The following is a 42,350-nucleotide window of genomic DNA, read 5'->3' as shown; positions in this document are numbered from 1 at the left end:
GTGGTGGGGACGGAGAGACTCGAACTCTCACACCTCGCGGCGCTGGAACCTAAATCCAGTGCGTCTACCAATTTCGCCACGTCCCCGATGGCTGTGTATATTATAGAGATCACCCCTACATGACAAGCCTTTTTTATAAAAAAGCATCTTGTTTGTTTAAATAAAAAACAATAGTGCTTTTTTTGTATTTTTCTTAAGCAAATTCAGCAACTAAGTCACTTTTTAAGCGATGAAAATCCACCAATCTGTCATTTTTTTGCTTCATCAACATGTGTTGCAATAGCTGAGTAAACCCTTGATATTGCATCGGCAGATCAAGCTTTAAGCGTTGGCAATGTAAATAGGCCCAATCTTGATAGTTTTTCGCCTCTAAACGCTGTGATGTCAGCCATTCCAAGAAAATAATCCCCAGCGCATAGATATCACTGTGCAAAGATTTTGCTTGTCCATGGAAAAGTTCTGGAGCCATATAACGTGGTGTCGCAGTTAAGGCATTTTGCTGATCAAAATCTAATGGTAGCGCTTGCTCAAAGTCGATGAGTCTGCACTGCCCTTGCCAATCCACAAAATGCTCTTGTTTTAAATCTGCATGTATCCAACCGTGCAAGCTTAATCGTTCAACCACATCGAGAGCTTGCCATAGCACCTGCCTCACCTGCTCAATGCTCAAATTCGATACAGGCTGTAAGAACCAAGGCTCAGCATTGGGCAGTATTAATAGGCGATCAATAGGCTCTTGCTGAATACTGAGATGCGTCTCTTTTATCACTTGAAAAGGTAGCGTGATGCTGTCTTGTGTAGACGCTTGATTGAATAGCTGGTACAGCTCAATTTCTCGACCAAAACTAGCTACATGTTCAGGGCTGCTGTCACTGACTTGCGCCTTGAGCCAATAACGTTGTTGATTGAATTGAAATTGATATAGACGACGGCCAAAAACCAAACTTTTGGTTTTGGTTTTTGGCTCGCAAATGGTTTGCGCTAAATCTGTGGATTTAAACCGCAATAAATTCTGCATGTCGTTGACTGGGTTCATTTTGATAATTTAATAATTCCAAACAATGCTGAATGGTCTTACCAATGCGGGCTTGCGTTTCGATTAATGAAATCTTCGGCCAAGTGGCTCTTTCACCTTCACGCTGCAATACTTTAAACAGATAAGGTCGAGGATTTTGCAACATATAACTATAGTGTCTTAAGCCATATTTCCCCACAATATTGACATCACCATAGTAACGCTGATCCACCACGCCATAACCATGATCAAGCAACCGTCTTACCGGTGGGATACTTCCTGCACGCTCACGGGCAAAATCCATCACCCCTTTACTAATCACCTTACCTTGACGACGAACGATCCGCTCAGGCCAACTCAACATACTTTTACGAAAGCGTGATGCATCATCCTGCATAAACGGCACAATATGCGGATTGACCTGACTGGCGATACTATAATTAATATTATATAGACGTGCCATTTTCTCCTGTGGGAAATCACTGCGCACACTACCATCCACCCAACGTGTAGCCGACATATATGGCGTAAATTGCCCGTCATAACGCTTACTGGTCAGTCGTACCGGTGGAAATAGAATGGGCACTGCACATGATGCCAACACTGCACTCCAAACCAACAAATCGGGTGATGTATACGCATTCATAATTCGTGCATCTTGTGATGCATCATAAGGCGCAACTGCCACATTGATATGCAGACCAGATTGCTTATAAGCTTCGGCAAAAGTTAAGTCACCTAAGTTTTCAACCAAAAACTTTTTCAGATATTTTACATCTGCCAAACCGCCATTACCCTGCACTAACTCAGTCAATTTACGAAAGTGAAATGCCTCACTAAAGAAGTTTTGTCCATTTAATAAATTGGTAAATTCTGATGGTTTAGATACACCCAACATCCCGGTCATAATGGCGCCAGCACTGGAACCAGACAGAACTTTGGGCATCAGATCTTGCTCCATCAGTGCTTTACACACACCTGTATGAAACAAACCTAAAGTTGAACCGCCTGAAAACATCAAAACAGGTTGACCATAGGCTTTTTGGCTTTGTTCAAAGAATTCAATTTTTTGTGCAGCATCAAGACAAACGCATTCGTGGGATGCGATAAATGCCAAACTTTGACTCACCTCATCAACATAGTCTTCAATAATTTTTTTGGTACCGACGTAGGCTTCTGTAAACAGCAAGGGATGGGCAATATTGCCCACATCATAAGTTAAACCTTCACTTAAAATGTACATCAAATCTCGAGTACGTTTCTGAGCACGATATCGTCTCAGTAACCCTAAACGATGTGTGATGATTTCTGCATCAAAATACGGTGAACTATTATCGAGTTTCCATTCTTGCGCACCCGATTCTTCATCTATTTTAAGTGCGATATCTTTCCATTCTTCATAACATTCAGCACGGTCGAGCTGACGCTTTAATTTTTTTATCCGATATGCCTGATGTGGATTAATACTTTTTGAAAACCCTGTAAACAACATGACTATCCCTCAGCACACTTTAAACTGTTCCCTCAGCTAGATTTATAACAACTTTTTGGTTGTTCGAATAGCGCTGATCTGCCAGAACAATCATTTAACTTTGACATATTTAGGCGATTATAACTGCATTATTGATGTACACTGCTGTCATATACTAACCAACAACAAGACACGACAAGCTGACTTATCATGGCTACAATTGATTTACCTGACAACATCCTTCAATCACTATCTACTGTACTCTTACAACTACAGCACAGTTTGCCTGAGCTTAAACAAGCACCCGATTTTTCGAGTATCGCTTTTAAATGGCAAGATAAACAGCTTAAAGCCATTCAACAGCCCAAAGTCATGTATTTAGAAGATTTAAAAGGAATTGAGCGTCAAAAAGAAAAAGTGATTCAAAACACTTTACAGTTTTTAAAAGGCTTACCTGCCAACGATGTTTTACTCACTGGCTCTCGTGGTACAGGTAAATCATCCATCGTCCGTGCTCTGCTCACCCATTATGCAGACCAAGGTTTACGTTTAATTGAAATTGAGCGTGATGATCTATCTGATTTGCCAGAAATCCAAAAGTTAATTGAACATCGCCCTGAAAAATTTATCGTGTATTGTGATGATTTGGCATTCAATGCTGAAGATGAAAACTATCGCAGCTTAAAAAGTGTTTTGGATGGTTCATTACAATCAGGTTCAAGTAATTTTATTATTTATGCTACCAGTAACCGTCGTCATTTATTGCCTGAATTCATGCATGAAAATACACCTGTAACCAAGGTAGATGTTCCTCAATATACAGAATTACATCCACAAGAAGCGATTGAAGAAAAAATATCTCTTTCTGACCGCTTTGGGATGTGGCTGTCGTTTTACCCAATGGATCAAAATTTATATTTAGAAATCGTTGAACATTATTTGGCTAAAGCCGAGATGCCATGGACAGATGAAGCGCGTGCTGAGGCACTACGTTGGTGTCAAGGTCGTGGGCAACGTTCAGGGCGTGCTGCTTATCAATTTTCAAAGCATTGGATTGGGTCAGAACAACTTAAACAAGCCTAGAGCCAAAAAACTAAATAAAAAAAAGAACCGCTATAGCGGTTCTTTATAATTGAATATGACAAATGATTCTTTAATTCTGGCAAATAGGTGGAAGGACAGAACGAATACCTAAACCATTGGCAATTTTCTGCACTGTGTTTACCACATTAATATCATTGGCTTGATATGAAACCAACTGAATACCCATCGGCAGTCCGCTTTCACTTTGAGCCATTGGAAAAGCATAACTTGGTGCATCTAAATAGTTAAATGGACGCGTGTATTCACCCACATGACTAAACTCGATATCCGTTGAGCTTGACACAACTGCAAGGAATGGGCTCACTGGAAACAGCAAACATTGACCATTTAAAGAAGCTTTAAATGTTTGCTGAAACTCAGTTCGCTGTGCAATCAATGACTCGTATTTTTCCTGTGTAACACTCTTACCGCGCAGCACACGCTGACGAACTAATTCCCACATCTGTGTTTCAGCATTTTCAGCTGTATCGCCATGATATAAATAACTTTCATAAGCAATAATGTCAGACGTCCGGTCCGATAAATCATGAAAATCGAAATGTGCAGGTGGTTGCCAGTTTTTAATTTCGATTCCCAATGATTCAATGCGTTTTAACCCTTCGCGCCAAAGGGTTAATACCTCAGGCTCAAGCGGATATGGAAATGCAGATTCATCTAAAGCATAAATTACATTTTGACTTGATGCCGCTCCAACATCTACATCCATCAGTACATTGACTAAAGCGCTAATATCATCTGCAAATCGTGCAAAAGGCCCTAGAGTATCTAAAGTTTTGGATAAAGGTACTGCACCCGTGTCGGCAATTTTATGGGCTGAAGGTTTAAAACCAAATATGCCATTTAATGCTGCTGGTGTACGAATCGAACCACCTGTATCACCGCCAAAGGCCATAGGACTAAGACCACTAGCTACAGCAACCGCTGAACCTGAAGATGATCCACCCGGTGCAAATTGCTGCTCTGCCCACGGGTTTTTAGGTGTGCCTTGCATTGGATTTTGACCAGACAAACCAAAAGCCAACTCGGTCATTTTAGTTTTACCTAAAATCACAAAACCTAAATCTTGCAATTGATCAACCAGTTTACAGTTCGCTTGCGCTTTTTGATCTAAATAAACCGTACCTGCATAGGTGATATGACCCGCTACATCCAGATTATCCTTTAGTAAAATTGGCACACCATGAAATGGACTCAATCGAGTGCCTTGCTGAAGCAACTCATCTAAATGTTGTGCCTGTTGCAAAGCCTCGATTTCGAATAATTCCGAAATACAATCTAGATGTTTAAATGTTTGGTTTCGATCAATATAAAATTGAACTGTCTCTACTGAAGTTATCTTTTTGCAGGCAATCTGGCGACCAAGCTCAAGTGCAGATAAATTCACAATATTCATTTTATATCTTCCAAACCTTTTCCTGCCGTTTCAGGCATTTTCATAAATGTGATTAATGTTAATAATGCGCCAACCAATACCATAAAGTAGAAATAATCTTGTTTACCAATACTTTGTAGCCAAGTTAGCACATACGGTGTTGTGCCGCCGAGTAAAGCCACCATCAAGTTGTAGGGTGCGCCAATGCCAACTGCACGAACTTCTGTCGGAAACTGTTCAGACATGACAGCTGGGCCAATGGAGGTATATAAAGCATATAAAACCAAGCCGAAAAGCTCGACCAATAAAATTGATGCAAACGTGCCATCCATCCATTTAATGATTGGATAAAAGAACACTAAATATCCCACAGCAAACACGATCAACTGCGGTTTACGACCAATTTTGTCTGATAGCCAGCCAAATACAGGCTGACACAACATAAAGATAATTAAGCCAACAGTATTTGCAGCAAAGGCTGTTTGTGGCTCTGCGCCTAAAACTTTAATGGCATAAGTCGGGACATAGACCACAAAAATATAGAATGCAAATGTTGTTAAGATAGAAATACCCACAATACGAAGCGTTTCTTTCGGATGACGTTTAATCAGTACAACCAAAGGATTTTTTACTGATTCTTTTTTATGGGTCATTTCACTATCAGGTACTGATTTACGAATCCACATACCCACTAAGCCGCCAATCGCACCCAAAATAAACGGAATACGCCATCCGTATTCGCTCATTTGCGTTTCAGTTAAAGTACTTGTTAAAGCCCAAGCAAGACCTGAGGCCATCAAAATACCAATCGCTGAACTAAAAAACATAAAGCTTGAATAGAATCCGCGTTTATTTTTTGGTGCCATCTCTGAAAGATAAGTTGCCGCTGAAGCAAACTCACCACCCAAAGATAAACCCTGAAGTAATCGCGCTAATACCAAAATAATCGGCGCAAAAATACCAATTGATTCATAGGTTGGTGAAAGACCAATCATCAAAGAACCACCTGCCATCATTATGATAGTTGCGGCCAAAGCTGCTTTTCGACCATAGCGGTCAGAAAAGATCCCCAATACGATTCCACCTAATGGACGCATGAAAAAACCTACAGCAAAAATTGCGAAGGTCGCAAGCAAGGATGCAGTTGGATCATCTGATGGGAAAAATTGTTTCGCGAAAAATACTGCAAAGTTGCATAAATCGTCCAATCGAACCATTCAATAGCATTTCCTACAGTTCCTGCAAGAATAACTTTCTTTTGTGATACATTTCCTTGTGTGGAAATTGAGTTTTGCATTTTTGACTCATCCATAAGCGTCTCATTTAATATTTAGACATAAATACAGGTTGTATTTTATTTTCTAGACTTAAATTTAGATTATAATTAGTTTTTAGACAATTCAATCATCATGAGTGAATCTTTTAGTTTCGACGAAATCGATACTGCATGCATCAAAGCTCTTATTTCCAATCCGAGAGGATCATGGCGAGAACTGAGCCAGATTAGTGATGTCCCTGAAAAAAAGTTGTCTCGACGTCTAGGTAAATTGCTAGATGACCAAGTTATACGAACTGCAATTGAATTAAATCCTGTGGTTGCTAATAAGGGTTACACCGTTCATGTCTGGATCAGTGTGAAATTTGGGAAGGAAAAAGAAGTTGCGCAATTTTTTGCAAACCGTCCAGAAGTACGCATTGTTTTTCTAACCACAGGACTTGCCGATATTTTCCTTGAAATTGGATTAGAAAAGGCCGCCGATCTTTCTGTGTGGATGCACGACTTTGTTACTCAAATTCCGGATATTAAAACCGTAGAAACCCAAGCCGTATTAAAACCATTTACTTGGGCCAGTAAACCCAAAGCTTTAGAAGGTACAAGCGATAAAAACGTCAATTTTAGAAGTTTGACTGAAATAGAGTTAAAACTGATTCATGCTCTGTCTATTGATGGGCGTTCATCTATTAAAAGTTTGGCAGAGCAAATCGAACTCAGTGAACATAAAACTCAGAAATTATTGAATGATTTATTGGAAGAAGGCATTTTCAACATTCGTGTCGATGTAGAACCCAGTTTGATGGGCTATAAGTCCGAAGCGATTATTTTGATTAAAGCTCGTCCAGATGCAGCAAATCAAATTGCCAAAACCTTGTCTGAACTTAAAAACACACGCTGCCTATTTGGCATTAGTGGAGATTCACAATTTTTCTGGCATGTCCTATGTAATGATTTAAGTGATTTATGGAAACTCATTACAGAAGATCTTGGTAATTTTGAAGGCATTCAATCTTGCAATACCAACATGGTAACATTGGCATTAAAACGTGCAGGATTTATGCGAAAAATCAGCAGCGCGCAGTTATTTTCAAATTTAGATTAAAAAAAAAGAACCGCAAATGCGGTTCTTTTTTTTTTAACGATTTTTACGCTTCGTTTGGATTACTTAATTCCGTCATCGGCCAACGCGGTGTAGTTGTAACAGACAAATCATCATGCTGACCCGCCTTAAGACGCTGATAACCTGCAAACGCAATCATTGCACCATTATCTGTACACAGCGCAGGTTCTGCATAAAACACATTTGCACGGATTTTTGCCAAGTCAGCTTCTAAGCGCTCACGTAAACGCTTGTTTGCACTTACACCACCGGCAATAACTAAACGTTTTAAACCAGTTTGTTTTAAGGCCTTCACTGATTTTTTCACCAATGTATCAACCAACGCTTCTTGGAATGATGCAGCGATATCCGCCTCACGACCTTCGCCTTCAACTTTTTTCAATTGAACTGAAACGGCAGTTTTTAAACCACTAAATGAAAAATCTAAACCTTGGTGTAGCATTGGACGTGGAAATTCAAAGGCATTGATGTCACCATTGATCGCCAATTTCGAAATATTTGGACCACCTGGGTATGGTAGACCCATCATTTTAGCGACTTTATCGAATGCCTCACCTGCTGCATCATCAATCGACTCACCCAATAATTCATATTGACCAATTCCATAAGCAGCCATCAATTGAGTATGTCCGCCAGAGACTAAAAGTGCCACAAATGGAAATTCTGGTGGAGTTTTAGACAACAAAGGCGCCAACATATGACCTTCCATATGATGTACACCAATTGCAGGTTTATTCAGTGCAAATGCCAACGTACGACCAAACAATGCGCCTGTCATTAATGCACCCATCAAGCCCGGCCCGCGTGTATATGCGATGGCATCAATTTCAGATTTATCAACTTTACTTTCTTCAAGCAATTGTTTTAATAAGGGAATTAACTTACGCACATGGTCACGTGAAGCTAATTCAGGTACCACACCACCATATTCTGCATGCAGTTTGATTTGGCTATACAATACTTGTCCGCGTAATCCTTGCTCACTATCGTAGAGTGCGAGTCCTGTTTCATCACACGAAGTTTCCAAGCCTAAAACGATCATTAAACTGCCTTTTGCCCATTTCAAAATATTGCGAAACCTATTATAGACTTGTGATATGAGATGTAAATGAGTAAAATACTGACCTTCACTTGTGATCAAGGGTAATTCGACCCGAGATCTTATCCATAACTTAATGAGGATTCTTCATGCCACAAGTTAAATTGAAAGAAGGCGAACCAGTAGACGTAGCTATCCGTCGTTTCAAACGTTCATGCGAAAAAGCGGGTGTTCTTGCTGACGTTCGTAAACGTGAATTCTACGAAAAACCAACTCAAGAACGTAAACGTAAAAAAGCTGCTGCTGTTAAACGCTACCAAAAGAAATTGGCTCGCGAATCAGTACGTACTACTCGCCTTTACTAAGATTAATTTGTGATTGATTGACTAACCTGGACAAGATAAATGACTACTTTAAAAAACCAAATAACTGAAGTTTTAAAAGCCGCTATGCGTGCTAAAGAAATGGACAAGTTAACGGTAATACGTAGTCTTCAGGCAGCAATCAAGCAAATCGAAGTCGATGAGCGCATAGAGCTTGACGATAAGCAAGTTCTTGCGGTCATTGAAAAGCAAATCAAACAACGCAAAGAATCGGTTAAAGCCTTTTTAGGTGCAAATCGAGATGATTTAGCTAGTAAGGAACAAGCCGAGATTGAGGTGTTATCTCAATTTCTACCAGAAGCTATGACTGAGGAAGAACTTGATTCCATCATTGCGCAAACAATTACTGCGCAAGAAGCTACTAGCATGAAAGATATGGGTAAGGTGATGAACTCTCTACGTCCGCTCATAGCCGGACGTGCCGATCCTGCACAAGTTTCAGCTAAAATTAAAGCGAAACTCTCTTAATCTTTCATCTATATTGTTTGATTTGGTCTATTTAAGTACGCTGATGACTTAAATAGCCAAATTATCCAAATTCAAAAATAATTCAAATTCATTCATCATTTATAATTTTCTTTCTTATCTAACGATTTCATACTTACAAATATCTCGCCAACTTCCATCTACTGGATTTTGAATTGCAGCTTGTTCGATTTCAATCAATTTAAAATTTGCTCGTTCACATAGACGTCGTGCTTGCTTGTTTTCTACATCTACAAAAGCGTTTAATTGCTGAAATCCTAGATCATTCAATAATTGATCCACAAATAACTGCAAGGCTTCAGTCATCAAACCCTGCCCTTTAAATTCAACATTTCCCCAAAATCCAACGGCAGCTTGATTTTCCATCCAATTGATTTGATGTATATCCATAACACCTAAAAAGTTATGCGACTGTTGCTCACGAATTACATAAACAAAATTTTCCTGATTTAACGCAGCCAACACTCTAGAATCACAAAATGCCAATGAAGCATCTAAATTAGGTTCTTGTAAGGACCAAGCCAAACTTGCAGGAAACATTCGTAAGATCTCTATACTTTGACAAATAGCCTCATAAAGTGCTTTGCATCGTGGCGCTGAATCAACTGAAGCGTGATTCTGCCATGACTCATATCAAAATCATCGAGTTTCATTTTTATTCAGTTTCTCGTGATGATTTAAAATGCTTATAAATTTATTTTTAATTTAGGGCACATTGCACATTATATTTTTTTAATAATTGCATCTCTTTTGATGCGATCACCTGCTGAATCACATCCTGCTTATTCATATTACGGTACTCACGATCTAAAAATGCACGATTTTCGTCTGCAGCACGATAAAGATCATTCACATAAGTCTGAACAATACCGCAGTATTTCACTTGCTGGTCTGCTTTAAATCCCTGTTGCTGCGGGTCTAACTGACTAAAAAATTGGCGTACATCGGTTTTATATTTTTCGTTAATATCATTCACAGCGATCACATATTGTTCTGCGCTAGCTGCTGCAATATTCGTTGCTAAGCCCAACAGACAGGCCGCCAAAATCATATTTTTCATTTGTAAGTTCTTAATCATAAACATTTTACATCCAGCTAGTTTACACTGATTAATCTAAGCCACTAAAACTACAATTTGCACTTTATAATCAACATAGATAAGTGCATCACAGTTGAAATCTTTATATTTTTAATTTCCGCTCATTTTGCATTTCGTCTACACGCTGCTTGATTTTTGCAGAAAGACTTTTCGAGTCTTTGGCGATGCGCTGCGCCTGTAGCAAAGATTTAATCGCGCGTTCTTCATCCCCGCCCCAATACTCTACTTCAGCTCGATATCGCAGCACATTGACCGAACGGAAGCTTGCGTCTTTGTCTGCATCAGACATTTGCAACATGAGTCGCCAACCACTCAAGTCACGTGGATTTGCTTGTAAAAATCGCTGTAGAATCAGTTGTGCTTGCGCATATTCTTTGTTTCGAATCAAAGCCTCTGCATATTTATAATTTAATGCACGATTTTCAGGCATGATGATTGCCGAACTTTTCACAGCGTTCACAGCATCGGCTGTTTTGTTTTGTCCCAACAGCACATCAGTCTGTAAAATCGTAAAAAGTGCATGCGATGCATTTTGTTTTGCTGCTTCATTTAATAACTTTTGAGCAGCAGTAAAGTCACCTTGCTTAATATGCAAGCTCACCAAAGCCAACTCAGCTGCATAATTCTTTTGCGCCACCATCGCATTTAATTGCAATTCAGTTGCCTGACCTGAGAGTACTCGACTATACCAGCGCAGAATGTCAAAATCTTGATCAACCAAACTGGTTTTAACTTTAGGCAACTGATTGGCACGTAAGCGAGCTTCGCTCATACGCTCCGTGGTTAATGGATGCGTCAACCAAAAATCAGGCAGAAAGCTCACTCGACTCGTAGAGCGATGCATCACTTCAAAGAAGTCAGCCATGCTCTGAGGATTGTATCCTGCACGGTACATATACTGCATCCCGATGCGGTCTGCTTCACGTTCTTGATTGCGGCTATAGGTTAGCTGTTTATCCATTAAAGCGGCTTGTGAACCCATCATTACAGCCGCACCTACATCACCATCTGCCTGTGAGGCCACCAAGGCTCCGACCAAGATACCGGCTAGGGACAATAAACCTTGCCCTTTAAAAGCTTCTTGTGAACGACTGTAATGACGTTGTGAGACATGTGCAATTTCATGTGCCATCACCCCTGCCACTTCATCCATGTTGCGAGCTGAATTAATTAATCCAGCATTTAATGCAAATAAACCACCCGGTACAGCAAAAGCATTAATTTGTGGATCATTAATTAATAACAATCCGACCGGTTGGTTGAGTTGGGTTTGGCTCAAAATATGCGTAAAGACAGATAAAAGACGATCTTCCATCCACGGATTTTCAGTCACAGGGAGTTGACGATGCACCTCACGATACACCTTCTCACCAATGGCACGTTCTTTTTGTTGATCCAACAAGCCGACGCCACTACCAATTTCAGGCACAGAAAATTGTGGGGATGAACTAAAATCTACGGACTGCGTCTGCGCCAATGTCGAACAAAGCCCGAGACCACATGCCAGTAAAATCTTTTTCAAAGTCTATTCTCTAAATTTCATATTCGTACTTCATCGAATATAGCATTGAATTTTGGTGAATTATGGAGAAAACTGTTGTGATTGTTTATTCAAATTTTGGATTGACCACATAGCGTGGCGCGCGCTCATGTACCAAAACATCCACTAAATTTTGATAAGCCAATTCCGCCATACGTTTACGGGTTGCCGCTGTTGCTGAACCCACATGGGGTAATGTCACGATATTGGCTAATGTAAATAATGGGGATTCTTGAAGTGGCTCTTGCTCATACACATCTAAGCCTGCTGCAAAAATTTGACCACGACTTAATGCATCGATTAAAGCGGCTTCATCAATCACTGAACCGCGTGAAATATTGACCAATACCGCATGCGATTGCATCAAGGCCAACTCACGTTCACCAATTAAAGCTTTCGATTCTGCATTTAAATCCACTGCAACGACCACAAAGTCAGCACGTTGCAACAAATCATCCAAATCGCAATATTGCGCTGATAAAGATTCAGCCAATTCAATTTTTTCTCGGCGATTATGATAGAGTACATTCATATTAAAGCCGTAGCGAGCACGACGCCCAATCGCTGCGCCAATATGCCCTAAGCCAATAATACCAATAGTTTTAGCAAAGACATCCATGCCAAATTGCTCAGGGCCCACTGTACGCTTCCACTGCCCTTGTTTGGTCCATTGATCCAATACAGGCACTTTACGTGCTGCACTCATCAATAAGGTAAATGCTAAATCTGCTGTAGTTTCCGTCAATACATGCGGAGTATGGCTCAACCAGATATTTTTTTGATTTAAAAATGCTAAATCATAGTTGTCATAACCGACACTTACACTTGAGATGACTTTTAATTGTGATGCATGCGCTAAATTTGAGGCATTCAACAAACGCCCCGCACCAATCATGGCGTCAGCATCTTTTGAATGCTCAAGAATTTGCTGATTCACATCGCCCAATTTAGGGCTAATTTGAAAAACTTTAAATTGCTGTTCTAAACGTTGAATTATTTCTTGATCTATTTGACTAAAAACCACTACTTTTTTTTGCATAAATTTTCCATTTACGTAATTTAAGTATTTTGTCCTGCCTTATTTTGCATAAATTGCCATAGGCGTTTTTTCAATAAAGGCTGTTCAATCATTTGCTGTAAAGATGCCAATGGATACACCTTCGCATGCTCTAAATGCGGAATATCGCCTAGGCAAATGACATTTTTATCCAAGCTCATCGCATCGATAAAGCCCTGCACATAAGATGCTGCACCACGACCATCTTGCAAATTCACCCAACCAAAAGGCCACTGTAAGGCAAAAAAATCTGCACTGACTGCGCGCTGAATATTGCTCCACAAAACTTGCTGCTCTGCAGTTAATTCTGTGGCATCAATAACAATGACACAGTGCATTAAACAGATGGCTTCTAAGTTAAACGAAGGAATTTGAACAATCGGACGAACTTCAACTGGCTCAACAACCTTTGGTTTATCTTTAGGTGCTTCTACAGGTTGATTTACAACAACATCAACGCTCTTTTTAAGCTCAGTCTGTGATGAAACAGGCGTTGGCTGAGGCGCATTTTTGAGTAGAATTTCAGAGACTATTTCAGGAGCCGCCTGATCTCGCCAAATATTTGAGCTAAATTGCTGACACGGTGCTGCCTGAGGAATCCATACATCAATTCCCATTGCCGCCATTATGCTTCGCTGATGCCCAATCATGCTTTCATTTTCACCTATTCAAGGCTTGATATTCTAACGGGATTCATTGGTTTTTGCTGAACTTTTATAAATCAATTAGACCACTCTATTTCTCTAATGATTATGTAGACTTGCTCAGACTACTTTTGACTTAAAATTAAACAATTTATTCATAAATCAAGCCGCTATAAATAATTATACGATCATTAAACTATTTTTCTTTTGCATTAGTTCAACTATCTCAGCTGATTCAAATCCAATACGCCAATATAGTAGCTGCAAAACATCCAACTCATCTTGCGTGATAATTCGATCATTCCATAAACAGATTTCAGCAACCCCAAGAATGCTTAGACGCTCACGCAGCAGCAGCCCAGAAATATCATTTAGGATTTCAGCCAAATCAATTGGCTCATCAGATATATCGCGATAGAACTCAAGTTCTTCTTTCGTTAAGATTCGATTGAGGATTTTTTCACGCACTTCGAGTTGGTTATCACTGTTAATTTGTTGCACATGCAACAAGGCATCAATCAACCGCACAATACTCGGTTTTACATCTTCTAAAGATGTAGGTGTATGTGCAGGCAACAGATTTAACTCATATTTCACTGTTTCAAGTAGTAATGCATCGAGCAAACCAATTTCACCATCTTCCTGAATAATTTTGGCCAGCTTGGTTAAGAACTGCCGTGAAATCGTCGCAGGCATAGTGCCAATATTTTTACATGCCTCATGAAAAATTGAGATATGCACACGACCATCAAGATTTAATAATGCATCCACAATCGCACGACTGACTTCAGCTTCAGTCGGAATAAATTCTCGATACTGACGAATCATTAAAATCGCAACCATCACCTCACGCGAACCGGTTGCAGTTTGTAAGGCACGTTGAATCAATTCAGGCCGCTGCCAATTTTCACGAATCTCGGGGTTCAACGGTTTAATTGCATCTCGTATCGCAAAACTAATCGGTGACAAGCGCAGTAAAGGTAATGGTTGTGGCGAGTTCCATGGTGTTGCAACATCTGGACTAGCTTCTTCTAGTGAACGGAATAAATAAAATAGCGGCTGGTTTCGCAGTTTTTTTAAATTTTCTAGTTGCAGGTCATGAATGAGCGCCGGATTTAATTCAAAAATACGCTGTTCAATACTTGGGTGAATATTCATCCAGTTTTGCGGACTGAGTGAGTTTGCAAAACACATATGAGAAATCGATTCCGCATATTCACTATGAATTTGCGAACCTGAATGATGCACATAAATCCTTAATAAGGTTTGAATATTGGCATCATTTTGAATCAGACGTTTGGTTTTCTGATCATTACGATAGGTTCGAGAACCCAAAGAGATATATTTAATAAATCGGGAAATCAATACACCTAAGCTTCCGATCAACCAAATGACCGCGCCAATCGCAACAAAAAGGGTTTCAAACTTATTGTCCCGTGCTTGTCCATTTTTATAGAAGCCACGTTTTGCAATTTTACTGCCCCACTGACTAAAGGTCGTCAACCCGCTATATAAGATTTTCAAACGGGTATTTTCCGCAGCTTCCCCCGACAAGATTTTATTAAATTCATGGCTCAGCAAACCATACATTTCCATCTCATCTAGGGTTTGTAAGGCGCCCCAAGTTAAAATGATCGATGTATCTCGAGGGCTAAAACCAGCGGTGAGCGCATTCACACCCACTTCATCGGGTAGGACATAAAGTGCAGGAGTATCGATTAGAAAGGTATCTGCCAGCTGCTCAGTCATACGCAGTGCAACACTTTCTTCAGGAATACTTTCAATCAGACTCAGACGTCGCGCACCTAACTGTTTGGCAAGTGAATAACCACCTAAACGAAAGATGTAAAAATCATAGAGAACAGAAACCAACATAATCAGCAGCACAGCCGCCACTAAAAATGGGCTAAGGACATGCCAATAGATAGACTGAGTGGAATCATAATAATCCACAATTAAACCGACAATTACATTAATAATTGCGACGGTCAAAAACACTGCCGCCATACACATGGTGACAGGCCAAAACATATTTTTGTTTTTTATAAAATCATAACCCACACGTCTCAATGTAATACCCTTAAGCTACATTGTCTTTTGTTTGCTCATCATAAATGAAAAAAGCGGGAAATTCCCGCTTTTTCAGTGTGTTTTCAGCAGATTATTCTTCGCGAACACCTGTTAAATCCACAGAAGCTGCATCAATGTTAACATCGATATAAGCTGGCTTTTCATTTTTTGCAGAGTCATTACGCTTACGCTCTAATGCTGCCAAATATTCAGCATCAATACCACCTGCCACATATTTACCATCAAATACCGAGCAATCAAAGTCTTGTAACTCAGGGACTTTCTTGGTGCGTACTGCAGATTTTAGATCTTCCAAGTCTTGGAAAATTAGGCGATCAGCACCAATAATTTCACGAATTTCTTCAACGCTACGTTCTGACGCAATCAGTTCAGATTTGGCTGGCATATCAATCCCGTACACGTTTGGATATTTCACCATCGGTGCAGCAGACGCAAAGAATACTTTTTTCGCACCCGCATCACGCGCCATTTGAATGATTTCGTTACAAGTTGTACCACGAACAATCGAGTCATCAACCAATAGTACGTTTTTGCCTTGGAACTCTAGCTCTACAGGGTTAAGCTTTTGACGCACAGATTTCTTACGAAGTTGCTGACCCGGCATAATGAAGGTACGACCGATATAACGGTTCTTCATGAAGCCTTCACGGAATTTCACACCTAAAGTATTTGCAAGCTCTAGCGCCGAAGTACGTGAAGTATCAGGAATTGGGATCACGACATCGATATCGTGCTCATCGCCCCATTCACGTAGAATTTTCTGAGCAAGTTTTTCGCCCATTTTCAAACGTGCTTTGTAAACTGAAATACCATCAATAGTCGCATCTGGACGCGCAAAATATACGTATTCAAAGATACAAGGACGATATTCAGGGGCTACTGCACACTGCTTAGTCGACATCACACCATCAGCAGTAATATAAATTGCTTCACCCGGTGCAATATCACGTTCAACCTTAAAGCCGAGCGCTGTAATTGCGACAGATTCAGACGCAATGATATATTCCATACCATTTTCAGTCTCACGCGAACCGTAGATCAATGGACGAATACCATTTGGATCACGAAAACCCACAAGGCCCTGACCGGTGATCATAGCAACAACCGCATAACCACCTTTGCAACGTTCATGCACACGTGAAACCACGTGGAATACATCTTCAGCGCTTGGTGTAAGTTTTGCGCGTTTTTGCAATTCGTGAGCAAATACGTTTAATAATACTTCTGAGTCTGAATCGGTGTTCATATGACGTAAGTCAGTCTTGAACAAGTCATCATGAATTTCAGCAGCATTAGTTAAGTTACCATTATGTGCAAGCGTGATGCCATAAGGTGAGTTTACATAGAATGGCTGAGCTTCAGCACTGCTTGAAGAACCAGCAGTTGGGTAACGAACATGGCCAATACCATAATTACCCTGTAATGCACGCATATGACGTGTGTGGAACACATCACGCACCATACCCGTATCTTTACGCAGGAATAAACGACCATCCTGACAAGTTACGATCCCGGCTGCATCCTGTCCACGATGTTGTAACATCGTTAACGCATCAAACAACATTTGGTTAACAGGTGATTTACCAGCTATACCAACTACTCCACACATAGCAACCTCGCAGACAAGCTAGGGTTAATAAAAAGGATTATTTGTTGACTCACCCGATCCAGAACGTCCGTGCTTGTTCTGCGACTCAGATGGTAGGTCTGAAGATTTCTGAGCATCTTCAGACTGAATATGATGAAGTGCTTGATTTGCAGCATCTTTGGACAATTCGGTTGCCCAAGGCGCATATGGCAATAATGACTGAACCATTTTAGATTGTTTCCAATGTGGTGAACTTTCTACCCAAGGACCTAGCCCCTGCATAGTGATCAGCACCACCAACAATCCTTTTAAGCTTCCAAAAACACCACCTGCCAGTCGATTTAACGGACCGAGTTTTAATGTTTTCAAAATACTGTTCAATAACCATGTAGCGACCCAAGTCATGACTACAATCAACAATACAATAAATGCGAACGCGGCAATCTTCTGTACCACTGGATCTGTACTTAAAGATGTCATCGAAGGTGCAAGGACGGTTGCATACTTTGCCGCAATGACAAGTGCAAGAATCCATCCAATGAAGTTCGCAAAGGCTTTTACAAATCCTTGACGCAAACCGTTAAGCCCTCCAATGAGCAAAATAATCAGTATAAAGATATCAATGGTATTCATGATATTTACAATGCGTCTACGCAGTCTTTTACAAGTGTCGGACCTGTATATATGAGGCCACTATACACTTGTACAAGGCTTGCTCCTGCTTTTTGTTTCGCAACAGCATCTGCGCCCGACAAAATACCACCCACACCGATCAATGGAATTTGACCATTTAATACTTTAGCAAAAGCCGCCAAACATGCCGTACTTTTTTCAAAGACTGGCGCACCGGATAGACCACCAGCTTCATCACCAAATGGAAGGCCTTCAACACCTTCACGTGACAAAGTCGTATTGGTGACAATCAGACCATCAATTTTAAATTTTAACAATTGTTGTGCAATAAAATTAATGTCTTCAGGTTCTAGATCTGGTGCAACTTTAAGTACTAAAGGTACATAATGTTGATTTTCATCCGCCAACTCGAGTTGACGTTTCTTGAGCGTCTCTAACAGTTCAGTCAAAGCATCACCGCTTTGTAAGCTGCGAAGATTTTTTGTGTTAGGAGATGAAATATTAACGGTAATATAAGAAGCGTAGTTATAAACTTTTTCTAGACAAATCAGATAATCGTCAACTGCTTTTTCAACAGGTGTGACTGCATTTTTACCGATATTGATCCCAAGTACACCCTTAAATTTTGCAGCTTTGACATTTTCGATCAGCTGATCCACGCCATCGTTGTTAAAACCCATACGGTTAATAATGGCTTTTGCTTTCGGTAAACGAAATAAACGAGGTTCAGGGTTCCCTGATTGTGGAAGTGGTGTAATTGTACCAATTTCAATAAAGCCGAAGCCCTGGCTCGCCAGCGCATCGATATAAGCACCGTTTTTATCAAGACCGGCTGCTAAACCAACAGGATTCGGAAATTCGATTCCCATACATGTTACTGGTTTAGACGCCACGTTTTGACGCATCATTCCCATCTTGTGAGAAGATTTCAACAGCGATAATGTCAGCTCATGTGCACGCTCTGGTGCTAAAGTAAACAACAAAGGGCGGGCTAGAGAATACAACATATCTATAAAAGTCTACTGCTTTTTAAGTCGGCATATTATAGGCACAGCACAAATAAAACACCATGCTTAGCAGATCTTTATTTTTACCGATTATTGTACACTCGCTGTTAATTTGACCTGTCCCGCTTCAGAACTTAACTCCATCTTTTCAATACTTAAGCCCATTTGAACCAATTGAGTCAAAAAATTGGCCAGAATTGCATAATTTTCATGCATCACTGCAATCTGTATTTGCTCACCGACTTGTTGAGATGCCACGGATAAACCCTGTTGTTGCGATACACGCTGAACTTTTTCCAACGCGCTCAGTTGTGTATCACCTGCTGGTTTCATCGTGACGGCATTACTTTGCATCCAAACAACAGTATCTTTGAGTTCATTCACGCGCTTTTGTTGAAAATTTGCAGCTTTGTTCATATAAAACAGTGCCGAACCAATCGCTGCCCCTACAACAAAAATTGTGGTAAAGATCACCATGACTCGTTCACGAGTAGAAAGTTGGTCTAAATAATCAGTGATGCGCTCAATTTGCCCATCTATACGTTGCTGTAGGTTTTCCATTTTTATCATTATTGTATTTTCACCAATCCAATCGCGCCGTTGGCACTTGGTTGAATATTCCCTAATTCGACTTTAAAACCTTGTTGTTTTAATTGATTGGTTAGGGTTTGTAGTACTTCTGCCGAATTAGCTTTTAACTCCATATTCAGCATCGAGGCTTCATAGCTGACACGATTTGCAGAAATTTGGTTTTGCATTAAAACTGGCCCGACACGGCTCAGTAAAGACAAAGCCAGTGCATTGCCCGTTTGACTCTGACGCAATTGTGATTCGAACTGGCTTTTCAGCGTTTGTTCAGTCACAGGATAGCTTTGCCCAAACCAATATTTAAACTGATCAATCGCTTGTGCCGCAGTGATATTGGCCACTTTTTTGTATTGATACCAACGAACTGCATCATAGCTAAACTGTGTAATTACAGCCGCGACCAAAACTGCTGCACATGCTTTCCAATAGCCACTCACACCATTATTGGCTTTGGCTTTCGGCAAAACATTGAGTGGATGTTGTTTCGGTTTTTTTATATTGGGTAGTTCATAATGAAACGATTCAATGTGATCATGCGTTACAGCGGCTTCAAGACTATGCGTCTGATCTGAACTTAGATTTGAAATCTTATAGTTCGGCTGACCAATTTGATAATCTAAGTACAATGCCAAATCATCAACAGACTGACCGACATATTCACTATTTCGGACCAATAAATGACCGCTGACATTTGCCAAAACATGTTGCCCAGCTTCTGGGCTTGGCAAGACCAAAAAGTCAGGTAATAACGAAATGACTTTTACAGGAATTAGCGTCAAAGCATGCTGCATCGTTTCAACTGTACTATGCGCAATCCCCATGACCGTTAATTCATCCGGACTTTGAAAATGATGCAATACTTTCATTGCATCCAAAGGCAAAATGACATATTCCTCAAGTAAATATTTTACGCCGTCTGGGCCAAGTTTTTTATATTGGTTTTTTGGAAAATTTTGCTGAATGATTTGTACATCACGACTTGGAAAGAAAACAACCGCGTCCTTTCCCGCATGTGGCTGAATTTCCTGAATCAATTGTTCAAGTGTCGATGACTGCTTCCAGAAATCCCCTTCTGACCATTGCCAAACCCCATTGGTGTCGGGCATCCATAAATACAACATTAATTTTTCTGCCGTTTTAATTGGTTTTTATGTTGATGGTATAAACGTTTTAATTTGTGTTGATAACCCTGGAGCAATGACCGCTTGTTCATAAATGCGCGCTTCTGCCAAAGCATAGGGATTAAAATATTCTGAGACCAAAACACTGGCCATATGTGCCACAACGTTCATATGGCACACCACCACAATAGACTCATACGGTAAATGTGACAACCATTCCACTGCAACTTTGGCATCATCTTCCGGTTTGATGGCATTACAAATAACCACAGGCACATGTGGAAAATGTTTTTGCAAAGATGAAAGTGTTTGCTGCGCACGCAGTAGCGGACTCACCACAAAAACGTCTGGTTGAATTATATCTTTCAAATATGCTGCAGTTTCTGCCGCTTGAGTTTGTCCGCGCGCTGTTAAAGGACGCTTTTCATCATTCCCCATTACTGGCGGAGCAGCTTCGCCATGCCTAACCAATGTCAGTTGCATAAAATTTCCTTATTCTATTCCGCACATTATATACAGCCAGTATGACAAAGCTATGTGTATTGCATATTAATCAGCAAACTTAAACTTGCTGATGTGGCAAGACAAATTCAACATCACTACGATGGCCATTTTTCATCAATGACAATGCAATATTCAGTGCTGGAGCACCTTCAAAAATCACCTCGTACAATGCACTGGTAATTGGCATATATACACCGAGCTCTTCAGAGCGTGCACGTACTTGCACAATGGTATTAATCCCTTCCGCAGTTTGTCCCAGTTCTTTGGTCGCTTGTTCTAAGCTTTTACCACTACCGAGTGCAAAGCCGACTTGGTAATTACGGCTGAGCGGACTACTACAAGTTGCAAATAAATCACCGACACCAGATAAACCTAGGAATGTTAATGGGTTCGCACCCAATTTCACTGCAAATCGGCTCATTTCTGCCAAAGCACGTGTCAAAATCATGCTCTTGGTATTTTCACCGACACCATAAGCTGCAGCTAGACCCATCGCGACTGCATAGATATTTTTCAGTGCACCACCCAATTCCACGCCATGCACATCATCACTTGCAAATACACGGAACAACGCACTGTGTAGCGCTTGTTGAACTGCATAACGAACCAGCTCAGATTGGCTTGCGATCACTGTTCCTGCTGGTTGTCCTGCAACAATTTCCTTCGCCAAGTTTGGCCCTGAAAGCACACCATAAGGGACTTCAGGAAGTTCTTCACGAATAATATCGCTCATAAAACTAAAGGTATTGGCTTCAATACCTTTGGTCAAAGACACCACTGCTTGTGAGGTGATAAAAGGCTTGATCTGCTGTAAAACACTACGGAAAGAATGGCTCGGAATGGCCACCAAAATAATGTCACGATTACATACTGCTTTTTCTAAATCTGAAACAGCGAGCAAACCGGCTTCTAATTGAAAATCTGGCAAGTAACGTTTATTGATATGTGTTGCATTGATATCCGCAGCCACCGCCTCATCACGAATCCATATCATGGTGTCACAGCCATTACGTACTGCAGTATTGGCCATCGCAGTACCAAAACTCCCACCACCCAACACCGTAACACGTAGTGCAGTTTTTTGGTCAACTGACACAGGGCTAACAAGACTTGCAAAATCAAGTTCTGACATTGTTCTTTTATCCTAATTTCTTTACTGATCGAACTTCATCAATCGATCTATTTTTCACTTTTATTGGTTTGCTTTATGCCAATGGCTTACAAAGTCAGCAGACTGTATTTCAGCACGAGGTGGAATTGCTTTCACAGCTGTACCGATATAAATAATGCCTGAAATCAAATCGTTTTCCGTTAAGCCTAAGGCTTGTTTAAACAATTTAGATTCAACCACCGCCCCACTACGCCACATGGTTGAAAAGCCCTGTGCTTGTAAAGAGAGCAAAAAGTTTTGTACTGCTGCGCCTGAACTTAAAATTTGTTCGAAATGCGGAACTTTGGGATGATCTTGTAATTGAGTTAAAGCCAAAACCAATAGTGGCGCACGAAATGGATGGTGTTTCACACGTTCCAACTGCGCTTCTTCTGTTTGTCCAGTATCGGCTAAAGCATGTGAAAGCAACTCACCAAATGCTTCACGTTCAGTTTCAGGAATAATCACGAAACGCGTAGGCTTAAGACGATGATGATCTGGCGCCGTTAAAGCGGCTTGAAACGCATTTTCCAATTGCTCAGCATTCGGCGCAGGTTCAATTAAATGACCAATCGACTGACGCTGATGAATATTTTGATGAACTGTATCAACTGCTGATTTTAGAATTGACATCTATACACTGTACTTTAAAACGTTTGCTCAAGATTAGCATATTCTCAATAACTTACTCTAGAATGTTTACATCAGACTCGGTGCTTATTTGTTAAGTCAGCTTTATTCACAGATTTACTATAAAAAAACCGCATAACTTGTACAGCAGCTCCCTGTTCTATAAGAAATTTTATGTTCAAATAAATCAAATTGTTTCTAACTCGGGGCACCGCATGAAAAAATTCAACAAAACTGTTGCCATTGTTAGCACGCTAAGCGCAACTGTGCTTTTAGCTGCATGTACATCTACACCAACAAAATCCTTAGCGATTCAAAAACCAAATAATCAATATGAAGTGACTGCCGTAGGTAAAACCAGTTTAGCGGCAAAAAATAATGCAATTGCAGCTGCAAATAGTACCTGTGGTAAAAATGCGACCCCTGTCGTCGTGGATGAAAAGCAAGAATACAACGGTGTGTTAAAAGGCGTGGTCGATGAAAAGACAGGTCAAATGATTCAGGCGGCGGCTGGCGTACTTGGCACCATTACTGGAAATAGCGGTAGCATCAGCAAAGATGATGATTACCAAACCGTACTAACCTTTAGTTGCCGTGCAAACTAAAACGCTAGTCTGTGATTTTGTTTTGCCATTAATTCAAAATGAAATAGTCGAAATGAAATAAAAAGCCTGCAAATCTGCAGGCTTTTTAGAAGCAAAATTAGCAATAGCCGTCTAAACGGGTTAAAGGTAATTTTTGACCAATGGCTTTTTCAATTTCAGGCAGTGAAAAAGCATCATCTTCAGACAAGAAACTAATACTCACACCACGAGTACCCGCACGACCTGTACGACCAATACGGTGTACATAATCATCAGACTGTTCAGGAAGTGTGAAGTTCACGACATGAGACACGCCATCCACATGGATACCACGACCCGCAACGTCTGTTGCAATCATGATGTTATGTTGACCATTTTTGAACTGATCAAGCATTTTCAAACGCTTATCTTGAGCGATTTCACCTGACAACATCACCACTTTATAACCGTCTTTTTTGAGATGATCATAAAGTTTACGCACTTGATCACGACGATTGGCAAAGATCATAACTTTTTCAATTGGTTCATCACGTAAGATGTCTTCCAGCAATTTATATTTATCAGACTTCGCCACCATGTAGACACGTTGCTCTACATCTGCATTGGTTTTTTTCTCAGGTTCAATTTCAACAGTTACTGGTTCAAACAACCATTGCTGTGCCAAATTTAAAACGTCATAACTAAATGTTGCAGAGAACATCAAAGTTTGTCGTTGTTCTTTACGTGGTGAAAAGCGCACGATACGTTTCACTGAAGGAATAAAGCCCATATCTAAAAGACGGTCAGCTTCATCGATCACTAAAAATTCAATTTGATCGAGCCAAACTTCTTTTTGTTCCACAAAGTCAATTAAGCGACCTGGGGTTGCAACCATAATGTCGACAAAATTACGATTTAATAGATTTTTTTGCTTATCAAAATCTACCCCACCGAGCAAAGTCATGACATTGAGATCAGTGTATTTCACTAAATCTTTTGCATCACTTTCAATTTGCAAAGCAAGTTCGCGCGTTGGTGCAAGAATCAATGCACGCGGTTCACCACGATAACGCTGTTCTTTAATTGGATTATTCAACAAGTCATTGATCACACTGACCAAGAAAGCCGCAGTCTTCCCAGTACCAGTTTGAGCACGACCAATAGCGTCATGTCCAGCCAATGTAAATTTTAAAACCTTTTGCTGAATAGGCGTCATATCCTTAAAACCCAAAGCATCAATGGCTTTTTTAAGGTTCGGATGTAAATTTAAGGTTTCAAAACCTGATGACATATAGATGTGCCCTAATTGAATAATCACAAAATTGCTGAAGCATTATAAACAAAAAACGCCCCAATTTACATTGGAGCGTTTTCGAGTACATTCAGACGATTAGTCTAAAGGTTGTACTTCTTCAGCTTGGAAGCCTTTTTGACCTTTAACAACGCTGAATTCTACGCGTTGGCCGTCACGAAGTGAACGGTGGCCTTCGCCCATAATTGCGCGGAAATGAACGAATACGTCGTCGCCGCCGTTACGTTGAATAAAGCCAAAGCCTTTAGTGTCGTTGAACCATTTAACAACGCCTTGTTCACGAGCTGTCATAAGTTAATCCTTATCGTATTTAAAAAAGAAGGACCACCCGGTGTTGCAAACAGCAGACCAAACAAGGTTAAAAAAAATATTTTTATTTCTAAGCTTGTAATCATTCTGTAAAACTATCAACAAAATCCCGGTTACATCCAAATATATCAAGAGTTAAGAGGCTTCACAGCCAACAAAAATCTTAACAACGCAACGAGCTTAACACGGGTTTACCGCAATTAATAGATTTTTTTGATCTATTTTCCTTTTGAATATTCTTATTTTTTCACATCGTTTGAGTTATAAATCACAAAGGATTTTTACCTATTTTAGGTTGGGATTTGGCACTGTATTTGCTAATATTTCCATTGAAATGTAAACATGTTGGATCTGCTTCGTGAATGACAGCCAAAATTCGCTTTTAACTGTAGATGCAATGGGTAAACCCTGCCCGATGCCACTATTGATGCTCAAAAAAGCTTTAAAGAAAAGTCCAGACCAATCTTTATTGTTAAAGTCATCCGATCCGCACAGCCAACAAGATGTATCACGATACTGTCAAATACATCAGTTAAACTGTGAAATGCGCAAAATTTCCGATTCTGAGTTTCATTACTTAATTGAATCTTAAAAAGATTCAGTTAAACTAAATTGCTTCATAATTGAATAAAAGTTTACATTTCTATACCCAATTTTCCATAATTTACGGAAATATTGGATTAAGATGAATCTTAGTTATTGGGCTTACCCATTTTAATTCTCAAGGAGAAAACATGAGTGACAGCAGCAATCAATTGATGCCCCTGTCATTATCGGCACCTGGGGTGAATCTTGGTGCTTATATTAGTACTGTTAATCAGATTCCAATTTTATCGGCCGAACAAGAAAAAGAGCTGGCCGAACGTTATTATTATGACCAAGATTTAGACGCAGCTAAGATGCTGGTGATGTCGCATCTTCGTTTTGTTGTGCATATCGCACGTAGCTATGCAGGCTACGGTTTGCCACAAGGTGACCTGATTCAAGAAGGTAACTTGGGCTTAATGAAAGCGGTAAAACGTTTTGACCCAAACATGGGCGTACGTCTTGTATCTTTTGCTGTGCATTGGATTAAAGCAGAAATTCATGAATATGTGATTCGTAACTGGCGTATTGTCAAAATTGCGACCACTAAAGCACAGCGTAAATTATTCTTTAATTTACGTAGCTTAAAAAAGTCCTCTAAAAAATTAACTTTGGCTGAAGCACAGTCGATTGCCAATGACTTAAATGTAACACCTGAACAAGTCTTGGAAATGGAAGGCCGTTTAACAGCTTATGATGCTGCCTTTGAAGCTCAAGGTGATGATGACGATGAAGGTTCGACCCATGTCGCTCCTGCCCTTTATCTCGAAGATAACCGTTACGACCCTGCGCGTTTAGCGGAAGATGAAGATTACGAAGAACAAAGCACTTCAGCTTTACATGAAGCCATGGATCAGTTGGATGACCGTTCACGTAACATCTTACAACGTCGCTGGTTAGATGACGAAAAGTCGACGCTGCATGAATTGGCGGCGGAATATAATGTATCTGCTGAACGTATTCGTCAGTTGGAAAAAAATGCGATGGAAAAAATTAAAGTCGCAATGTCCTCAAACTAAGTTGAAGGCTTTTCCAGTCATTCTTAAAAAGAGCATTTCGATGCTCTTTTTTATGTCTGAATAGTATTGAATGACAAGCTACAACACAAAAACTTTGGGCATTTTTGCTTTAACCCTGCGTGCTAAATATGCTATGGTTATGCGCAAATTTTGTTAAGGTGAATGCACATGTGGATTGCCATTTCCGCACTTAACTTAGCTTTTGCTGTAATGCTTGGTGCCTTTGGTGCACACGGATTAAAAGCTCGCGCGACTGAAGCCCAATTGGCTTGGTGGCAAACTGCAACGGACTATTTCTTTTATCATGCACTGGGCTTACTTGCCCTCGCGATCTTATCCAAAGTCATTCCCCAACTTCCAATAAAAGCCAGTTTCCTACTTATACAAATTGGTATTTTCTTCTTCTGTGGTTCTTTATATGTGATGGCTCTAGGTTTACCACGCAGTCTCGGTGCCATTACTCCAATTGGTGGAGCGTTGATGATTGCTGGATGGCTCATATTGGCCTGGAATGCATTTAAATACGCAAAATAATTAACCACAGATTTTGGCCTTATTCAATAGGTAAGGCAGCAAGAACGGAATCCACAAATGCAAATCTATTTAAACGGCGAAGCTACACAAACCGAATGTGTCAACCTCTTGCAATTGGTTCAACAATTACAACTGGAAGGCAAACGCTTCGCTGTTGAAAAAAATGAAATGATCATCTCGAAAAGTAAATTGGAACAAACCCCAATTGCAGAGCAAGATCATATTGAAATTATTCATGCCGTAGGTGGCGGCTAAAATGGAGCTCCCATGGAAGATACACCCCTAATCATTGGTTCACGTACATTTAATTCACGACTTTTAGTTGGTACAGGTAAGTACAAGGACTTAACGGAAACTGACCAGGCCATTCAAGCCAGTGGTGCTGAAATTGTGACCGTTGCCATTCGCCGTGTGAATATTGGTCAGCATCCAGACCAGCCGAACTTGCTTTCTGTAGTTCCACCTGAAAAATATACGATTTTGCCAAATACAGCAGGTTGTTTCGATGCGAACAGCGCGGTCCGTACTTGTATGTTGGCGCGTGAACTCTTAGATGGTCACAATCTGGTTAAACTTGAGGTTTTAGGCGATGAGAAAACCTTATATCCAAATATTACCGAGACTTTAAAAGCTGCACGTACATTGATTGACGATGGCTTTGAAATCATGGTTTATACCTCAGATGACCCGATTGTGGCACAAGAACTGGAAAGCATGGGCTGTGTAGCGATTATGCCTTTAGGTAGTCTCATTGGCTCAGGTTTAGGCATTCTCAACCCACATACTATTTCGATCATTAAAGACAATGCCAAAGTGCCTGTCTTGGTCGATGCGGGTGTAGGTACAGCAAGTGATGCAGCGATAGCGATGGAATTGGGCTGTGATGGCGTATTAATGAATACAGCAATTGCAGCTGCACAAAACCCTGTTCTGATGGCTTCAGCGATGAAAAAAGCAGTTGAAGCCGGTCGTGAAGCATTCCTTGCAGGACGTATGCCACGTAAACGCATGGCAAATGCCAGTTCACCTGAAACCGGCTACTTCTTTAAATAAGAACTCATTCACGGTATAAAAGAGGACTCTATTGAGTCCTTTTTTTGATTTTGAAAACCTGATAATAATGAAAATATCCCATATATTTTGTACTTTGAGTCTTTGTGTCGCATCTAGTTGGCTGTCTGCCCAAGTGCCCAGCACAGCCAAATCACTCGCGCCTCAAGGTTGGGACATTTTGATGGCTACGACTGGCGACCTAAACAAAGATCAAATGCCAGATATTGCGATGATCGTGGAAAAACAAAAAGTCGATGTGGTGACCTATGATGACGATGGCAAAGTCGTTCATAACCATCCACGACAACTCATCGTATTTTTTAAAACCGCAAAGGGATATCAACGTATCGTAGAAAACAACAGTATCCCAGTCGCTCAGCAACCGAATTCATGCTTACTTGATCCACTTGCTGAAGCAGAAGACATCCAAATCAGTAAAGGCAATTTACTCGTTCATTTTAGTTATTTTATGGCTTGTGGTGGCTGGGAATGGCCCCGACATAGTTATACCTTCCGTTGGCAAAATCAACGCTTTGATCTGATTGGTTTTGACTACAATAACTTTCACCGAGCTTCTGGTGAAGAAACATCGAAAAGCTATAATTTTTCGACCTTAAAACGTAAGGAAATTGTAGGCGGCAATATGTTTGAAGATGCCAAAACTCAAACCAAATGGTCAACCTTCAAAGCACCACAACAACTGACGCTTAAAAATATTAACTTTGATGATTTCTATACACAGTTCGAGTACTAAGTTAAACCTGAGCAATGCCAATCTAGCAATAAAAAAACCGCCAATTTCGGCGGTCTTTTTTAATTCAATTTGAATACACAACTTAAGGAATTAAACCTTCATCTCGCATCGCAATTTGAACTGATTGGCGCTCTGCAACTTTGTTGCGTAATGCAATGATATTTTTATATGGCGTTAAATCATGACCGATGCCATTTGACCAATTTGTCAGTACAAAGAGATAAGCATCTGCTGGGCCAAAGTTATCATCGACCAAATAGTCGTTATCCGATTCACCAATCGCTTTATCGATGTATGTCAATAAACGATCAATTTCTGCATAAGCTTTTTCTTTAGCGTCTGCATCTAGTGGTGCACCAAAGAATACGGCATAAGCATCATGTAATTCTGAGTTCAAATAGCCAAGCCATTCTAAAACTTTGGCACGACCTAAACCTGATGGCGGAATTAAGTCTTGTTTTGGATCATGCTGTGCAAGGAACGGTAAAATGGCCACATTCTCGGTCAGGATCAAACCTGGATTAATTTCTAATGCAGGTACATAACCTTTTGGGTTGATCTCGTAATAATCTACCCCTTTTTCTGTTTTATGGTTTTTTAGGTCAACACGGACCAAATCAAAATCGACATTAATTTCATTTAAAATTATATGTGATGCTAATGAACATGCACCTGGAGAATAATAAAGCTTCATATCTGATCCTTGTTATGTACTATTCAATGTTTTAAATCTCTTCTGTCAAACTTTCAAGTGATCAAACCTGTAAATTGCAAAAAAGCGTAAATGCTGAAACACATATACTCATTGACTATTATCCATATTTAAGAAGATTTCAAGTCACAGTGTTATGCATTTTTATACTCAGTTGTTTTAACATAGCCGCGTTTAAGATTTGATGAAAAGTTACCGTGTTACAACTTAAAAAAGAACAATGGTTTTCCAATATTCGTACTGATGTACTCGCTGGCTTGGTGGTTGGACTTGCGTTGATTCCAGAATCCATCGCCTTTTCAGCTATTGCTGGGGTTGACCCTCAGGTTGGTTTGTACGCTTCGTTTTGTATTGCCGTCACCATTGCCTTTTTTGGTGGTCGTACAGCAATGATTTCAGCTGCTACGGGTGCGATGGCCTTACTTATGATCACGTTGGTCAAAGATCATGGTTTGCAATACCTTTTGGCTGCCACGGTTTTGACTGGTGTGATTCAGATCATTGCTGGCTATTTTAAAGTCGCAAAACTTATGCGCTTCGTCTCGCAGTCAGTGGTGTATGGTTTTTTAAATGCACTCGCGATTTTGATTTTTGTCGCACAGCTACCTGAAATGTCAAAAATGGATAGTTTTGGCTATGTCTTTATGCTTTTAGGACTTGCAATTATTTATCTGTTTCCATATCTACCTAAAATTGGCAAAGCCATTCCATCACCGCTGATTTGCATTATTGTCCTCAGTGGCTTGGCATTATTTTTAGGTGCAGACCTGCGTACTGTAAGTGATTTGGGTAAGTTTCCAGAGACTCTACCTATTTTCTTGATTCCTGAAATTCCTTTCAATCTTGAAACCTTCACGATTATTTTCCCTTATTCCATCACCCTTGCAACAGTTGGCCTATTAGAAACCATGATGACCACGACAGTGATCAATGAAGTCACTGGAACTGAAGGTGATCGTCATCAGGAATGTCGTGGTCAAGGGATTGCCAATATAGTCAGTGGCTTTATGGGCGGCATGGCTGGATGTGCCATGATTGGGCAGTCGATTATTAATGTTAGTTCTGGCGCGCGAACTCGCCTTTCCACTTTGGTTGCAGGTGTATTTTTGTTGTGTTTGGTGGTGTTCTTAAAAGAATGGTTGGCTTATGTCCCAATGGCGGCCTTAGTCGCGATTATGGTCATGGTGTCATTCACTACTTTCCAGTGGAATTCCGTCAAGCAATTTTCAAAGCATCCAATGTCTTTTAATGTCGTGATGATTGCTGTGGTGATCGTGGTGCTTGTAACACATAACTTGGCGCTTGGCGTATTGGTTGGTGTGCTCCTCTCTGCGTTGTTTATTATCAATCAACTAGAAAGTTCGGTAAAAGTCACATCAGAACTTAAAGACAAAGTCCGTAGTTACACGGTCTATGGGCAAATTTTCTTTAGTAGCTCTGAGAGTTTTTATCAATTTTTTGATTTTCAGGAGAGGGTTAGTCATGTTCGAATTGATCTGAGTCATGCACATATTTGGGATATTACTTCCGTTAATATTTTGAAGAATGTCGTGCAAAAATTTGAATCAAGACAGATTCAAGTAGAGGTTTTTGGCTTAAATGAAGCAAGTAGCACTTTACTCGACCGTGTCAGTGACTAATGGATTTTTGAAATATTCACTTTGAATCCAATCAATTTTCAATAAAGTGTGACCTATTGAAACCCTATTCAGGATGTATATAGCAAAGGGTTTCAATAATCAAAGTCTCATTTGTAATGACATTACATAAAATACTAAGGCTATAAAAAAGAGAAAAATTCACCATTCATTCGATTTAACTGTATAATTCATCTCATAAAATTATAACTATCAAAAATAAAATAAAGATTTTATGTGACTTTCTATTTATTTTTTTAAATTGTGGATACACAAAATTGGGGGGATTTTGATGGTATGGTTTTGGTCACGACACTGCATTCAAGCAAATCGGCTGCTGGTCTTAGCGATTCTATTTTGCCTGCTATGTTGTATTGCTATACCCACTTTTGCCAATTCCACCCCTCAGATCTCAAGCAGTCATTGTCCTGTTGAAATTACCCATATTGCCACAGCTAAAAGCGCTGTCGAGCAAGAGCGCCCACGTACAGGTTGGCAAAATCTGCAAAAGCTTCCAGACACATGGAATAAACGTTGGCCGGACTATCATGGTATCGCTTGGTACAAAATCCAATTTAAGTTGAACTGTGACCTCCATCAGTTAAATCAACCCATTGCTATCGCTATACAAGGCATCACCCAAAGTGGACGGGTTTATATCAACGATGCCCTACTTTGGCAAGATTATATTTCAACAGAACATTTTTCACGAAGCCAACATCAACCTAGACTATTGAACTTGCCTAGCTCGAGTTTAAAGCAAGGTGTAAATACCATTTGGGTACAAGTGTATGGTTCGGTGACCCAAAAATCAGGACTCAGCTCAGTTCAAATTGGGGAATACCAGCAAGTCTATGATACCTTTAAAATTTGGTTACTCGAACAACGACAATTAGTCGAACTCAATACGATGATTAATTTCGTCGTAGCTGTGTTCTTTTTTTTAGCATGGCTCGCCAATCGTAATGAAAGAGCTTACTTATGGTTAACCATCACTGGTATGTGTTGGGTGTTTTATAGCCTGTGTATTATTTTTAATGGGCCAATTGCATTTCTAACCACCATACAGGTCGACCGCCTACAAAATATAATTTTCTGCTTTTATACGGTTTTTGGCTGTATTGGTGCATGGTATTTTGCAAACCACCCATTTCCAAAAATTCAGAAACTATTATTAAGTCTTGCCACCATCGCCGCTCTCTGTATAGGCTTTGCGCCAGAGGCTTATTTAAAGACCGTCATCCAAATTTGTTTTAGCTTCTTTGTTTTGGTCTTTATGGCCAAATGTATTAGCTACCCATATTTAGCCTATAAAGCCAAAATGGCTGAAACCTATTTGCTTGCAACGCTGTATCTGATTTATTTACCAATTGCGGTACATGATGCGCACTTTATGATGACCATGGAAGGCCATGCGCTCTCACCATATACTGGCCCACTAACCACCCTCGTTTTGGGCGGCGTACTGGCTTTGCGTTTAGCTCGACACACCCGTCAAATTGAGCGTTTTAATAAGACCTTAACTGAAAATGTACAACGAGCTGAACTGAAACTCGCTACCTCACTTGGTCAACAACATCAACTCGCGCTTGAAAATGCACGACTTCAAGAACGAATTCATTTATCTCATGACTTACATGATGGTTTAGGCGGATCAATTGTCCGTTCAATTTTACTGTTAGAACAAAATGACAAAATTGAAAAACCACAAATCATGTCGATGCTTAAACTGTTCCGAAATGATTTAAGACAAGTCATCGATTCAGGTTCGAGTATAGGAACGAAAGTTCCAGACACCCCGATCGAATGGGCGGCACCGATTCGCCATCGCTTTGTACAGCTCTTTGAAGAATTAGACATGAGCTCGAGCTGGAAAATTGCTGCCGAATGGATTCACTCACCTTCTGCGACACAATGTCTCAATTTGACTCGTGTCGCAGAAGAAACCCTGACCAACATTTTAAAGCATAGTCGGGCTAGCAAAGTTCAAGTCAGTTTGTTCGAAACAGAGACTCAACTGATATTACGTATTGAAGATAATGGTATCGGCTTCGACCCTAATGATGTTGAACAAGGTCTACATGTTGGTCTACATAGTATGCAAACACGAATCCATCGTATCGGTGGTGAATTTAAAATACAGTCACAGCCGGGTTGTACCGTTCTTGAGGCCATTTTACCGTTTAAGCTTGATGGTGCTGACAGTGAAGATCTTGATGAAAAAACAGCCTAGATTAATGTTAATTCATGACTTTTGAGCTGAGCATTTGACTGTACATGGCAAATGCTCAGCACGGCTCCAATCGGTAAGATTGAGCAAAAAGCGGATTTATTCACGGTAAAAATTTGACTTGTGTATCTCAGGACTTAAAATACGGCATTCGAATTTTTTACATTTGCCAAAGTTATGTCGAACGATCAATTAGACCAGCACGCAGTAGATCTGGATAACCTGAACGAACACCGTGAAATCGTGACGTTTATGCGCCGCTCTGCGCCACTTAATACTTCGCAACGTACTGCGCTGGAACAATATGGTCATCTAATTTTGGAATATCCTGTTGGGGATTTGCGTCAGCATTTTGAACACCCTGAACGCCCATTAACTGTTGAGATCGGTTTTGGTATGGGGCGTTCTTTGGTACTAATGGCAAAAGCAAACCCTGAACGTAACTTTGTCGGTATTGAAGTACATGTTCCGGGTATCGCTCAATGTGTTTATGAAGCAGGTTTTGCAGGGTTAACTAACCTTCGAGTATTAGATGCTGATGCCATCCAAGTGCTACGTGAAATGCCAGATAACAGTATTAACACTGTGCAATTATACTTCCCAGATCCATGGCAGAAGAAACGTCATTTCAAACGTCGTTTTGTATCTCATGACCGTATGCCATTGGTTGAAGAAAAATTAGAAATCGGCGGTACATTCCACTCAGCGACTGACTGGGAACCGTATGCTGAATGGATGATCGAAGTACTTGAAGAACGTCCACGTCTTGAAAACCTTGCAGGTAAAGGCAATAGCTACCCTCGTCCAGACTGGCGTCCGCAAACTAAGTTTGAACGTCGCGGAATTGAAGCAGGCCATAAAATTAATGACTTCATCTTCAAAAAAGTAAATTAATTTTTGAATGAAATAAAAAACACCGTTAGCGGTGTTTTTTATTGCTGTTTTTGACCTAAGATTTTTCTGTGTTGTATCAAATCATATAAAAACGGCTTACATCTAAGCTACTTGTGATTGGAGCTGACTTTGTCGAATCATATCCACGGCTTTTTCAGCAATCATCACTGTCGGTGCATTGGTATTGCCATTTACCACAGAAGGCATGATAGATGCATCGACGAAACGAAGGCTTTGAATGCCGTAGACTTTCAATTCAGGGTCAACCACAGACATCTCATCTACGCCCATCTTACAACTACCGACAGGGTGATAAACCGTATCCACACGCTGACGTAAGATTGCACGTATATCATCATCCGTTTTGACCAGTGAGGTAAATAAATCTTGCTGATAATGACTCGATAAAGACGGCGACATCATTAACTGCTGCGTCAACTTAAAGCCTTGTACCAAATCTTCTAAATCCTGCTCATCCCCTAAAAAGTTTGGATCAATCAATAATGGATCATTGACACTGGAACCACTTAGTTTGATCGTGCCGCGACTTCTTGGATTGAGCAGACACACATGACACGATAAACCATGGCTTGTATGAAATTTCCGTGCATGGTCATCTACTAACGCCACGACAAAGTGTAATTGCAAATTTGGTATCGCTAAATCGGGTGAAGACTTTAGAAAACCGCCACATTCTGCAAAATTTGAAGCAATCATACCCCTTCGTTCCTTACGATAGCGACTGAACTGCTTGAACATATCAATTGAGCCGGGTAAAGACATGCCAAATGTGCCTTGGTATTCTTTGACTTGATAACCAAAAATGAAATCGGGATGGTCGTGGAAGTTCTTTCCTACACCCGGTAAATGGTGTTTCACTTCAATGCCATGCGCTTGGAGTTCGCTCTGGTCGCCTACTCCAGACAACATTAAAATCTGCGGTGACTGCATCGCTCCGGCACTGAGTAAAACCTCCCGTCTGGCTTTTAGGTGTTTCATTTGCCCTGCATGTTGTACTTCAACACCTTTGGCCACTTTATCTTCTATAATGATTTTATGTGTTGTGGCTTTGGTCAATACAGTTAAATTTGGTCGGTTTAAATGCGGAAACAAATAAGCACGCGCCACACTACAACGCTCTCCATTGATATGCGTAACTTGATAAACCCCTAAGCCTTCTTGTTCTGCACCATTAAAATCATCAAGGACTTTATGACCTTGTGCACGAGCCGCTTCGGTATAGCGTTGATGGAAAATATTATCGCTTTGTACATCTGTGACGGAAAGAGGGCCGTCATTACCGTGAAATTCATTGTGTATTCGGTTGTTATTTTCCGAGCGAATAAAATAGGGCAAGACCTCGTCGTATGACCAGCCAGTATTTCCCTGTGCCGCCCATTGATCATAGTCATTTTTATGTCCACGAATATAAATCATGGCATTAATACTCGATGAACCACCAAGGCATTTTCCACGTGGTTGATAGCCTTTACGACCATTCAAGCCAGCTTGTGGCACAGTTTCAAAAGCCCAATTATTGATTTTGGTCGGCAAGCTCACCACGCATGCAGCTGGAATATTGACCGTCCACTGATCACCTTGTCCACCTGCTTCTAGCAAGCACACAGATATATTTGGATCTTCACTGAGGCGTGCAGCCAGTACGCATCCCGCACTTCCGCCACCAATCACAATGTAATCAAATTCCATTTTTGACATTATTTTCATCCAATTGATTCTTTTTATAAATGCACAATAAGGGATTTAACGCTGACTGAAAAGTTTCTTTTTTAAAATTGTAAGCGTGCTACTGTGCAAGAAGGATGAAACTAATGATCAAAATTATGATGCAAGTTTCACTCATGCAAGGTAGCAAAAATATCGGTGAAAATGATCAATGAACTTGATACGCCCAATCTTGGACTCTATTATTTTTTTAATTTATCGACATTTAAAAGCACAGTAAGCCGCATAGCTAAAGATTTGACTGAAACAATAAATTTGATCAAAGCCTATTTCCGTCAGTAAGCTTTGATAGTGCTGCTGGCTAATCAGTTCAAAATCATCTTCTAAACGCTGCATCATTTTTGTCGCTTGCGCAGCAGATAAACCTTGCATTTGGCAAAATTCAGGCAGGACACGCTGCTCAAAATTCGAATGAGTTTGCATCAAATCAAAACTTAAAAAAATGCCCTGCGGTTTAAGCAGTTCAAATGCTTTTGCTAAAAAATTCGTTTTCTCTGGCAACGCAATGAAATGCGTCACCAAGATACTCAGCACCGCATCGAAACAACTCAACTGCTCAAAAGCAGTATGACTGCCCAAAACAAAATTAACGCGATGCAACTGTCCAGCGGCTTCAACGCGTTGCCGTGTTTGATTCAGCATGTTTTCAGACAATTCTGTAACGGTAAATGACCATGTTGGATTCAAGGCTATGAGATAACCCAATTCATAGCCCGTCCCACATCCAATGATCAGTACATGGGCATCTTCAGCGACATGGCAATTCAACACCGCCTGAATTTGTTGATGGACAAGTTCATAGCCGGGAATTAATTTTCGTATATGTGCATCATAACTTTCGACCACTTGTGGGCTATTAAAATCTTTTGCCATGTAACATCCTGTTTGACATGTATGTCTAAGCTAATAAATATTCATTGTTCTTTATGGATTGTTTATTTCTGATGATGCTCAAAAATCTGCTGACTCAACATTTCATAGACCGCTTTCAGATCGACTTGATCAGCTTGCTCAAGCATATGGGCGTGCATTTGCATGATATTTTGATCCCCACGCATGGCAGGACCTGTTTGCATGTTACGTGGTTCAGCCTGAGTAGCTTTATTGGCTGTCTCTGAAATCAAAGGATAAAGTAAGCTAAAATCGACGTGTTTTGCATCGACAATCTGCTTTGCCATGTCATAACAATAATTACTAAAATTACAGGCAAACACCGCAGCGAGATGCAAACTCAAGCGCTGTGCCGAATCATATTGATAAACCCTTTGGCTAATGCTGTTTGCTAAATCTGTAAGTGTCGTCAAATCTGCAGAGTCGGCCGCTTCTACAAAGATCGGTGTCGACATCCAGTCCACATCTCGATCTAAACTAAAGGTTTGTAAAGGATAAAACACCCCTGCTCGCGAATGCTGTTGGGTCAGTACCGTGATATTGGTGCTACCTGACGTATGCACAATCAAAACTTGTGGCAAATAAGCTTTCACTTGCTGAATAACGGTTGCAATCGATTGGTCGCTCACCGCAATGATCAAAAGATCAATCTCAGCATTCAACTCACTTGGGGTATGAATAGCTTCTGCACCTACTCTTGCTGCAAGTTTTTCTGCATTATCAAGATTTCGCGCATAAACTTGCACAATGTGATGTTGTGGATGAAGCACATTGAGCAAATGATGTGCAACACGACCTGCACCCACAATACTGATTCGCATATAGTTCTAACTCATTTTGGATGGCTACAGCATGTCAGGAAAATATTGGACGTGCAAATCGAGTCGTATTGATAGAATGATTTATTTTCAATTCTTTACATCAGTTTCGCTCAGATAAGACAAAAAGGGATGCGCTTCATCCCTTTTGCTAGACGTCAATCTGAGTGTAATTCATATCATATCGCTTTCAATCTAGACAATATCCACGATATGCATTTGAGCTTTTACGATTTACCAATAATTTGATTCAGTGTCTGTAGGTATTGTTCTGCATCTCGGCGCGCATTGAATTTCTTTTCAAATACACCTGTGTTTTGCACACTGTTGGGTGTGTATTCTACCGAAACAACAAAGGTATCAAGCAAATCTCTATTAATTCGAATTGCAATAATATGATGTGAGTTTAAATAAAAACCTTCATCAACCTTAACTAACATGACCCGCCTCAAAAATCCCACATAATAAAATAGATAAAAAATCTAAACATTCATAAACTTGGATGCATTACCGCATACAGTCATTCATGTGTTAGACCTATTTTATTGTAACGCTATTATGTGATTTATGTTGCAATTATTATGTAATTTTAATAAATTCTCAGAGAAAATTTTTGAGTTTCAGTCATATAAACATGATTGATTTTCAATTCTAACTAAAGATTAGATAAAAAGACTGGATATAAAAAAGCCTGCTGCCATAGCCATGGCAACAGGCTCATTTCAGTACGACTGATTTAACTCAAATCAATCGTACAGAGAGGTTGAATGATTAAACACTTAACATGCTATTTAAGGTTTCTGATACATTCTTCGATTTCACGACAGGTTTAAGCGCTTCAAGTTCGGCTTTAACTTCACTACGCTGCGGCTCTGCCAACGTGTACCAACGGGACAAAATTTGCAGTAAACGTGAACCGACAATTGGATTTTTCTCATCGAGGAATTTTGCTAATTCAACAATATGCTGCACACCAAAGCTCCAAGTATTGACAGGATTGCTATTTAAGCCACCAGTAACCGCACGAATACGGTTCGGTACTTTCAAGTCATAGTCAGGATGAGCAGTCAGTGCCTTAATGGTTTCCGCAGTTGCTTTCGGATGTGCCGCTTGCAACATAAACCATTGGTCCATCGACAATGCTTCATTTTTAAAGCGTGTATAGAAGGTTTCTAAAGCTTGCTGTGCTTGTGGTGCATCATTCCAAACCAATACTTTTAAAGCACCAAGACGTTCAGACATATTGCCTGTTGAGCTGAATTGTTCATAGGCCAATTCAAATACGGATGCATCGCCTTGACGTGCCATCATGCTCAACATAATGTTTTTCAATGCACGAACACCCATAGCTTGTGAAAATTCTTTCTGCGCATCTGGGTCTAAAGTTGCATAAGTCTCTTTAAAGAAAGCACCTAACTCACGTGCCACACGACTTAAAAGTGCTTCACGCTGTTCTTGCACTTGGGCAGGACTGTAGTCGGCATCAATACGGCTACCTAAATAACCCTCTGTCGGTACATCGAATAAACGTGAAGCAAGTAGTGGATCACGCTCAACCAATGCTGGTAATGTATTTTGAATAGCTTGAACATAGATGTCGGCATCATGGCCATTTAACAAAATACGTTCTAACAAGGTTTGGCTGGCTTGCCATTGGTTAAAACCATTCGGCTCGTACTGCATCAGGAATGCAAGCTCTTCATCTGAATAGTTAAATTCAAGATTAACGGGTGCAGAGAAGTTACGCAGTAAAGACACAACAGGCTGGGTTTTTACACCGCTAAATGTAATCGTTGCAGTATCGGTATCAAATAAATACACGCCATCTTTGATGCCATTTTCAACCAATGCATCTGAGCTGAGAACTAACTGTTCACCACTCGTCGCATCAAACAATGCCAAAGCCACAGGAATAGGCACAGCTTTTAAATTTGGATATTTCGGATGCGCTTTTAAGCTTTGTTTCAAGCTTAAAGTATAGGTTTGATTTGCAGCATCGTACTCACCTTTTGCTTCAAGTTTTGGTGTACCCGGTTGGTTATACCAAATCAAGAAACTCGATAAATCTACACCTGATCCCGCTGTTAGTGCTGCTACCCAATCTTCAACAGTCACGGCTTGACCATCATGGCGTTTGAAATATTCGTCTGTACCTGCGCGGAATTTTTCTTTGCCCAAAAGTGTTGCCATCATGCGGTTAATTTCCGCACCTTTTTCGTACACTGTTGCGGTATAGAAGTTATTAATTTCAACAAAATGATCTGGACGCGGTGGATGTGAAAGCGGGCCTGAATCTTCTGGGAACTGATGTGCTTTTAACACAGCAACATCATCGATTCGTTGTACCGCAGCAGATTGTAAATCTTCTGAGAACGACTGATCACGGAATACCGTCAAACCTTCTTTTAAGCATAGTTGGAACCAATCACGACAGGTAATACGGTTACCTGTCCAGTTATGGAAGTATTCATGTGCAATCACAGACTGAACGCGCATGATCGCTGCATCAGTGGTGTATTCTTCATCAGCAAGCACACAAGAGGTGTTGAAAATATTCAAACCTTTGTTTTCCATTGCACCCATGTTAAATGCACTGGTTGCCACGATCAAATAATTGTCTAAGTCATAAGGACGACCATAATGTTCTTCGTCCCAACGCATCGAATGTTTTAAAGCTTCCATGGCAATATGACATTTTGGAATGTCTTTTTCTTCTGCATAGATTTCTAAAGCCACATTACGACCTTCAGACGTCACATAAGTGTCTTTAAGCACTGCCAAATCACCAATCACACAAGCAAAAAGATACGATGGTTTTTTGGTTGGATCTTGCCAAACGGTATAATGACGACCTTCACCGGTTTCACCCGCTTCAATCAAATTACCATTGGCAAGTAATACAGGGAATTTTTTATCCGCTTCAACACGTGTGGTAAATACCGATAGCACATCAGGACGGTCAGGATAATAGGTAATTTTACGGAAGCCTTCAGGCTCGTTTTGGGTAACGAATAAATCGCCTGCCGCTTGGTATAAACCTTCGAGTTGAGTATTGCTTTCAGGATGAATCACGACTTCGGTTTCAATGACAGCTTGGTCAGGTGCATTTGAAATCACTAGTTGTTCTGCATCTACAACATAGGCATCTGCTGGCAAAACTTGACCATTTAAGCGAATTGATTTGAGTTCCAAATCACGACCCAATAACACCAAATCCCCAGCCGTTTGACGCTGCATCACTAATTTTGCATTTACATTGGTATGCTCATCAAAGACTTGAATATCTAGATCGATACTATCTACGACAAATGATGGTTTTTGATAATCTTTTAAATAAACAGTTTGGTCTGCTTCGACCACTGGATTTGCCGCAATATTCATATCTCGTCCTATTCCTTAGTTATTGCTTCATCAGCTTTTTGAACACATTGTGAATGACTTGATCATACGACAAGATGCATAAGCTGTCTTCGCATTTACAATGATTTATATATGGGCTCAGCGCATGTTGTTTTCAATCATCTTTATAGAATAATTTAAAGGTTGGCACATATTTTCGCCATGTTTAAGCAAAATAAATGCCTGAGTTGAGTACAGCTATAACAATGTGCAAATTTTTTTATCTACCTAAAATAAATAAAGCGCCTATATACTAGAAAGAGAAAGTACAGGTGCTTAATCCATCTGTACGTTCAAATTATTGCGCTCAAACTTTCCTGCTTAAGACTTAGAGGATTATTGATTTTCGAAAATTAAATCGAGCGCGCTGTCATAGTCTGCAGCAAAGTAAAATTGAAATGCCGTGACTTTTGAGGTGAGGAATTGCTGAATTTCTTCCGTCGTACCCGCCACATAAATTTTAGATACTTGATGTTGCTGCGCCAGGCCAAGTAACTCGATCGTCTTTTCCAGTGTTTGATCATGCCCAATAATCAGCGCACCAACCGTACCCTGTGACTGCTTATATAATTGCATACGGGTGATATTGCTGTTTTTAAGTGCGTCTGACATATGCATTCCATACAAAGAAAGGATAAAAAAGATCAAAACCTTAAGAAATCAAGCCGAATCTTACTGTGTATCAGGTTCATTAGATTCCGCTTGGTTTCAATTCTAGAAGCCTAGATCATTAGAATTATAAGCTCAATATATACAAATATACTTTTAAAATCCAATCGCTTAGACGATTCCCTCCAAAAAGCACCTAAGCTCTCAAATAATCTCAGTCTTCTAATTTGGATTTGATTGCATACTTCTGTTTAAACGATGCACCAAGATGTTTCTTTTTCAACAGTTTAAGCATTTTGAGAATTCATTAGACATAGCCATACGCATCAATATTATTTTGTTACTTTTAAATTAATAATTTATTTTC

The 42,350-nt window shown here is 40.2% G+C and carries 42 protein-coding genes and 1 tRNA gene; 14 read left to right on the top strand and 29 right to left on the bottom strand.

The genetic code is table 11. From position 1 onward, the window contains the following. Position 1: 1 nt before the first annotated feature. From AVJ20_RS14325 to AVJ20_RS14315, 3 genes are all read right to left on the bottom strand, one after another. Positions 2–86: transfer RNA gene (locus AVJ20_RS14325), tRNA-Leu, on the bottom strand. A gap of 107 nt (positions 87–193) precedes the next feature. Beyond that, positions 194–1,018, bottom strand: coding sequence for a protein kinase domain-containing protein (locus AVJ20_RS14320; RefSeq protein ID WP_111885699.1), 825 nt, complete (start codon positions 1,016–1,018; stop codon positions 194–196). Then, on the bottom strand, positions 996–2,507 hold the full coding sequence (locus AVJ20_RS14315; RefSeq protein ID WP_111885698.1) for a DUF3336 domain-containing protein: 1,512 nt from the start codon (positions 2,505–2,507) through the stop codon (positions 996–998). Before AVJ20_RS14315 ends, AVJ20_RS14320 begins: the two co-directional genes overlap by 23 nt. 189 nt (positions 2,508–2,696) lie before the next feature. Between AVJ20_RS14315 and AVJ20_RS14310 the strand changes: the two genes are divergently transcribed. Next, a complete protein-coding gene (locus AVJ20_RS14310; RefSeq protein WP_111885697.1) occupies positions 2,697–3,569 on the top strand; it encodes an ATP-binding protein in 873 nt (290 codons plus the stop codon). Positions 3,570–3,639: 70 nt separating this feature from the next. Here the strand turns inward: AVJ20_RS14310 and AVJ20_RS14305 are convergent, their stop codons facing one another. Together AVJ20_RS14305 and AVJ20_RS14300 are read right to left on the bottom strand one after the other, a co-directional pair. Beyond that, positions 3,640–4,983 carry an amidase gene (locus AVJ20_RS14305; protein WP_111885696.1) on the bottom strand — a complete coding sequence of 448 codons (1,344 nt, stop codon included), beginning with the start codon at positions 4,981–4,983 and terminating at the stop codon, positions 3,640–3,642. Continuing rightward, positions 4,980–6,179, bottom strand: a complete 1,200-nt coding sequence (locus tag AVJ20_RS14300) for an MFS transporter (RefSeq protein ID WP_213066196.1) — start codon at positions 6,177–6,179, stop codon at positions 4,980–4,982. Before AVJ20_RS14300 ends, AVJ20_RS14305 begins: the two co-directional genes overlap by 4 nt. Before the next feature lie 192 nt (positions 6,180–6,371). Here AVJ20_RS14300 and AVJ20_RS14295 point away from each other — a divergent pair, with 192 nt between their 5' ends. Then, positions 6,372–7,340 carry an Lrp/AsnC family transcriptional regulator gene (locus AVJ20_RS14295; protein ID WP_111885695.1) on the top strand — a complete coding sequence of 323 codons (969 nt, stop codon included), beginning with the start codon at positions 6,372–6,374 and terminating at the stop codon, positions 7,338–7,340. A gap of 43 nt (positions 7,341–7,383) precedes the next feature. Here the strand turns inward: AVJ20_RS14295 and tsaD are convergent, their stop codons facing one another. After that, on the bottom strand, positions 7,384–8,400 hold the full coding sequence (gene tsaD, locus AVJ20_RS14290; RefSeq protein WP_111885694.1) for a tRNA (adenosine(37)-N6)-threonylcarbamoyltransferase complex transferase subunit TsaD: 1,017 nt from the start codon (positions 8,398–8,400) through the stop codon (positions 7,384–7,386). Between the two features lie 146 nt (positions 8,401–8,546). Here tsaD and rpsU point away from each other — a divergent pair, with 146 nt between their 5' ends. After that, complete coding sequence (rpsU, locus tag AVJ20_RS14285) at positions 8,547–8,762, top strand: 30S ribosomal protein S21 (protein ID WP_001136722.1); 216 nt, start codon at positions 8,547–8,549, stop codon at positions 8,760–8,762. Between the two features lie 39 nt (positions 8,763–8,801). Continuing rightward, positions 8,802–9,248, top strand: a complete 447-nt coding sequence (locus tag AVJ20_RS14280; RefSeq protein ID WP_078193617.1) for a GatB/YqeY domain-containing protein — start codon at positions 8,802–8,804, stop codon at positions 9,246–9,248. 114 nt (positions 9,249–9,362) lie between these two features. On the opposite strand, the gene AVJ20_RS14275 is transcribed toward AVJ20_RS14280, so the two are convergent. From AVJ20_RS14275 to AVJ20_RS14210, 14 genes are all read right to left on the bottom strand, one after another. Then, complete coding sequence (locus tag AVJ20_RS14275; protein ID WP_265735978.1) at positions 9,363–9,806, bottom strand: GNAT family N-acetyltransferase; 444 nt, start codon at positions 9,804–9,806, stop codon at positions 9,363–9,365. A 160-nt stretch (positions 9,807–9,966) separates the two neighbouring features. Next, positions 9,967–10,326, bottom strand: a complete 360-nt coding sequence (locus tag AVJ20_RS14270; RefSeq protein ID WP_111885700.1) for a hypothetical protein — start codon at positions 10,324–10,326, stop codon at positions 9,967–9,969. A 121-nt stretch (positions 10,327–10,447) separates the two neighbouring features. Continuing rightward, on the bottom strand, positions 10,448–11,887 hold the full coding sequence (locus AVJ20_RS14265) for a M48 family metalloprotease (RefSeq protein WP_111885693.1): 1,440 nt from the start codon (positions 11,885–11,887) through the stop codon (positions 10,448–10,450). Positions 11,888–11,972: 85 nt separating this feature from the next. Further along, positions 11,973–12,944 (bottom strand): 2-hydroxyacid dehydrogenase, encoded by a 972-nt coding sequence (locus tag AVJ20_RS14260; protein ID WP_111885692.1) that lies wholly within the window; start codon positions 12,942–12,944, stop codon positions 11,973–11,975. A 20-nt stretch (positions 12,945–12,964) separates the two neighbouring features. Next, positions 12,965–13,612, bottom strand: a complete 648-nt coding sequence (locus AVJ20_RS14255; protein WP_111885691.1) for a hypothetical protein — start codon at positions 13,610–13,612, stop codon at positions 12,965–12,967. A 174-nt stretch (positions 13,613–13,786) separates the two neighbouring features. After that, positions 13,787–15,676 carry a M48 family metalloprotease gene (locus AVJ20_RS14250; RefSeq protein ID WP_171319298.1) on the bottom strand — a complete coding sequence of 630 codons (1,890 nt, stop codon included), beginning with the start codon at positions 15,674–15,676 and terminating at the stop codon, positions 13,787–13,789. A gap of 91 nt (positions 15,677–15,767) precedes the next feature. Further along, entirely contained in the window at positions 15,768–17,306 is a 1,539-nt protein-coding gene (purF, locus tag AVJ20_RS14245; RefSeq protein WP_078193623.1) for an amidophosphoribosyltransferase, read from the bottom strand. Between the two features lie 24 nt (positions 17,307–17,330). Continuing rightward, positions 17,331–17,918 carry a CvpA family protein gene (locus AVJ20_RS14240; RefSeq protein WP_078188866.1) on the bottom strand — a complete coding sequence of 196 codons (588 nt, stop codon included), beginning with the start codon at positions 17,916–17,918 and terminating at the stop codon, positions 17,331–17,333. A 5-nt stretch (positions 17,919–17,923) separates the two neighbouring features. Then, a complete protein-coding gene (locus AVJ20_RS14235) occupies positions 17,924–18,925 on the bottom strand; it encodes a quinone-dependent dihydroorotate dehydrogenase (protein WP_078188867.1) in 1,002 nt (333 codons plus the stop codon). Positions 18,926–19,015: 90 nt separating this feature from the next. Next, positions 19,016–19,495 (bottom strand): type II secretion system protein GspM, encoded by a 480-nt coding sequence (gene gspM / locus AVJ20_RS14230; RefSeq protein WP_111885689.1) that lies wholly within the window; start codon positions 19,493–19,495, stop codon positions 19,016–19,018. Continuing rightward, positions 19,495–20,634 (bottom strand): type II secretion system protein GspL, encoded by a 1,140-nt coding sequence (gene gspL, locus AVJ20_RS14225; protein ID WP_111885688.1) that lies wholly within the window; start codon positions 20,632–20,634, stop codon positions 19,495–19,497. The genes gspM and gspL overlap by 1 nt, the downstream gene beginning before the upstream one ends. A gap of 27 nt (positions 20,635–20,661) precedes the next feature. Beyond that, positions 20,662–21,117, bottom strand: coding sequence for a SixA phosphatase family protein (locus AVJ20_RS14220; protein ID WP_078193626.1), 456 nt, complete (start codon positions 21,115–21,117; stop codon positions 20,662–20,664). Between the two features lie 79 nt (positions 21,118–21,196). Beyond that, a complete protein-coding gene (locus AVJ20_RS14215; RefSeq protein WP_078188874.1) occupies positions 21,197–22,270 on the bottom strand; it encodes an NAD(P)H-dependent glycerol-3-phosphate dehydrogenase in 1,074 nt (357 codons plus the stop codon). A 60-nt stretch (positions 22,271–22,330) separates the two neighbouring features. Continuing rightward, complete coding sequence (locus AVJ20_RS14210; RefSeq protein WP_171525909.1) at positions 22,331–22,921, bottom strand: nitroreductase family protein; 591 nt, start codon at positions 22,919–22,921, stop codon at positions 22,331–22,333. 212 nt (positions 22,922–23,133) lie between these two features. On the opposite strand from AVJ20_RS14210, the gene AVJ20_RS14205 reads away from it, so the two are divergent. Continuing rightward, the gene (locus AVJ20_RS14205) at positions 23,134–23,523 is read left to right on the top strand and encodes a hypothetical protein (protein WP_078188876.1); all 390 of its coding nucleotides are present in this window, start codon (positions 23,134–23,136) and stop codon (positions 23,521–23,523) included. A 97-nt stretch (positions 23,524–23,620) separates the two neighbouring features. On the opposite strand, the gene rhlB is transcribed toward AVJ20_RS14205, so the two are convergent. Beyond that, a complete protein-coding gene (gene rhlB, locus AVJ20_RS14200; protein ID WP_078193628.1) occupies positions 23,621–24,772 on the bottom strand; it encodes an ATP-dependent RNA helicase RhlB in 1,152 nt (383 codons plus the stop codon). A gap of 99 nt (positions 24,773–24,871) precedes the next feature. Then, the gene (locus AVJ20_RS14195; RefSeq protein WP_005014923.1) at positions 24,872–25,084 is read right to left on the bottom strand and encodes a cold-shock protein; all 213 of its coding nucleotides are present in this window, start codon (positions 25,082–25,084) and stop codon (positions 24,872–24,874) included. Between the two features lie 415 nt (positions 25,085–25,499). Between AVJ20_RS14195 and AVJ20_RS14190 the strand changes: the two genes are divergently transcribed. The 6 genes from AVJ20_RS14190 (at position 25,500) to AVJ20_RS14165 (ending at position 29,047) form a co-directional block, all read left to right on the top strand. After that, positions 25,500–25,694: a sulfurtransferase TusA family protein gene (locus tag AVJ20_RS14190; RefSeq protein ID WP_078189214.1), complete on the top strand. Its 195-nt coding sequence runs from the start codon at positions 25,500–25,502 to the stop codon at positions 25,692–25,694. 142 nt (positions 25,695–25,836) lie between these two features. Further along, positions 25,837–26,706, top strand: a complete 870-nt coding sequence (rpoH, locus tag AVJ20_RS14185; protein ID WP_078188879.1) for an RNA polymerase sigma factor RpoH — start codon at positions 25,837–25,839, stop codon at positions 26,704–26,706. A gap of 168 nt (positions 26,707–26,874) precedes the next feature. Further along, positions 26,875–27,240 carry a DUF423 domain-containing protein gene (locus AVJ20_RS14180; RefSeq protein WP_111885687.1) on the top strand — a complete coding sequence of 122 codons (366 nt, stop codon included), beginning with the start codon at positions 26,875–26,877 and terminating at the stop codon, positions 27,238–27,240. 57 nt (positions 27,241–27,297) lie between these two features. Then, positions 27,298–27,495: a sulfur carrier protein ThiS gene (gene thiS, locus AVJ20_RS14175; RefSeq protein WP_111885686.1), complete on the top strand. Its 198-nt coding sequence runs from the start codon at positions 27,298–27,300 to the stop codon at positions 27,493–27,495. Between the two features lie 12 nt (positions 27,496–27,507). After that, a complete protein-coding gene (locus AVJ20_RS14170) occupies positions 27,508–28,293 on the top strand; it encodes a thiazole synthase (protein ID WP_111885685.1) in 786 nt (261 codons plus the stop codon). A 181-nt stretch (positions 28,294–28,474) separates the two neighbouring features. Continuing rightward, a complete protein-coding gene (locus AVJ20_RS14165; RefSeq protein ID WP_162689775.1) occupies positions 28,475–29,047 on the top strand; it encodes a hypothetical protein in 573 nt (190 codons plus the stop codon). An 82-nt stretch (positions 29,048–29,129) separates the two neighbouring features. Here the strand turns inward: AVJ20_RS14165 and AVJ20_RS14160 are convergent, their stop codons facing one another. Beyond that, a complete protein-coding gene (locus AVJ20_RS14160) occupies positions 29,130–29,741 on the bottom strand; it encodes a glutathione binding-like protein (protein ID WP_078188886.1) in 612 nt (203 codons plus the stop codon). 215 nt (positions 29,742–29,956) lie between these two features. On the opposite strand from AVJ20_RS14160, the gene AVJ20_RS14155 reads away from it, so the two are divergent. From AVJ20_RS14155 to trmB, 3 genes are all read left to right on the top strand, one after another. Further along, positions 29,957–31,399, top strand: a complete 1,443-nt coding sequence (locus tag AVJ20_RS14155; protein ID WP_111885683.1) for a SulP family inorganic anion transporter — start codon at positions 29,957–29,959, stop codon at positions 31,397–31,399. 289 nt (positions 31,400–31,688) lie between these two features. Beyond that, positions 31,689–33,629, top strand: coding sequence for an ATP-binding protein (locus AVJ20_RS14150; RefSeq protein WP_111885682.1), 1,941 nt, complete (start codon positions 31,689–31,691; stop codon positions 33,627–33,629). Positions 33,630–33,803: 174 nt separating this feature from the next. Continuing rightward, positions 33,804–34,520, top strand: coding sequence for a tRNA (guanosine(46)-N7)-methyltransferase TrmB (gene trmB / locus AVJ20_RS14145; RefSeq protein WP_111885681.1), 717 nt, complete (start codon positions 33,804–33,806; stop codon positions 34,518–34,520). 102 nt (positions 34,521–34,622) lie between these two features. On the opposite strand, the gene AVJ20_RS14140 is transcribed toward trmB, so the two are convergent. The 6 genes from AVJ20_RS14140 to AVJ20_RS14115 form a co-directional block, all read right to left on the bottom strand. After that, complete coding sequence (locus tag AVJ20_RS14140) at positions 34,623–36,239, bottom strand: GMC family oxidoreductase (RefSeq protein WP_111885680.1); 1,617 nt, start codon at positions 36,237–36,239, stop codon at positions 34,623–34,625. Positions 36,240–36,461: 222 nt separating this feature from the next. Continuing rightward, positions 36,462–37,139, bottom strand: a complete 678-nt coding sequence (locus AVJ20_RS14135; protein ID WP_111885679.1) for a class I SAM-dependent methyltransferase — start codon at positions 37,137–37,139, stop codon at positions 36,462–36,464. 62 nt (positions 37,140–37,201) lie between these two features. Continuing rightward, positions 37,202–37,978, bottom strand: coding sequence for a Rossmann-like and DUF2520 domain-containing protein (locus AVJ20_RS14130; protein WP_111885678.1), 777 nt, complete (start codon positions 37,976–37,978; stop codon positions 37,202–37,204). 224 nt (positions 37,979–38,202) lie between these two features. Next, positions 38,203–38,415 (bottom strand): hypothetical protein, encoded by a 213-nt coding sequence (locus tag AVJ20_RS14125; RefSeq protein WP_078193638.1) that lies wholly within the window; start codon positions 38,413–38,415, stop codon positions 38,203–38,205. Positions 38,416–38,746: 331 nt separating this feature from the next. Then, on the bottom strand, positions 38,747–41,356 hold the full coding sequence (gene pepN / locus AVJ20_RS14120; RefSeq protein ID WP_111885677.1) for an aminopeptidase N: 2,610 nt from the start codon (positions 41,354–41,356) through the stop codon (positions 38,747–38,749). A gap of 354 nt (positions 41,357–41,710) precedes the next feature. Next, the gene (locus AVJ20_RS14115; RefSeq protein WP_111885676.1) at positions 41,711–41,986 is read right to left on the bottom strand and encodes a hypothetical protein; all 276 of its coding nucleotides are present in this window, start codon (positions 41,984–41,986) and stop codon (positions 41,711–41,713) included. Positions 41,987–42,350: the final 364 nt, after the last annotated feature.

The organism is Acinetobacter sp. CFCC 11171, from assembly GCF_003268405.1.
Classification (GTDB): Bacteria; Pseudomonadota; Gammaproteobacteria; order Pseudomonadales; family Moraxellaceae; genus Acinetobacter; species Acinetobacter amyesii.
The sequence above is the reverse complement of the archived record's forward strand: the minus strand, read 5'-3'. Positions and strand labels throughout refer to the sequence as shown.

Bases quoted from the DNA above. Each gene is read 5' to 3' on its own strand.
- rpsU (WP_001136722.1), top strand. From the start codon at position 8,547: ATGCCACAAGTTAAATTGAAAGAAGGCGAACCAGTAGACGTAGCTATC.
- AVJ20_RS14115 (WP_111885676.1), bottom strand. From the start codon at position 41,986: ATGTCAGACGCACTTAAAAACAGCAATATCACCCGTATGCAATTATAT.
- AVJ20_RS14150 (WP_111885682.1), top strand. From the start codon at position 31,689: ATGGTATGGTTTTGGTCACGACACTGCATTCAAGCAAATCGGCTGCTG.
- AVJ20_RS14140 (WP_111885680.1), bottom strand. From the start codon at position 36,239: ATGTCAAAAATGGAATTTGATTACATTGTGATTGGTGGCGGAAGTGCG.
- AVJ20_RS14295 (WP_111885695.1), top strand. From the start codon at position 6,372: ATGAGTGAATCTTTTAGTTTCGACGAAATCGATACTGCATGCATCAAA.
- AVJ20_RS14205 (WP_078188876.1), top strand. From the start codon at position 23,134: ATGAAAAAATTCAACAAAACTGTTGCCATTGTTAGCACGCTAAGCGCA.
- gspL (WP_111885688.1), bottom strand. From the start codon at position 20,634: ATGTTGTATTTATGGATGCCCGACACCAATGGGGTTTGGCAATGGTCA.
- AVJ20_RS14165 (WP_162689775.1), top strand. From the start codon at position 28,475: ATGGCTACGACTGGCGACCTAAACAAAGATCAAATGCCAGATATTGCG.
- AVJ20_RS14240 (WP_078188866.1), bottom strand. From the start codon at position 17,918: ATGAATACCATTGATATCTTTATACTGATTATTTTGCTCATTGGAGGG.
- AVJ20_RS14280 (WP_078193617.1), top strand. From the start codon at position 8,802: ATGACTACTTTAAAAAACCAAATAACTGAAGTTTTAAAAGCCGCTATG.
- AVJ20_RS14255 (WP_111885691.1), bottom strand. From the start codon at position 13,612: ATGATTGGGCATCAGCGAAGCATAATGGCGGCAATGGGAATTGATGTA.
- AVJ20_RS14270 (WP_111885700.1), bottom strand. From the start codon at position 10,326: ATGAAAAATATGATTTTGGCGGCCTGTCTGTTGGGCTTAGCAACGAAT.
- AVJ20_RS14260 (WP_111885692.1), bottom strand. From the start codon at position 12,944: ATGCAAAAAAAAGTAGTGGTTTTTAGTCAAATAGATCAAGAAATAATT.
- trmB (WP_111885681.1), top strand. From the start codon at position 33,804: ATGTCGAACGATCAATTAGACCAGCACGCAGTAGATCTGGATAACCTG.
- AVJ20_RS14125 (WP_078193638.1), bottom strand. From the start codon at position 38,415: ATGTTAGTTAAGGTTGATGAAGGTTTTTATTTAAACTCACATCATATT.
- AVJ20_RS14215 (WP_078188874.1), bottom strand. From the start codon at position 22,270: ATGTCAGAACTTGATTTTGCAAGTCTTGTTAGCCCTGTGTCAGTTGAC.
- AVJ20_RS14180 (WP_111885687.1), top strand. From the start codon at position 26,875: ATGTGGATTGCCATTTCCGCACTTAACTTAGCTTTTGCTGTAATGCTT.
- AVJ20_RS14160 (WP_078188886.1), bottom strand. From the start codon at position 29,741: ATGAAGCTTTATTATTCTCCAGGTGCATGTTCATTAGCATCACATATA.
- AVJ20_RS14135 (WP_111885679.1), bottom strand. From the start codon at position 37,139: ATGGCAAAAGATTTTAATAGCCCACAAGTGGTCGAAAGTTATGATGCA.
- AVJ20_RS14275 (WP_265735978.1), bottom strand. From the start codon at position 9,806: ATGTTTCCTGCAAGTTTGGCTTGGTCCTTACAAGAACCTAATTTAGAT.
- AVJ20_RS14210 (WP_171525909.1), bottom strand. From the start codon at position 22,921: ATGTCAATTCTAAAATCAGCAGTTGATACAGTTCATCAAAATATTCAT.
- rpoH (WP_078188879.1), top strand. From the start codon at position 25,837: ATGAGTGACAGCAGCAATCAATTGATGCCCCTGTCATTATCGGCACCT.
- thiS (WP_111885686.1), top strand. From the start codon at position 27,298: ATGCAAATCTATTTAAACGGCGAAGCTACACAAACCGAATGTGTCAAC.
- tsaD (WP_111885694.1), bottom strand. From the start codon at position 8,400: ATGATCGTTTTAGGCTTGGAAACTTCGTGTGATGAAACAGGACTCGCA.
- AVJ20_RS14195 (WP_005014923.1), bottom strand. From the start codon at position 25,084: ATGACAGCTCGTGAACAAGGCGTTGTTAAATGGTTCAACGACACTAAA.
- AVJ20_RS14170 (WP_111885685.1), top strand. From the start codon at position 27,508: ATGGAAGATACACCCCTAATCATTGGTTCACGTACATTTAATTCACGA.
- AVJ20_RS14235 (WP_078188867.1), bottom strand. From the start codon at position 18,925: ATGTTGTATTCTCTAGCCCGCCCTTTGTTGTTTACTTTAGCACCAGAG.
- AVJ20_RS14315 (WP_111885698.1), bottom strand. From the start codon at position 2,507: ATGTTGTTTACAGGGTTTTCAAAAAGTATTAATCCACATCAGGCATAT.
- pepN (WP_111885677.1), bottom strand. From the start codon at position 41,356: ATGAATATTGCGGCAAATCCAGTGGTCGAAGCAGACCAAACTGTTTAT.
- AVJ20_RS14320 (WP_111885699.1), bottom strand. From the start codon at position 1,018: ATGCAGAATTTATTGCGGTTTAAATCCACAGATTTAGCGCAAACCATT.
- AVJ20_RS14220 (WP_078193626.1), bottom strand. From the start codon at position 21,117: ATGCAACTGACATTGGTTAGGCATGGCGAAGCTGCTCCGCCAGTAATG.
- gspM (WP_111885689.1), bottom strand. From the start codon at position 19,495: ATGATAAAAATGGAAAACCTACAGCAACGTATAGATGGGCAAATTGAG.
- AVJ20_RS14300 (WP_213066196.1), bottom strand. From the start codon at position 6,179: ATGGTTCGATTGGACGATTTATGCAACTTTGCAGTATTTTTCGCGAAA.
- AVJ20_RS14305 (WP_111885696.1), bottom strand. From the start codon at position 4,983: ATGAATATTGTGAATTTATCTGCACTTGAGCTTGGTCGCCAGATTGCC.
- AVJ20_RS14130 (WP_111885678.1), bottom strand. From the start codon at position 37,978: ATGCGAATCAGTATTGTGGGTGCAGGTCGTGTTGCACATCATTTGCTC.
- AVJ20_RS14190 (WP_078189214.1), top strand. From the start codon at position 25,500: ATGGGTAAACCCTGCCCGATGCCACTATTGATGCTCAAAAAAGCTTTA.
- purF (WP_078193623.1), bottom strand. From the start codon at position 17,306: ATGTGTGGAGTAGTTGGTATAGCTGGTAAATCACCTGTTAACCAAATG.
- AVJ20_RS14310 (WP_111885697.1), top strand. From the start codon at position 2,697: ATGGCTACAATTGATTTACCTGACAACATCCTTCAATCACTATCTACT.
- rhlB (WP_078193628.1), bottom strand. From the start codon at position 24,772: ATGTCATCAGGTTTTGAAACCTTAAATTTACATCCGAACCTTAAAAAA.